Raw genomic sequence first — 53,594 nt, forward strand, 5'->3', positions numbered from 1 at the left:
GCCCGGTCCTTCTCCAGCCGGAGCACCTGCTGCCCGACGCTGACGAACAGGCGGTTCTTGAAGAAGGCGATGGAGTGGATGCCATCCTTGGGCAGCGCGAGCTTCCGGGCCTTGCCCTTCCGGGGCAGGTACCAGGCGTGCTCGTCGGTGTGCAGGTAGACGCCCTGCTCGGGGGCCGCGCACAGGGCTCGGACGGGGGCTCGGGTGGGCTGGAGCTGGGCCAGCGCGCCGTCCTCGAGTACGAACACGCCATCGTCGCCGAAGGCGTAGAGCGTGCCGTCGTGGGCGAAGAGGCGATGGAGGCCGGACTGCTCGTCGCCGAGCAACTCCAGGCTCAGGTTCTTTCCCTCGGGCACCAGCCGTCCCAGGCCGGTCTTCTCGCAGAGTCCGTAGAGGACGCCGTCATGGACCGCCGCGTCCACGAGGTTGAGACCGCCGGGGCCGCTGACCTCCTTCACCTTCCAGCCCTTGCCGCCGCCGTCGAATGCGAGCGCGGAGACGCCGAAGGCGGACAGGCCCCAGGGGGCACCGAGGTCCCGCAGGACGGGCGCCACGTAGCCGTAGGGCAGGGCCTTGGGCAGCTTCGCGCGGGTCCAGGTCTTGCCGTCGTGGATGAGCAGGCGGTTGAAGTCGACGTCGTAGGAGAGCCCGTTCGCCTCGAGCTCGTCCTCGTCGATGTCCATGTGGATCTGCTCCAGCCACACGCGGTCATCCCACGGCTGGTTCCATTTGATGCTCTTGTCGAAGTCCCACAGGTCGTCGCCCGCGGTGTCGCCGTGGTCGGAGTCCGGGTGCGGCGTGCCCGCGAGCACCATCACCGTCCCGTCCGAGGTGACGTGCACGTCCGCGAACACCTGGGCCGTCGTGTACACGTCCGGCGTGGCCTGCTTCGCGGCCGAGGACTGCTTCGCGTTCGAGGTCTTCTTCGCGTTCGAGGTCTTCTTCGCGTTCGAGGTCTTCTTCTCGGTGGGCGCCTTGCCCTTGGCGTCCGGCTTCGCGCCCGACAGCACTTCCAGCTCCCGCACCAGCGCCTTGTCACCCAGCTTCTTGGCGCGCTCCAGGAGCGACTTGCCGCCGACCTTCACGTCCAGGTTGGCGCCGAGCGCGCGGAGCGCTAGCAGTCGACCCACGCGGCAGGGCGTGGTGACGGGACCCTTCAGCTCGGCGGACACATCCCAGTCCCCGACGTGGAGCAGCCCCTGCGCGAGGTCCTTCGCGCGCTGTCCCTTGGCCGTCCGCGGCTTGCGAGCGCGGAGCCACTCGAGGAATCCCTCGTCCGCGAAGGCGCCCTCCAGCCCCCGGAACGCGGAGGCATGGTCATCCGGATGGAAGGGTGAGGGGCGCGGGTTCTCGGCCACCCAGTCCAGCAGCACCTGATAGGCATCCGGCTTGCCCTTGCGCGCGCGGTGGATGGCCTTCCACGCCATCACGCCGCGCTCGGCCCGCCGCTGCTCGGGGCGGTCCGCATCCAGCGACTGGCTCTCGGCCAGCAACTCCTCCGCCTGCTTCAGCCGCGCGGGCGTGGGGTCCGTGCGAAGGATGTTCTCCGCCTGCTGCGCCAGCGCGAGCGCGCGAGCACGGTGCGCCACCGTGTCGCCTCCATCCGCCTTCACCTTCTTCGTCAGCTCGAGGATGCGCCCACGCACCGCGCGCTGCGGCTCCTGGAGCCTGCTCTGCCACTCACCAGGCGAATGGTCCCGGTCTCGCTCGTAGGCCCAGTTCAGCGCATGCAGGGCCTCCAGGTGGTCGGGCTGCGCGGTGAGGACCTGCTGGAGCAGCGCCTTCGCCGTGCCGAAGCTCCGGGGGTACTGGTCGAGCAGCTTGTCGGCGCGGGCGAAGAGCGAGTCGACGTCGGAGGCACGGAGCTTGGGCATGGGGGCGTGCATACCACCCTCCCGGCACGTCCGCGCTCCTCAGTGCGGCGCGGCGGCGGTGTCGCTGGGGACTGGCGCGCTCGTGTTCCGGCTCACGCGGGGGAAGAACAGCCCCGACACGAACGCCGCCACCGAGAAGGCGCAGATGAGCCAGAAGTTGATGTTCAACCCCGTGGTGAGCGCCCCGCTCAGCGACTCGAGCATCGCCTCCGGGATGGCCGCGTGCCCCCGCTCGGGCCCGAGCAGCGCGTTGGCGGCCGACAGCGGCACCGACGGGTCCTTCATCAGCTGCGACACCATCACCCCGCCCATCAGCCCCACGCCCAGCACCCCGCCAATGGTGCGGAAGAACATGTTGCTCGCCGTGGCCACGCCCCGCAGCTCCCAGCCCACGCTGGTCTGCACCGCGATGAGCAGCGCGGTGGACGCGAAGCCCAGCCCCACTCCGAACAGCGCCATGGCCACCTGGAGCGCGATGAGCGACGCGCCCTGGACGAGCAGCAGCGTCATCAGCACCGTGCCCACCATCGTCAGCCCCAGCCCGCCGACGATGAGCGGCCGGAAGCCCGTGCGCAGAAGCAGCTTGCCCGCGAACACCGAGGCCAGCGGCCAGCCGACAATCATGGGTGTAATCATCCCGCCCGCCACCGTGGGCGAGCCGCCCAGCACCGCCTGCACGTACAGCGGCACGTACGTGGTGGCCCCGAACATCGCCGCGGAGAACAGCGCCCCGGCCACCGAGGAGATGGCGATGGCGGGCGACTGGAAGATGCTCATCGGGATGACCGGCGCGGGCGCCCGGCGCTCCACCGCGACGAACGCCCACAAGAGCCCCAGCGCCACCGGCAGCGCCCACAGGTTCATCCCCACGCCCTGCACCCCGACGAGCAGCGCCACCACGCCCGCGCACAAGAGCGCCGCGCCCGCGTAGTCCAACTGCTGCGGCTTTCGCTCCACCTGCTCGTGGAAGAACGCCACCACCAGCGCGAACGTCAGCACGCCCACCGGCACGTTGATGAAGAAGATCCAATGCCAGCTCAGGTACTTCACGATGAGCCCGCCCGTCACGGGCCCCACCAGCCCCGCCACGCCCCACACCGCGCTGAACGCGCCCTGCACCCGCGCGCGCTCCTGCATCGTGTACAAATCCCCGATGATGGTGAGCGCCACCGGCTGGATGGCGCCCGCCCCCAGGCCCTGCAACGTCCGGAAGGCGATGAGCAGCCCCATCGACGTCGCCAGCCCGCTGGCGATGGAGCCCACCAGGAACAGGCCGATTCCGAACAGCAGCACCGGCTTGCGACCGTACAGGTCCGCCAGCTTCCCGTAGATGGGCACGGTGATGGTGGACGCCAGCATGTACGCGGTGAAGACCCACGCGTAGCGCTGGATGCCACCCAGCTCGCCCACCACCGTGGACATCGCGGTGGACACGACGGTGACCTCCAGCGCCGCCATGAAGAGGCTCGTCGCGAGCGCCAGGGTCGTCAGGGGACGGTGAGTCTTTCGCATGATGTCGGGCGGGGTGGGGTCGCCCACTTCTAATGGCCACCTCCCACGGACGCCAGCGCCACTCTTTTCGGGTACTTGGAAAACCGGGGAAAAGCCCGGAGACCGTGTCGATCCGAGCCTTGCTCGTTCGTCGCGGAGAAAGAGTGGCGAGTGGCGCGCTTGGTCCATGGCCCGGGGGGGCCTTCAGGAGCGGTCGGACCGGGCGCGCGCCACTCCTTCGAGGAGCTTTATGAAGAAGACACCCGGAGTCCTGTTGGCGGTCATCGTCCTGGGCTTGTTCGTGGCCATCAGTCGCAGGCCGGACACCTTCCGCGTCGAGCGCACGGCCCACATCCAGGCTCCCGCCGAGCTCGTCTTCACGCTGGTCAACGACTTCCGCTCCTGGGAGCAGTGGTCGCCGTGGTGGAAGCTGGAGCCCACGCAGCAGGTCTCCATCACGGGCGCGCCCTGGGGCGTGGGGGCCGTCTATGAGTGGCGGGGAGCGCGCACCGGCTCCGGGCGGATGGAAATCCTGGAGAGCCGCCCGTACGAGTACGTCCGCATCCGGGTCGACTTCCTGGAGCCCATGCGCGCCACCAACACCACCGAGTACGTGCTGACGCCCGCACCGGACGGGGTGGCGCTCACCTGGGTGATGGCCGGCGAGAACACCTTCGCGGGCAAGGCGCTCCAGCTCTTCTCCAGCATGGACGAGGTGATGGGGCGCGACTTCGAGCGGGGCCTGGCCGACATCAAGCTCGTGGCCGAGTCCCTCCGGGGCGCCGCGAGGCCCTCCGTGGGCGACGCGGGTTTGCGCGGCGACAGCGACTCGCGGGACGCCGCGCTCGACGTCGTCGTCACCCGGCAGCACCCGAACCACGAATAACGTGTATTTGTTATCAGGCGGATGCGGCGTCGAGCGACGGGGCGGCGCCGTGACACCTGGGACACGCAACCTTGGGGGCTCCTGGCCGATACTGAATCTGGATTTCTCCAGACAACGGCCGAGACATGTCACCCCGGATTCCCCCACCGAGCCGTCCCGCTGCCTCCTCCACGTCCTCGCAGGCCCGCGCCTCGGAGTCCGAGACACAGCCGCCCCAGGCCGCGTCCCGCCATGGCAGCGCGGGTGCGCGCGGACCTGGGGTGAAGGACTTCTTCGACGACGTCCGCCAGAAGCGCAACGCGGAGGCGAAGCGCGCGCCCACCCAGGCCTCGCAGGTGGACCACGGGCCGGTGGCCCGGGCCTTCTCGCGCAAGGACGGCAGCCTGCTGGCGACGCCGCTGGTGCCCAGCGCGGCGACGGTGCCCACCCAGGCCTCCAGCCGTCCGGGCATGGGCGCCATCCCCTACGACGGCGGCACGACGTTCCGCGTGTGGGCGCCCAACGCGCAGCGGGTGCAGGTGGCCGGCGACTTCAGCAACTGGCAGTCGGTGGAGCTGCAGCGCGAGCCCAGCGGCAACTTCTCGCTCGACGTGCCCGGCGCGAAGGCGGGCGACCAGTACCAGTACGTGGTGCAGGGCAAGTACGGCGACTGGCGCTGGAAGGGAGACCCGCGCGCCAACGACGTGACGAACTCCACGGGCAACTCCATCGTCGTGGACCACAAGGCCTACGAGTGGAAGCACGACTGGGAGTTCAAGATGCCGCCCTGGAACGAGGCGGTCATCTACGAGATGCACGTGGGCACGTTCAACGACGAGCCCGGCTGGGGCCCCGGCAACTGGCAGAGCGCCATCGACAAGCTGGACCACCTGAAGGAGCTGGGCATCAACGTGGTGGAGCTGATGCCCTCGGCCGAGTTCGCCGCGGACTTCTCCTGGGGCTACAACCCGGCCTTCCCCAACGCGCCGGAGAGCGCGTACGGCACGCCGGATGACCTGAAGCGCTTCGTCGACGAGGCGCACAAGCGCGGCATCGGCGTGGTGATGGACGTCGTCTACAACCACCTGGGGCCCAGTGATTTGCCCCACTGGGACTTCGACGGCGAGACGTACGGCAAGGGCGGCAGCTACTTCTACACGGACTGGCGCGCCAAGACGCCCTGGGGCGACACGCGCCCGGACTATGGCCGCCACGAGGTGCGCGACTACCTGCGCGACAACGCGATGATGTGGCTGCGCGACTACCACATGGACGGGTTGCGCCTGGATGCCACCAAGGAGATCCGCCAGGCCAGCGGCGCGAACAACCCCGAGGGCTGGCAGCTCTTGCGCGACATCAACGAAGCCGTCAACCGCGAGTTCCCGCAGAAGCTCATCATCGCGGAGGACCTGGGCAACGAGGCGGGCCTCACGCACCCGGACGGCGCCAACTTCGACACGCAGTGGGATTCCAACTTCGTGCACCCCATCCGCGCGGCGCTGACGGCGCCCTCCGACGCGGCCCGGGACATGAACGCCGTCGCCGACGCCATCCGCTTCAAGTACAACGGCAGCGCCAACCAGCGCGTCATCTACACCGAGAGCCACGACGAGGTGGCCAACGGCAAGCAGCGGCTGCCCAGCGAGGTGGGCGGCTGGGACGCGGGCGGCTACCACGCCAAGAAGAGCTCCATCCTCGGCGCCGCGCTCACCCTGACGAGCCCCGGCATCCCGATGCTCTTCCAGGGCCAGGAGTTCCTCGAGGACGGCCACTTCCAGGATGGAGATCCGCTCGACTGGAAGAAGAAGGAGACGTACGCCGGCATCAACCAGGCGTACACGGACCTCATCAAGCTGCGCCGCAACTGGAACGACAACACGGCGGGGCTGCGCGGTGAGCACGTCAACGTCCACCACGTGAACAACCACGACAAGGTCGTGGCCTTCCACCGCTGGGACAAGGGCGGCGCGGGCGACGACACCATCGTCATCGTCAACTTCGGCGGCAAGCACCTGTCCAACTACGAGCTGGGCCTGCCCTCCGACGGCACGTGGAAGGTGCGCTACAACAGCGACTGGAAGGGCTACTCCGACAACTTCGGCAACGCGCAGAGCTTCGACGTGGGCGGCCGCTGGACTGGGAAGGACGGCCTGCCCGCCAGCGGCAGCCTCAACAACCTGGGGCCCTACAGCGTCGTCATCCTGTCGAAGGACAAGTAGCCCCGCCGCGCTTCGGACGCGGTGGGGACTGACCCGGGCCCCTGTTGCTTGAAGGACAGGGGCTCGCCCCCCGTGGACAATGTCGTGTGCGGCGGTCCTCCGGCACAACGGCCGGCATGGCCAGAAACACGATGGTGGTGGTGGCGCGCCCGGAGTGGGTCGCGGGCGGCAGTCCCTGGTGGTCGACCTTCAAGGTGACGCTGCTCAACCTGTCGGACGAGGCGGTGGTCAACCCCGCCATCGGCTTCCGGGTGGCGCCCGACCAGGTGGTGCAGAACAACTACGGCCTCGTGTGGCGGCGCCACGGCGACACGCTGACGGGCACGCTGGTGGCCGAGCGCCAGACCATTGCTCCGCGCGCGTCCCAGGAGTTCCGTCTGTCCATCCGGACGGAAGGTGCGCACCGGGGCGCGCTCCCCTCCTGCTTCACCGTGGATGGCGAGCCCGCGGACCCGCCGCGGGATGTCGAGCCGCCCTCGTCTCCCCGGCGCGTGCGCGCGACGCTCGTGGGCTCGCGGCTGCTCACGCTGGGCTGGGACGCGTCCACCGACAACGTGGCCGTCGCGGGCTACCAGGTGACGTACTCGAGCGTGGACCGGGAGGAGTCTCGGACGCTCACGTGCACGCGGCCTTCCATCACCCTCACCGGCCTGACGCCTCGCACCGAGTACCTGGTGTCGGTGGCGGCGTATGACTTGTCCGACAACCTGTCGAAGCTCACGCCTCCGGTGATGGTGCGCACGGCGGCGCCCTCGCCGGACGCGGGAGACTGGGACGTGCCCCGCGCGCCCTTCCTGGACCTGGCGTCCGCGCCCCGGCCCGTCGTGTCGGAGCTGGCGCGGGCGTGCGGGCTGGATGGCGTCATGCTCGGCGGGCTGGGGGTGCGCGCGGGCGGCGCGCGGAAGGTGACGTGGGGCGGACACCTGCGGCTGGTGGACGCGGTGGACGGGCGCTCCCACGAGGCGGAGGCCTCCGTGTCCGACTATGGCAAGGAGGACCTGGCGGCGTTCCGACGAAGCGGGGGCAGGGTGGTGCTGTCCTTCGGCGGCGGCGCCGGGCTGATGCCACTGGAGGTCGAGGAGACGGATGTGGCCCGCCTCGTCGCCACCTACGCGGCCATCCTCCGCAACTACCAGGTCCGTCACCTCGACTTCGCCTTCGACAGCGCGTTCCTCCACGATGACGCGGGCCTGGAGCGCCACGTGGCGGCCATGTCCCAGCTCCTGCTGGTGTGTCCGTCGCTGAAGCTGTCGTACTCGCTGCCGGCGGATGGCGCGCCGGGGGCGCTCGCGGGCTTCAACGACGCCGGAGTGCGCCTGCTCCAGCGGCTGTCCTTGGCGGGAATCGAGCCGTCGCTCGTCAATGGCCTCCTGCTGGAGCTCGGACCGACGGCGCCCGTGGACACCTTCGAGTGCTGTGCCCAGGCGCTCCACGGCATGCACGCGCACCTGTCCGCCGCCTTCCCGCGCTGGGACACCGACAAGGTCTGGCGGCGCCTGGGCGCCAGCCCCCTGTTCGGCGGACATCCCAACGGCCGCGACTTCACCCTGGAGCATCAGCGCCGGCTGGTGGCGCTCGCCCACACGCTGCGCCTGGGCTGCCTCTCCGGCCGCGCGGGTGTCCGGGACACGGGCCTGTCCTTCTCGCGGTGCATCGCCACCTACCTGCCGGGCGCGACCTCGACACCCGCGCTCACGTCGTGAGCCCCTCCCCGAAGTACGACGCGCGTCGTTGACAACATACGATTCGAATCGTACTTTGGGGGCATGACGACTGAGGCCATTCCCACGGAAGTGGAGCTCGCCATCCTGGGCGTGCTCTGGAAGCGCGGGCCCTGCACCGTGCGGGACGTGCACGAGGCGCTGGGGCGCGAGGACGGCAAGAGCGCCGGCTACACCACCACGCTCAAGCAGCTGCAGGTGATGGCGGCCAAGGGGCTGGTGAGCCGTGACGAGCGCTCGCGCAGCCACGTGTACGCGGCGAGCATCGGTGAGGCGCGCACCAAGCGGCAGCTGGTGAAGGACCTGCTGGAGCGCGTCTTCGGTGGCGCGTCGGGTGAGCTCGCGGTGCAGGCGCTGTCGCTCAAGCCCGCGTCGAAGGAAGAGCTCGAGGACCTGCGTCAGCTGCTGGACGAGAGCAAGGGGAGCAAGCGATGAGCCCGACCTGGCTGATGGAGGAGGGCGCCCGGGTGCTCACGGTGTGGCTGGCCCAGGGCGTGTGGCAGGCGAGCCTCGTCGCGCTGGTCGCGGCACTGGCGCTGTGGCTCCTGCGCGGCCGCTCGGCGCGGCTCCGGTACGCGGTGGGGTGTCTGGCGCTGGCGGCGCTGGTGCTTGCGCCCGTGGGCTCGCTGCTGCTGTCGGCCCCGGAGGCCGTGCGGGAGGAGGCGGCTTCGCGCGCCGTCGAGGTGGCCCCGTCCGGGCTCGAGGGGGCGCGGACGGAGGTTCCTCCCGTGGGAGCGCGCGTGTTCGTGCCCCAGGCGGCGGCGTCCGGTGACGTCCTCGGACCGTGGCCCCGGGTGCTCGGCGGGCTCTGGCTCCTGGGCGCGTGCGTGGGGCTGGCGCGGCTGCTGGTGGGCGGCTGGCGCACGTCGCGGCGGCTGGTGCGGCCGGCGACGCCCGTGTCCTCGGCGTTGAGCCAGACGGTGTCGCGCGTCTCGGAGCGGCTGGGGCTGCGGCGCGCGGTGCGCACGCTCGAGTCCCCGCTGGCGCCGTCCCCGCTGGTGGTGGGCGTGGTGCGTCCGGTGCTGGTGCTGCCCCAGGGCGTGGGGGAGCGCCTGTCGTCCGCGCAACTGGAGTCGGTGCTGGCGCATGAGCTGGCCCACGTGCGTCGTCACGACACCGCCGTCAACCTCCTGCAGTGCCTGGTGGAAACGCTGTTCTTCTTCCACCCCGCGGCGCGGTGGCTGTCCGCGCAGGTGCGGCTGGAGCGCGAGCACTGCTGTGACGACGTGGCGGTGGGCTTCTGCGGCAACGTGCGGCTGTACTCGGGCGCGCTGCTGGGGCTGGAGGAGCTGCGGCAGTCGGGGCCGGCGCTGGTGCTCGGCGCGGGCAGCCATCCGCTCGCGGCGCGGGTGCGCCGCCTGCTGGGGCGCACGCCGGTGGAGGCGCCTCGCGGGAGGCGGTGGGCCCGGCGCGTGGGAAGCGCCCTGGGGGTGCTGGCCGTCTCCTTCGCGGCCTGGGCGTGGGAGGCTCCGGCGAGCCCGCCCCGTGACGGCAAGGGCATGCTCGCGGCGGGGATGTGCTCGCGCCCCGTGTACCCGAAGGACTTCACCGCCATCGCCACCCACGTGAATGGGGACCGCACGCTGCGCCACCGGCTCTTCGTCTCGCGCTGCGGTCGCATCCGGCTGGAGGACGCCACGGGCGCGTCCGTGTACACGCTCCTCTTCGACGTGGGCACGGGGGAGAGCGCGATGCTGAATGCCCGCGAGCACACCTACGAGACGCACTGGGGCGACAAGGAGCCGGGCCTCCCGCTGCACCTGCCCGGGGGCTGCTCGTCACGGGGCCCAGGCTGCGAGCGTCAGGCGGAGGAGGCGGTGGCGGGACGTCGCGCCCAGCGTTGGCATCGCGTGCACTCGGCCCATGACACCGTGACGCGGTGGATGGACCTGGAGCTGGGCTACCCCATCCGCGAGGAGTCCGAGCTGTTCGGCACCCTGACGCTGTCGGACATCCGGCTGGTGGAGCACGGCGCCGCGCTCTTCACCCTCCCGAGCGACTACCGGGCGGAGCCAGCGCCGTAGCGGCGCCTCAGGGCGCGGGCTTCGCGGTGGGGCCCACCTTGGCGAGCAGCGCCTCGCGGGGGATGCGCAGCGTGAAGGTGGAGCCGCGTCCCAGCTCGCTCTCCACGTCGATGGTGCCCGCGTGCGCCTCGACGATCTGGAGGGTGATGAAGAGCCCCAGGCCCATGCCGCCGTAGTTGCGCTCCGACACCGCGCGCACGAAGCGCTCGAAGATGCGGCGCTGCTGGGTGGGGGCGATGCCGATGCCCTCGTCCCGCACGGTGATGACGGCGTCCGTGTCCGCCGCCCTCGCGCTCAGGTGGATGGGCTTGCCCGCGCCGTACTTGATGGCGTTGGTGACCAGGTTCGTCACCGCCTGCTCCAGCCGCCGCCGGTCCCACGTGCCCTCGATGGGCCCGGCGACGTCCACGTCCAGCCGGCAGCCCGCGACGTGGGCCTGGGGCGCGTAGCGCTGGGCGATGTCCCGCAGGATCGCGGACAGGTCCATGCGCTCGGGCTCCACCGAGAGCCGGCCCACGTTGATGCGCGAGACATCCAGCAGGTCATCGATGAGGTCCGCCAGCTTGCGCACCTGTCCGCTCGCCGAGGCCAGCTCGCGCGACAGCCTGCCGTCCGCCAGGAGCGCCTGGGGGTTGGTCTCCGCGATGCGCCGCATGGCGGTGAGCTTCAGCTGCAGCGGCGTCAGCGGCGTCTTCAGCTCATGCGAGGCCACGGAGAGGAACTCGTCGCGCGCCCGCAGGGCCTCGCGCAGCCGCTCCAGCTCCCGCGTCTCCTCGGCGTGCTTGCGCTGGGTGAAGTCCCGCGTCACCTTGCCGAAGCCCCGCAGCTCCCCGCTCTCGTCGAACAGGGCGGTGATGACCACGTTGGCCCAGAACCGGGTGCCGTCCTTGCGCACGCGCCAGCCCTCGTCCTCGAAGCGGCCCAGCCGGATGGCGGACTCCAGCTCCCAGGCGGGCTTGCCCCAGGCGATGTCCTCGGGGGGATAGAAGCGGCTGAAGTGCTGGCCCAGGATTTCGTCGGCCCGGTAGCCCTTGATGCGCTCGGCGCCCAGGTTCCAGCTCGCGATGTGGCCCTCCACGTCCAGCGTCAGGATGGCGTAGTCGGAGACGCTCGCGATGAGCAGCCGGAGCTGGTCTTCCGTGTCCCGCCCGGCGCGGTCGCTCCGCGAGTACGTGATGATCCCGTCGTTCGAGTTCAGAAGGTGGTCGTGGTTGTCGCCCAAGGTGCCCTCTTCCAGCCGCCTAGGAGAACACGTCAGTGTCGACACGCAAGCGTCCAGCCCACCCTTTCGTCCAGTAGACGAAGGCGTCCCCCTCCTGCCAGGGCGGTGGATGGACCGGAAGGCCCCCCGCCCGCCCTGGGCGAGCAGGCGAGGGAGCACCCGGAGCAAAGCGGCCAGCGTCAGGCCGGGGCGTCCTCGCCGAAGGCGCGCTCGACCAGGGCCTTCAACGGCGCGTGGGCGGGCAGCGTCCCGAAGCAGGCGCCGTGGGCGCCGCCCAGCCGCGTCTCGCAGAAGGTGTCGGCGACCTGGCTGTTGCCGGCGCGCAAGAGCAGCGAGGCCTGGAGCGCCAGGGCCAGCCGCTCCACGACGAAGCGCGAGCGGCCCTCCAGCGTGGCCGTGTCCGCGAAGTCCTTGGAGATGCGGGCCAGCTCCGCGTCGAACGCGGGGTGACCTCCCTGCGCCGCCATCAGCTCCTGGAACAGGGCCTCGCGGCTGGCGGGCTCGCGGGTGGCCGCGCGCAGCACGTCCAGGCACTGGATGTTGCCGCTGCCCTCCCAGATGGAGTTGAGGGGCGCCTGGCGGTAGAGCCGGGGCAGGTTGGACTCCTCGACGTAGCCGGCGCCGCCCAGGCACTCCTGGGCCTCGTTGACGAAGATGGGCGCGCGCTTGCACACCCAGTACTTGCCCACCGCGGTGGCCATGCGGGCGAAGGCCGCCTCGCGCTCGTCGCGGGAGCCTGCGTCCACGGCCCGGGACACGCGCGCCGTCAGCACCGTGTGGGCCTCCGACTCGAGCGCCAGGTCCGCCAGCACGTTGAGCATCAGCGGCTGGTCGATGAGCCTGCGGCCGAACGCCTTGCGGTGGCGCGTGTGGTGGATGGCCTGCACCAGCGCCTGGCGCATCAGGCTGCTGGAGCCAATCATGCAGTCCTGCCGGGTGAGGGCCACCATCTCCAGGATGGTCGCCACGCCGCGGCCCTCCTCGCCCACCATCCACGCCACCGCGCCCTGGAACTCCACCTCCGAGCTGGCGTTGCTCCAGTCGCCCAGCTTGTCCTTGAGCCGCTGGATGCGGATGGCGTTGCGCTCGCCGTCCGGCGTGAAGCGCGGCAGGAGGAAGCACGACAGGCCCCCCTCGGCCTGGGCGAGCACGAAGAAGGCGTCGCTCATGGGCGCGGAGAAGAAGAACTTGTGCCCCACCAGCGAGTACGGATTGCCGGGGCCCTTCTCCCCCAGCCGGTGGGCGCGCGTGGTGTTGCTGCGCACGTCGGAGCCGCCCTGCTTCTCCGTCATGCCCATGCCGATGGTGACGCCCGTCTTCTTCTCGGACGGGATGAAGCGCGGGTCGTACGACGGCGCGGTGACGAGCGGCAGCCACTGCTGGGCCAGCCCCGCGTGGTGGCGGAAGGTGGGCACGCACGCGTACGTCATCGTCAGCGGACAGCTGGTGCCCTGGTCCGCCTGGTTGTGCAGATAGGCCAGCGCCATGCGCGCCACGTGCGCCCCGGGCGTCTGCTCGTGACGCCAGGCGAAGTTGGAGATGCCGTGGCTGATGGCCGCCTCCATGATGCGGTGGTAGGCGGGATGGAACTCCACCTCGTCCAGCCGGTGGCCATAGCGGTCGAAGGGCTTGAACTTCGGCTTGTTCTCGTTGGCAAGGAAGCCCTGCTGCATCAATTCGCCGCCCACCAGCGGGCCGTACTTCGCGATGTCCGCCTCCGCCCAGCCGCCGCCCTCGCGGTGGATGGCCTCCCGCAGGGGCAGGTCGGTCTTCCAGGCGTCGTACACCAGGGGTGGCGCCTGATTGGTGACTTCATGGGTGGCGAAGGTGGGCGCGAGGGGGGCTGAAGAACTCATGGGGGAAGGATAGGCGAGCGGTTCGGGCCGGGCGAGCGCAACCTCCGCGCCGGCTCGCACCCGAAGTGAGGGAGCGGGGTGTCCCGTCAGAAGGTCATCGTCATCACGAGCGTGTCGGAGTAGGTGCCCGCCGGGACGGTCTGCTGCGCGGGGATGCGCCCGTAGATGGGCACGGTGACATCGATGGCGAGTAGGGGGATGACCGGCCCGTAGCGCGAGGTCCCCGAAGCGCCGTTGCCCCAGACGAGCAGCCGCGCCGCGTCCACATAGAGGTTGTACGAGAGCGTGTTGGAGGCGGGGCCTCGCATGCTCCGGTGCGCGTGGGTGCCTGATTGCCCCGGGCTCAGGTCGATGGTCATCGGCGTGAGCTGGAGCAGACATTGGTAGGTGATGCTCCCCGCGGTGTCGAGCGGGAGCGGCGAGGTGGGGGTGTAGTTGGCGAAGTTCAGCCCCACCGCGCTGCGAATCTGGCACGCCGCCCGTGCCTGTCCCGGCGCCAGCAGGCCCAGGCCCGCCAGCACGAGTGCCCCCGCTCCCAGGGCTTCACTTCGACGCCTCATCCACACACCCCACGGTTCCCAGGTCGATGACCTGGCCCGCGAGGGATGGGACCTCCAGCGTCGCGGCGCATCGTCCACCGGGGTGGGTGACGTGCGCCAGGTGGCGTCCGGGTGGGATTCCCACCAGTTCGAACTCCCCACGCCAGCCGATGGGTGAGCTGAAGCGCTGCCCGTCCACCACGAGCTCCAGCTCGCCGTGCGCGGGCCTGGCCTGTCCACCCGCGAGCACCAGCGTGCCCCGGAAGGCGCGCACCGAGTCCACCTGGAAGTCGAGCACCACGCCGCCCCGTCGCCACGGCGCCACCAGCTTCTCCGTGGTGCGCACGTACACCTCCAGGGGGAGGTCCCCGTCGGTGAGCGACAGCCGGTTGGCGCCGTACGCCCGCAGCCGCGTCACCAGCAGCTCGCCGCGCGAGTCCGTGTGGCCGATGAGGTGGTTGTCCAACCGCACGCCCACGCCCTCCACGCCCTCCACGCGCACCAGCGCGTAGCCCTGGTCCACCGCGCGCGTGGCGTGGATGCGCCCGCCCAGGGCCACCAGGCCGCCGGACACCTCGGCGGCGCCCACCAGCACGCCCTGGCGCCACTCCGCGCCGCCCGCATAGCGGCCCACGTCCGTCTCGTACTCGACGCGCGCGAGCGCCCGGTCCTGCCGCCCCGCCTGCGCCTGGACCTGGAAGCCCAGGCCGCCCTCGAGCGGGATTCCCCGCGACAGGTCCACCGCCGTGTCGCCGCCGCGCTGTCCCTGCGTGTGGCCCACCGTGCCCGAGGTCCTCGCATCCAGGATGGCCGTCAGGTGCACCATGCCCTCCAGCGCGGAGGGGCCTCGGGACTCCTGGTTGCGGCTGGCCGAGAAGGAGAGCATGGCCCGGTCCATCACCTGGGCGGACGTGGACGCGCTCAGCCACGTCGTCCACCCGCGGCCCTTCCAGCGCGTCACCGCGGCCTGTCCCCCCAGGCTTACGCGGCTGCCCAGCGCCACGAAGAGCGAGCCCCCCGCCTCCAGCCTCGGGTGCGCCCCCGGCGCCAGGCTCGCGTTGGCGTAGTGGGGGCTGAGCGCCCGCGTGAAGAGCGAGCCCCCCGCCCACCGCCCCTGGAGCGAGTAGCCCAGGCCGGCCGCGAGCCCCGTGCGCCGCTCGCTGACGCTCAGCGCCTGCGACACCTCCAGCTCCCCCAGCGGCAGCTGCAGCCACTGCACCGCGCCCGTGCTGACCAGGTCCGGCGACAGCTCCAGCCGCACGCCTGGCGTCAGCCACGACGTGGCGCCCATCCGGAAGTGGCCCAGCATCAGCGGCCGGCCGTAGTCGAAGCTCTCCGTGGCCAGCGACTCGCGCTCGACGCCGAGCGACAGCTGGTAGTCCGCCACCCCCGGCGCGAGCAGCTGCGCGCCCAGCGAGTACGCGGCGCTGACCTCGCGCGTGCGGCCGAAGGCGTCGCGCACCACGTAGCGCGCGGTGCCCTCGCCGCGCGGCACGGCCAGGTTCTCCAGCCGGTAGGGGCCCGGCGGCAGCTCGCTGCGGCTCACCAGGCGGTTGTTGACGTACACCTCCAGCGTCGACGGCGTGGTGACGTCTCCGGCCAGGTCCTGCACCGGGTTGCGCACGAAGTAGGGGTTGAGCTCGAACGAGCGCAGCACGTGCGCGCCCGCCACCACCGCGCCGCCTCCCAGCACGCCCCCGTAGCCCGTGGCCTCGCCGGCGATGGCGCGCAGCATGTGCTCGGGGAAGTCCACGGTGAGCTGGCTCAGCCCCCGCAGGGGCGTGGCGCCGGGGTTCCAGCGCGCCTGGGTGGTGAGGAGCACGCGGCCCAGCGACGCGCCCGTCTCGCCGAACAGCGACACGCGCGCGTTGCGGGCATGGGCCGCGTAGTTGACGAACGCGCTGGGGCTGCCCGTCAGCGCGTAGCCGGGCGGCGCCGCGGGGCTCAGGTTCACCCGCGTGGTGGCGAAGGCCCAGGCGGGCAGCTCGCACACCAGCTCCGTGGTGCGCTCGTCCAGGTGGAAGCGCGCCCCCAGCGACTGGAGCGAGACGTAGTCCTGTCCCTCGAGGCGCTCCACGCCCGCGCCCAGCCTCCCCACGTCGACGCCCGCGGCCTCCAGCGCCACGACGGGCATCAGCACGTCCTCGCCCCGCAGCCTCGGGAAGACATCGCCCCGGGGGACACCGTTGAGCGTCAGCCCGACGACGATGGGCGCCTGGATGGTGGCGGGCTCCACCGCGCGCGCACGGCCCCCGTGCAGCGCCAGCATCAGCGCCAGCGCCGCCCACGAACACCTCGCCGTCGCACGGCTCATGGGACGGCGGGCGCCGCGCAGGGGACGGAGGCCTTCACGGGCGAGGACTGGCGGAACACGCCCTGGTCCGTCTCCACCTCCACCTCCAGCGAGCGGATGCGCTGGCACTGCGCCGCCGGCGTCTCCAGGGCGAAGACGCGCGAGCCGCCCGACAGCACGTACCAGCCGGGCTCCTCCTGCTCCACCAGCCGCTGGCCCTTCTCATCCAGCCCGCGCACGCGCGCCTGGCGGATGAAGAAGCTGACGGTGCCCGGGTTCTTCACCCGGAAGTGGAACCGCGACTGGCGCAGGTCCACCTCCTCCACGCGTGCCTGGAGGTCCTTGTGCAGGGGCGCGACGAACACCGGCACCGAGACGCGGGTGAGTATCTTCAGGCCCATGCTCGGTGGCACGGGGCCGAAGGGTGGCAATTCCTCCACGATGAGCCGGAAGGTGCGCTCGGTGTCCCGGGGAGCCGAGGAGATGCCCACCCGGATGGGGCGGGACTCCCCCGGCTCCAACGTCAACATCGACGGGAAGAAGAACACCTCCTGCGTCGGCTCGAGACTCATGCGGCCGGTCTCGTCCTGGGTCCACGTGTGCATGGACGCCTGGAAGCGCGTGGTCTCGTCGCCCAGGTTCTTCACCGTCACCACCACTCCCCGGGCGCCGCCGACGAGCTCCAGGCGCACGGGGTTGACCTCGACGGAGGCGGCGAGCCCCGGGACGGGCAGCGCGAAGAGCCACAACGCCCACCAGCGCAGGTGGCGGGCCCAGGAAGACAGACGCGGATGCATGGTGCCTCGGGTGGCTCAGAAGGTGATGGTGGCGACGACGGTGTCGTTGTACGTGCCGGACGGGACGACCTGCCCGCGCGTCACCGTGCCGTAGACAATCACCGGCGTGGACAGGCCCGTGCCGATGTACGGCAGGCCCGTGCCCGCGGTGTTGCCCCAGACCACCAGGCGCGCCAGGTCCTGGTAGAGGTCATAGGCCAGGTAGTCATTGGAGTTGGTGTTGCGCATGCGCCGGTTCGGCACCGCGTCCGTCGAGCCCGTGGCGGGGTGGGTGCCCTGACCCAGCGTCACCACGGCGGTGCTCAACAGGGTGCACTGCACCGTCAGCGTGCCGGTGCCCAAGAGGTCGATACCGCCGGCCGAGTTGACGACCACCGGGTCGTAGTTGCCGAAGTTGAGCGTGCCGGAGTTGATGGTGCACGCGGACGCGACGGTGGCCGTCACGGTGAGGTTGGCGGTGGCCGTGGCGGCGTCGGCGCTCGGGGCGGTGAGGAGCGCGGCGGCGGCGGTGGCGGCGAGGGCGCTTCGAATGGCTTTCATGTGTGTGACTCCAGCGGCGGACGGGGGAATCCCTTCCGCGGCGTCTGGCCATTGCAGACTGGGCGCCAACGCCCGTGGCGCCAAGGCGGCCAGGCGTGGGGCGCCGCGCACTTCACGCTCGCGGCGTGGAGTGCATGGCACTCCCGGCCCCGCGGGGCCGCGGACTTTCCACCGCGGGTCGTCCGCCGGGGCGCGGGCGCCCCGGGCGCGCGTCGGGGCGCCCGGGCTGTGCGGGCCCGGAGGGTGGGCGGGTTTCCCTCTCGGGCCCGCTGCTTTCCCTCCCGGGCCCCACGGGGACTCAGGGCTGGAAGGCCTCCTTCACGGCATCCAGGGGAGGATTGGCGCCCGTGGAGGGATTGGTGCAGCCCTGGTTGAGGGTCCAGATGATGGTGCCGCCGAAGCCGTTGGCGCGGGCCCACGCCCCCTTGGCCGCGATGGCCTGCGGCGAGTCATACGAAATCCACCGCACGGTGCCATCCACCACGGGACGGGTGAAGGTGACGTAGCTGGACTGGGCCGCCGCGTCCCAGCGGTAGGTGCCGCTGGCGGACAGCTGGAGGATGCGCGCGTAGGTGAAGTCGTTGTCGCTGCCCACGTAGTCGGACCAGTCGGTGTAGGGCTGGTAGGGGCCGGTGATGTTGCGCCAGGCCATGCCGTAGAAGGGCATGCCCATGCCCAGCTTCGCCTTGGGCAGCCCCGCCGCCACCCAGGCGTTGAGGCTGGAGGACACCGACGTCGGATGCGTGCCGGACTCGCCCGTCAGCGCGGAGCTGTACCACGAATCCCAACCGCCCCAGGGGCCGGTCATCTCGTACGTCATGACATTCATCTGGTCCATGTAGGGCACCAGGTTGGTGAACCACGGGTCCGCGTCCTCGGGGAAGTTGGCGTTCACCCAGTTGATGGGGATGGTCATCAGCATGTTGGGCCGCGCCGCGCGCAGCTCCCGCACCAGCGCCAGCAGGTTGGGCTTGTCCTCCGGCTCGATGGGCTCCCAGTCGATGTCCAGGCCGTCGTAGCCGAAGCTGTCCATGGCGGCGAGGAGGTTGCTGACGAAGCGGGCGCGGTTGGCATTGGAGGCGGCGCCCACCCAGCCGTCGTGCTCTCCGGAGCCGCCCACCATGATGAGCGCCTTGCGGCCGGCGGCGTGCGCCCGCGTGGACAGCGTGCGGGCGATGGCCGGCCCGTTGTCGTTGTCGAACTGGGTGTTCACCGTGCCGTCGGGGTTGGGCGTGACGCGGCCGACCAGGATGTGCGTCAGGGCGCTGAAGTCCACCTTCTCCGGGGGGTACAGGTCCGCGTTCCAGCCGGTGTAATAGCCAGACACCCACAGCCCGCCGCCGGGCGCGGCGCTGACGGTGACGGTGGCCTCGGCGGACCGGCTGGGGTCCGCGAGGCTCTGGGCCACCACGTGGTACGTCCCGGGCGTGGCGGGCGCGGTGTAGACGCCCGCCTGGGTGACGGCGCCGCCGGCGCTGCCCTCGCGCACGCTCCAGAGCACCTGGGTGTTGGTGGTGCCCGTCACCGTGGCGACGAAGGTGCTGGTGCCGCCTGGGGGCAGGGTGACGGCGGGCGGCGAGACGCTGACCTGCACGGGCGCGGGCCCGTCCGAGTCCTCCAGGCGCACCTCGTCGAAGTAGAGCGTGGGCAGCGCCACCCCGCGCGCCTCCTGGAGCACCAGGCCCTTCAGGCGCGAGCCGATGGAGAGCAGGGCCGACAGCGGCACCCGGCACGTCACCCAGGTGTTGGCGCGGATGCGGCCCCCGGTGCAGCGGGCGCCCAGGGGCGTGCCCGGCGTGAGCACGTTCTCCTGGAAGGCGCGCACCTGCACCGCCGCGGACTCTCCGCCCGTGCCGCCGTGCACGCGCAGGACCAGGGTGTCGGTGGCCGCCACCACCCGGGGCTCCGTCTGGAAGAACAGGCCTTCATTCGCTCGCATCGTCACGGAGATGGAGTGTCGTCCTCCGGAGACGGGCGAGGTGTTCGTCAGCGAGTGTTGCGCCCAGGAGAAGTCCTGCCAGGGCGCCACCATGCCATCCAGGTATATCCAGCTCGTGATGGCCAGCCCCTGCTCCTGGGGGACCTCCGCCCTCGGCTCCTGCGCGTGTGTCTCCCAGGCCGACAGCAGCACCACGGCCATGGCCATCCATCCCACCCAGCGTTTCATGTATTCTCCTCTCGGGGCATGTCGGGCACCGCGCTCAGCAGCGGCGTCGCACGGGCCATGGGCCCCGGTGGCGGTCCGAGATGGACGGGCCACGGGAGGCAAGCTGGGTGAAGAGTCCCCGGCAGCAAACCCCGCCCCCAGTCCCAGACGGCGGCCGTGAGACGACATTCACGCGGCGACTGGGACAATGAATGGCGTCAATCCCTTACAGGAGGCGCCCCTCGTCTGGGATTTCAGCCGCGCTCTGTCGGCTCCAGGGGTGGTGATTCGGACCCGGCTTGCCCACGGCGCCCCGACGTGGGTGGGCCCGGGTGGTCATGGCGCCTGTCGGCCGGTTGGCCCTAGCATCCTCGGGCGAGCCGCGACCGGGACACACGAGGAATCGCTGGGGGTGGGGCGGACATGAGCAAGTGGGGCTTGGGCGCGTCGCCTGAGGCGACCGATGATTTGCTCTCCACGGGTTGTCTCGTGGAGGGCTTCCGGGGGCTGCGGCTGCTCGGCGAGGGCGCGTCGGGGCGTGTCTACCTACGGTCGCCGCCAGGTAGCCCCGCAGGACGTCCGCGGGATGGGGGGCTTCGGAGGGGCCATCGCGCCGAAGGATCGGGCCACCTCCCCAGGCCGCGTTGAGCCCTCGGAAGTAGCCCACCAGGCCCAGGCCCGCCGTGGGGCCCATGTTGAGGATGCCGAGCACATGAACAGCGTCTGATAGCTCGTGGGTTCCATCGGGCCCGGGTCGCCATCCAGCGCCGCGTCGCGAGCGTCCATCGTCAGCTCGCGCAGGTTGTGATGGGGTTGACGCGGCGAGAAGAGGGAGTCCTCCTGCTCGCTGGTGGAGGAGGACAGGGAGGACACGGGGGTGACGGGCATCTTCTTGAGTCGTGACATGGGTTCCTCGGTGGAGGGCCCCGATGCTCGGCATCCTGCGGGGCCCACGTCACCGTGAGAGCAATCACCATGCCTTGACACGCGGATGGTTGATGCAGACGTATGTGAAACGGCCGGGCGACATGTCTGTCAACTTCCGTGGACAACGCCTCTCGTTCCCGTCAAACGCCGTGGACGCACCGTGCGGATGCGACGCCAGTGTCCTCCCTGGGCGGGACGTGGCGTGGTCCCTGCAATGACTGTCCGAGCCCATGCGCTCCCTCTGGCTCGCCAGCATTGCCGTGCTTCGAACGGGTGGTATCGTGACTGACATGGTCACCCCCGAGGCTCGCATTGCCCGTGAGCGAGATTTGTATCTCGCGGTGCTTCGCGTCATGGATGCACCCAATCCCCTCCAACCCCTTCAGGATGTCCTGACCTCTCTGGTCGAGCTGGCCGACGCGCAACGAGCGGGGCTCGAACTGTATGGAGATGGCTCGGTCGAGCGCCGGGAGTGGTCGCTCTTCCATGGTTGTTCGGAGCTGGAGCGCGAGGAGATTCGCGAGCTGACCTCTCGCGGAATCGTCGCGTCGGCCATCGCCGCTGGCAAGTCCGTGCACACGGCGCACGCACTGCTGGACGCACGCTTCTCCGGCTCCGCCAGCGTCAAGTCCCAGCGATTGGAGGCGGTGCTCTGCGTGCCCCTGGCGGGACGACTGCCGGGCGTCCTCTATCTCGAGGGCAAGCGCGGTGCGGGGCCCTTCTCCGAAGAGTTGGTGATGCTCGTGGAGTCCGTGGCCCACTTCCTGGGCACGGCCGCCGAGCGGGCCCTGCTCCAGAACAAGGGGCGTGGGGATGACCCGACCCACCCCTACCGGCAACGCTTCCAACTGGAGGACATCGTCGGGCGGAGCCCGGGGATCGCACAGGTGTTCGCGCAGCTCGCCGTCGCCGCACCGCTCGACGTGACGGTGATGATCAGCGGCCCCTCGGGGACGGGGAAGACCCAGCTGGCGCAGGCGCTCCACGTCAACAGCAAGCGCAGGCTGGCGCCCTTCGTGGAGCTCAACTGCGCGGCGGTTCCGGAAGGGCTCTTCGAGAGCGAGTTCTTCGGGGCCTTTCCCGGGGCCTTCCCTGGGGCGCGCCGGACCATCGGAAAGGTGGAGGCGGCGGAGGGCGGGACGCTCTTCCTGGATGAAATCGCGGAGATTCCCCTGGCCGCGCAGGCCAAGCTGCTCCAGTTGCTCCAGTCCCGACAGTACTTCCCGCTGGCCAGTCCCAAGCCCTTCAAGGCGAATGTCCGCCTGGTGGCCGCGAGCAACGCCAACCTGGAGCAGCTCGTCCGCGAGCGGCGCTTCCGCGAGGACCTCTTCTACCGGCTCAATGTCCTGCCTGTCCGGATGCCCTCACTGGCCGAGCGGCGAGAGGACATCGCCCCCTTGGTTGAGGCACTGCTCGCGCGGCTGGCCGAGGAGAATGGCCTGCCGAGATTGAGCCCCTCTCCCGCGTGCTTCGCCGCCTGCGAGACGGCGGAATGGCCCGGGAACATCCGTCAGCTCCGGCACCGTCTGGAGGCCGCGCTCATCCGTGCCAGCGCCGAGGCCGCGACGTTCCTGGAGCCACGCCACCTGTTCGAGTCGGCAGCCGTTTCACCGGCCGGAATCATTTCATTCCATGAAGCAACACGCCGCTTCCAACGAGACCTGCTGCGCCGCGAGCTGGAGTGCGTGGATTGGTGTGTCACGGATGTCGCCCGGCGGCTCGACCTGACACGCCAGCATGTCTACAACCTGATGAAGGCTTTCAGTCTGACACGGGAATCCAAATAAGCAGACAGTTGAAGTCCCACCCGCAGTCCCGGAGTGCCCCATGCCCCCGACGCCGTTCTACGATGACTCCACCCAGACGCCTCAGAACTCGGTGCAGGATTTGAGGAACTGGTGGATGCCCACCGTCGAGAAGTTCCCCACGAAGGGGTACCGGGCCTACAAGGTCCAGGTGAAGAGCACGATTCCGAATGCCTTCACGTTCGACTTGATGGCGCTCGACGGAGCCTCTCCCACGTGTGTGGGGTTGACGGTCGACCTCGGGAACCCCGCGGACGTGTGGCCGGGGCTGCCGTCGACGGCGGTGTTCGCGGCGGGCAGGCAGGCGCTGGCTGCTCAACTCGCTAAATGAGGGGATCCATCAGGTGCCAGGGGTGTCTTCTTTTCTGAGGCGTGTATGACAGAGATGCGCGCCAGAACTTGAGACAAGCATGCCGCCGCTGGAGAACTGGAGGCAGGCAAGGCGTATGAAGAAGCCCGGCGAGCGACGAAGGCGGCGGGTGATGCTCAATCCCAGGCCCGCAGGGCGACGAGTGAGGCAATAGCCGCGAAGAACGTGGCAGGTGAGGCAAGGAGCGAGGCCGCCCGCGCCAGGTCTGAAGCGACCGCCGCCAAGAACGAAGCTGCTCGGGCCAGATGCGAAGCGGAGGTCACCGCAAACGGCTCGGCGGGCAGAACCACATTCTCCTCGGGCACTTTGCCGGACACACCTGACGCAGGTCGTACCGACGAGGCCTCATCGGGAACGTGAGAGGAGCGGAGGTCTGACTGGCCCCGTACTTTCGCGGCCTTCCAGGGTGCTCTGAATCCCAGGTTCCACTACACTTCCAGGAAACCTGTGACTCCCAGTTGGAGACGAATGATGTTCAGTGTCTTTCCGCGCACCCTGCGAAGCCTCGCCGCCATGGCGGCCCTCCTGTCCCTGACCGCCTGTGGCGACGACGACAACACCCCCGAGCCGCCCGGGCCCCTGGCGTGTGACGCCTCCACCTACGCCGAGGCCGTACGCAACGCGGCGGAGCCCACGAGCGCGGACATCTCCACGGACCTGTGGGCCATCAACCCGTCCAACACGAAGCTGGTCTGGAACGAGGACAAGACGGCCGTGCGCATGGCCATCTGGACCACGTTCCAGGGCTACACGGTGGGCCAGAACACGCTGACCCGCGAGGTGTGGGTCACCCCCGCGCCGCAGCTGCAGACGTTCTGCAAGACGGTGCCCCAGGACAAGCTGGTGGCGCGCGTCAACCAGTACCTGGGCCTGCCCCCGGCGGGCGAGAGCGACAACGGGCGCTACATCGTCGAGCTGTGGGTGAAGCCCTCGGACATGTTCCGGCCCTGCCCGGACTCGGAGATCGACGACGGCAGCTGCGGCCTGCAGTTCCCAGAGTCCGCCACCAACGAGCACAAGAACTGGATGAACGCGTACTTCGCCTCCAGCTACGGCTTCTGGCAGCGCACGCAGTACCCGTGGACCGGCCTGGGCTACACGTATGACTGGTGCAACGCCGACACGCACGTCGGCGCCAGCGAGTACGTGGTCCGCTCCGGCTCCATCGTCGACGTGACGGGCAAGTTCGAGCGCGCCGTCTACTGCGCGCAGTAGTCGCCGCACCGCCCTCCGGTCCGCTCACCTGAGCCGTGAGCGGGCCGTGGGCTCCAGCAGCAACGTCTCCGGTTCCGCCTTCAGCCTCGCGCGCAGCCCGGGGCGCACCGTCTCCTTCCAGCCGCGTGAGCCCTCCAGCCGCTCCACGTGCGCGCGGTACGCCTCCCGACTCGCGAAGCGCGTGAAGTAGACGACCACGTGCTCCCCCTCGCGCACGGGCAGCGCGGGGAAGGTGTTCGTCGCGTGCTCGCTCTGGAACACCGCCAGGGGCGTGGCCCCCGCCTTCGTCAGCTCCGGCACCAGCTTCCCCTCGACGTACTCCACGAACGCCGCGTCCACGGGCGCGTCGCGGTGGAGAAGCGTCGCCACGATGAGTGAGCCGGGCAGCTCGCGCGCCTCCGCTCCCGGGCGCGCCTGGGCTGGCGCGGGGAACCCCCGTCGACCCGGGAGCGGCCTCAACAGGAGCACGTTCGACGAGTCCAGCATCGTCGCGTTCGCGGCCTCCCGGTGCGCCTTCCACACCGGGCTGCCATAGAAGGACCTCAGCGCCGCCTCGCGCGCCACCATGTCCGAAAAGCCGCGCAGCCACACGAAGCGCTCGGGCCTCGCCGCGTCACGGAACTGACCGACGAGCCGGGCGCCTCGCTCCTCCTGGCTCTCGATGAACTCCCGCTCGAACAGCGAGACGAGCACGTCCCGCTGCCCCTCGCGCAGCGTGTACTGCCTCAACTCCAGCACGGCGCAGCATTCATCCGACGACGGTTTCACGCGCGTGACTCCAGCACCGGAGGCCGGCGGGAGCGCGTGGGCCGTCCACGTCAGGGACACGCAGAGAACGAGGAGGGGCAGTCGCATCGGGCCTTCCGGAAGAAGAAGGCCCCCACGGTACGGACGAACTAGGACAGTTCCGGTCCTCATTCGGACGGCCCGCGCCGCGCGGCTCAGGGCACGTAGGCGACGCAGTCGATCTCCACCATCAGCCCCTCGTCGGGGAGCGCCGACACCTGCACGGTGGTGCGCGCGGGGCGGTGTCCGGCGAAGACCCGCTCGTAGACGGCGTTCATCCGGCGGAAGTCCTTCATGTCCGTCAGGAAGACGCCGCAGCGCAGGACGTGCTGGAGGCTGGAGCCGCCCGCCACCAGGATGCGCTCGAGGTTTCGCAGCACCTGCTCCGTCTGCGCCTCGATTCCCTCCGCCTGCTTCCCGGTGGCCGGGTCCGTGGCGGCCTGTCCGGAGACGAAGAGCAGCGACTCCAGCTTCATCGCGGGCGAGTAGGGGCCCACGGGCTTGGGCAGCCCCGGCGCGCTCACGACTTCGTGTTTCGTCGACGTCATGGGTGGATGCCTCCTGGAGCCGGGGACCCCACATGACCTCCCAGGGCGAGTCAAGTGGGTCCGGTTCAAGGAAAAGCGTGATACAGCGTGCGTCGACACGCGCGGGTCCTTCCGCGTGGCACGCGCCCCGGCGCGTAGGCCCGTGATTCACGCTCGGGTCCTGGGAGGGTGACAGATGCAGTCGAGATGCGTCTTGCAACGCCTGGTCTTGATGCTGTGCTGTGCCGTGGTGTGGTCGTGCGAGCAACAGCGCGAACTGCCCGCGGCGGAGGATGCGCTCGCCCTGGCCCGGAGCTACTTCCCGGAGCTGGCCACGGACGAGGGCGCCCCCAGGCGCTTCTCCTCGTCGGACACACCGGCCTCCGGTACGGACGCGCGGGCGCTGACGGCCCGGCTCACCGGGAGCGGGACGCTGGAGATTTCCACCCGGGGGCTGTCCTTCCGGGTCGAGTCGTCGCCGGGGGAGGCCGACCACGGGACGCCGCGCCACGAGGGCGCCGTGTCGTACGTGGGCGAGCGGCACTTCTTCTTCCCGGTGGGCGGCTTCGCGGAGCTGAGCCAGGGCTGGCGCGGCTCGCGCATCGAGGAGGCCTGGGTGGTGGACGCCTCCGAGCCCACCCACCGCGCCGAGTACCGTGTCACGCTCCCGGCCACGGTGACGCGGCTGCGGGACACGGGCGAGGTCCTCGAGTTCCTCGACGAGGACGGCGCGCCGGTGCTGCGCTTCCACCCGTCCGAGGTCCGTGACGCGGAAGGCACCTCCCGTCGCGGGACGGCGCGGCTGTCGGGCGTGCGCGCGAGCGCCGTCGCGAAGGTGTTCGACGTCGTGGCGCCTCAGGTGGGAATCGTCTCGGAGGTCGCGCTCGCGGGCCTCCAGGCGCCGCTGGTGGTCGACCCCGGCTGGTCCTCGACCGCGGTGATGGCGACCGCGCGGGCCCAGCACGCCGCCATCCCGCTGACGGATGGCTCCGTCCTGGCGGTGGGCGGCGTCAACAGCCTGGGCTTCGTCACCAGCGCGGAGCGGTTCGACCCCACGCGGGGCACCTGGTCCGCCGTCGCGGCCCCGGGCATCACCGGCAATACGTCGGTCGGCGTGATGCTGCCGTCGGGCAGGGCCGTCGCCTTCATGGACGGCAGCCTGACCGGGCGTCTGTTCGACGCGACGACGAACACCTGGACGCCCACGGGCGCGATGGCCGCGAGCCGCTCGCTGCCGACCGCCACGCTGCTGTCCTCGGGGCAGGTGCTGGTGGCGGGTGGCTCCAACCTGGCGACGGCGGAGCTGTACGACCCGACGACGAACACCTTCACGGCCACGGCCTCCATGTCCATCGCCCGCCGTGCCCACGTCGCCGCGCGGCTGCGGGATGGTCGGGTGCTGGTGGTCAGCGGCTTCAACTCTGGGGGTGGGAACGTCCCCAGCGCGGAGCTCTACGACCCCACCTCCGGGACCTGGACGCTCGCGGCTCCGCCCCTGGTGCCGCGTCATTACGCGACAGGGACGCTGCTGCCCGATGGGCGCGTGCTGCTCGCGGGCGGCCGCTCGGGGGTGAATGTCGTCACGCACGCGGAGCTCTACGACCCGGTGGCCAACACCTGGACCGCGACGGGCGCGCTGCGGCTTCCCCGCAACGGCCACACGGCCACGCTGCTCCCGGATGGGAAGGTCGTGGTGATGGGCGGCTCGGATGACGCGAGGGTGGCTCAGACCGTCTCGGAAATCTATGACCCGGCGACGGGGACCTGGAGCGACGCGGGCACGTTGGCCACGGGCCGCGAGAACGCCACCGCCACGCTGCTCGTCACCGGGCAGGTGCTGGTCGCCGGCGGCTTCAACCAGTCGGGTGGATCCACGGTCTTCACCGCGGAGACGGACCGCTACGAGGCCTCCAGCTCCCGCTGGACGCCGGCCGGCGCGCTGGCGACGGCGCGCGAGAGTCAGTCGACCGTGCTGCTGCCCTCGGGGCAGGTGCTGGTCGCCGGAGGCCGCGCCGACACGGGCGTGCTCGGCGACACGGAGCGCTACACGCCCGCGAGTGACTCGTGGTCCGCCGCGGCCCCGATGAGCACGACGCGCGAGCGCGCCACGTTGACGCTGCTGCGCTCGGGGCAGGTGCTCGCCATCGGTGGCGCCAACAACGGCGGTGCGCGCCTGTCCTCGGCGGAGCGGTACGACCCGGCGACGGACACCTGGACTCCGGCGGGGAACATGGCGGGCGCGCGCGATGGCCACACCGCGACGCTGCTCGCGACGGGCGACGTGCTGGTGACGGGCGGACGGCTCGCGGGCGTGACGGAGATCTACGACGTGGCCGCCAACACCTGGCGTCCGGTGGCCACGACGCCGGAGACCCGCACGAACCACGCCGCCGTGCTGCTGCCGGACGGTCGGGTGCTGGTGGCGGGAGGCCGCTTCGCCGCGACGTCGGTCAACTCGGTGGAGCTGTATGACCCGGCCCTGGACACGTGGTCCCCCGCCGCGTCGCTCGCGGAGGGCCGGGCCCACTTCTCGCTGACCCTGCTGCCGTCCGGGCGGGTGCTGGCCGCGGGCGGCCTTTCCCCCACGGCCGAGACGGCGACCGCGGAGCTGTACGACCCGACGACCAACACCTGGTCTGCGGCGGGAACGCTCACGACGGCGCGGGCCCATCACTCCGCCGCGCTGCTGCCCTCCGGGCGCGTGCTCGTCGCGGGTGGCGAGGGCGGGGGGAGCGTGCTGAACAGCGCGGAGCTGTACGACCCGGTGACGAACACCTGGCAGCCCGCGGCGAACCTGCCCGAGGGCCGGACGCTCTCGAAGCTCATCGTGTTGTCCACCGGCGAAGCGCTGACCATCGGCGGACAGGACGCGGGCGGGGCCTGGCTGGCGAGCGCCTCGCGCTACGAGGACACGGGCGCGCAGCCCGCCTGGCGGCCGACGGTGGCCACGCCGGACCAGGTCCCCATCGGCTGTCCGGTGCGCATCACCGGCACGGGGTTCCAGGGCATCTCCGGGGCCAGCTCGGGTGACTACCGCGACTCCTCGGCGGCCTTCCCGCAGGTGCGCCTGCAGGCCAACGAGGGCCGGCGGCTGTGGAGCCTGCCGGGCAGCGACATGTCCGCCACGGGCGTGACGGCCACCATCCCCGCGAGCGTGACGCCGGGCGCGTATGTGCTCTCCGTCTTCGCCAACGGCGTGGGCGGTGGACGCGTGGTGCGCGCGGTGACGAACACGGCGCCCACCGTGCAGGGCCTGACGGCCCTGTCGAGCAACGGGGCGCCCGCGGAGGTGACGCTGACGGGCACGGACGCGGAGGGCTCCGCGCTCACGTTCATCATCGTCACGCCGCCGGCGCATGGCACGCTCACGGGCACGCCGCCCGACCTCACGTACACGCCGAACCCGGGCTACATCGGACCGGACAGCTTCACGTACCGGGCGCGCGACTGCGGACTCGACAGCAACGAGGCCACGGTGACGGTCGACGTGACCGATGACCCGCCGACGCTCACCTGTCCGGCGGACCTGGTGGTGGACGCCACGAGCGCGGCCGGCGCGGTGGTGACCTATCCCCCGGCCACGGCGTCCGACAACGGCGGGCCCGAGCCCACGGTGACGTACTCGCACCCCTCGGGCAGCACGCTGCCTCTGGGCGACACGACGGTGACGGTGACGGCGGAGGACGCGGGGGGCCAGCAGGTCACCTGCACTTTCCTGGTGACGGTGCGCGACACGACGGCGCCCACGCTGACGTGCCCCGCCGACATCCAGGTCCAGTCCGACGCGCAGGGCGGCGCGGAGGTGACCTACAGCGTGCCGCCTCCGACGGACACCGCCGGCGCCGTCACCGTGACGACGTCGCACCCGTCCGGCTCGCGCTTCCCGACGGGCCGCACGCGCGTCACCGTCACCGCGACGGACGCCTCGGGGAACGCCTCCCGGTGCGAGTTCGACGTCACCGTGCAGACCTTCGTGGTGCGCATCGCCGGTGGCAGCTGCCAGGCCGCGGGTGGTGGAGCGAACCTGGCGTTGGTGGTGCTGGCGGTGCTCGCCGTGTGGGCGAATCGTCGTCGTGGCCGCGAGGAGGCGGGTCGATGAGCGCCTCGAATCCTCTCCTCCGACTCTTCAGCTCGAAGGACCTTCCCTTGCGTAAATCGGCACGGATGTGTGTGCTCGCCGCGGCGCTGGCCTCGGCGGGCGGAGCCTCGGCGCAGACGACCTCCCAACCCCTGAGCCCCTTCGACGCGGAGCGACTGCGGCTGAACGCGTCGGCGGTGGACTCGCTGACGGTGGACACCGGGCGGCTGCTCAACGAGGGCGGCTATCGGCTCAGCCTGCTCGTGGGCTACGAGCGCGGCATCCTGGTGCTGGAGGGCAGCGACGGCAGCGAGCGCTCCATCCTCCACTACCGCACGTCGGCCTGGGTGCAGGGCGCGTGGTCGCCGGTGGACCGGTTGGAGCTGTCCGCGCGGCTGCCCGTCATCATCCACCAGGGCGGCCATGGCGAGGGCATGTACGTCGGCATCTCCACGCCGTCGTCCTCGGGCCTGGGCACGCCGGAAGTGGGCGCGCGCTACTCGCTCTTGCGTCGCGACGAGGGCGCGCCCTTGTCGCTCGCGGTGGGGCTCGACGTGGGGCTCCCGGGTGGACGCGCGAGCGCCTTCGGTCGACAGGAGCACTGGGCGGGCCTGCAGTTCTCGCCCCGCGTCTCGCTCGGCCGCGAGGTGGGCATGTTCGCGCTGGGTGCCAGCGCGGGTGCGCGCATCCGGTCCACGGAGGTGAACCCGGGCCGCGACGTGGGCACGGAGCTGGAGCAGTCCGTGGTGGTCGCCACGCGCGGCGAGGGGCTGCGCGGCGAGCTGGCGCTACAGGTGGCCGAGTCGCTGGTGCAGTCCGACGTGGCGGTGGAGCTGCTCGGCGGCGTGCGGTTGCCCATCGGTCACGGCTTCGAGGTGAACGCGCTCGCCGGGAAGGGCTTCACGAACATCCCCGGCTCGCCCGCGTGGCGGCTGGGTGCGGGAATCGCCTGGGCGCACAACCCCGCCCGCGAGGACGTCTGCCAGGGCGGCCGCAAGCACACGCCCGAGCAGTGCCCGGACAACGACGACGACAACGACGGCGTGCTCAACAAGTCCGACCGCTGCCCGAACGAGGCGGGCTCTGCGGACAACGAGGGCTGCCCGGACCCGGACTCGGATGGCGACGGCGTGCCGGACCGGACCGATGCGTGCCCGAACGAGGCCGGCAGCAAGGACGCGGGTGGCTGCCCGGACAAGGACGGCGACGGCGTGCCGGACGCGAAGGACCAGTGCCCGGAGGAGAAGGGCACGGCGGAGAACCAGGGCTGCCCCGCCATGAAGGACACCGATGGCGACGGCGTCCCGGACGACCAGGACCAGTGCCCCGACCAGAAGGGCACGGCGGAGAACCAGGGCTGCCCCGCGGCGAAGGACACGGACGGCGACGGCGTGCCGGACGACCAGGACAAGTGCCCCGACCAGAAGGGCACGGCGGAGAACCAGGGCTGCCCGGCCGCGAAGGACACGGACGGTGACGGCATCCCGGATGACCAGGACAAGTGCCCGAACGAAGCGGGCGTGGCGGGTCGTCAGGGCTGCCCGGAGCCGGCGCCGGTGGAGGAGAAGCTGTCGCTGGCGGACCGTCGCGTCACCTTCACGGTGGGCCGCGCCGAAATCGAGGGCGAGGGCGCCAGGGTGCTGGATGACGTGGCCGCGCAGCTGAAGGCGCGTCCGGACGTCGCCATCCGCATCGAGGGCCACACGGACAACACCGGTCCGGAGGACCTCAACCGCACGCTGAGCCAGGAGCGCGCGGAGTCGGTGCGCGCCTACCTCATCAAGCGCGGCATCGACGGCAAGCGCCTGGAGGCCAGGGGCTACGGTCCGTCGCGTCCCATCGCGACGAACGACACCCCGGAAGGCCGCGGCGAGAACCGCCGCGTGGAGTTCATCGTCAAGCGGTGACGGCAGGACCTGGAGGCCCGCGGAGCCACGAGGCTCCGCGGGCCTCCGGGGGCGGCTCACGCCATGGCGACGTAGGCGGCCACCGCCACCATGCACGCGCCGAACGTCCAGCCCTGGATGCGCAGGGCCCGCTCGGAGCGGAAGCGTCCCAGGATGAGCTTCCCGCCGTAGATCCACGGGAAGTGGCACGCCACGCAGACGACCAGGAAGGCCCCGGTGAGCTGCGCCGTCTGCGCGAGCATCCCGAGCTCCGGCCTCAGGAACTGCGAGAACATCACCAGGACCATCGAGTGGATCTTCGGGTTGAGCGCGACGGCGAGCACGCCCTCGACGAACCCGAGCCGCTCCGGCTCCGCGTCCTCCGCGGTGGGCGCGCGCGTGCCGCGCACGAAGCTCCACGCGAGATGGAGCAGGTACGCCACGCTGCACCAGCGCAGGACGTGCAGCAGCGCGGGCACGCCTTGCAGCGCGCGGCCCAGCCCCAACCCGTAGACGAGGCACAGGGCGACGTTGGCCACCTCGAAGCCGAGCCAGAACGGCAGCGTGCCGCGGAGGCCGAAGCGGCCTCCGGCGGTGGCGAGCACCGTGTTGCCGGGGCCCGGACTGAACACCATCGGCACCGTGTAACCGAGGAACATCACCCAGACTTCGACGGGAATCATGGCGCAGGCCCCAAGCCCCCGGCGCGTCCATCGCGTCGGGCACACGCTGGGACAAACTCCATTTCGAGCCCGCTCCCCAGCGAGCTATCCTCGGGCCCTCGATAAAGGGAGCTCATCGAGCATGCGACGCATTCCACCGCTCGGAGCCCTGCGCGCCTTCGAGGCGGGAGCACGGCACCTGAGCTTCACCCGCGCCGCCACCGAGCTGCGCGTCACGCAGGCCGCCATCAGCCACCAGGTGCGTCAGCTGGAGGACTGGCTCGGCGTATCGCTGTTCGAGCGCCGGGGCCACGCGCTGACGCTGACGCAGAAGGGACAGGCCTACCTGCGCGAGCTCACCCCCGCCTTCGAGCGGCTGGCCGAGGCGACCACGCGCCTGTACGAGGCCCAGCCGGGGCCGCTGCGGCTCACCGTGCTGCCCTCGCTCGCCGCGTGTTGGCTGGTGCCCCGGCTCGCGTCCTTGCGTGAGCGACACGAGGCGCTGGAGCTCCAGATTTCGAGCGCCGGCGAGCTGTGGGACTTCCTGGACGACCGCTTCGATGTCGGCCTGCGCTCCGGACTGGGGAAGTGGACGGGGCTCAAGGCCGAGCTGCTGGCGCCGGAGGGGCTCACGCCCGTGTGTACGCCCGCGCTCGCGAGGCGCCTGCGCTCGGCCTCGGACCTGCGCAAGCTCCGGCTCCTCCACGACACGCCGAAGGACGGCTGGCGGCGCTGGTTGGACGCGGCCGGGGTGGAGGGCGTGGACACCACGAAGGGCTTCGCGTTCAACGACGCGGGGCTGGTGCTCCAGGCCGCGCGTCAGGGGGAGGGCGTGGCGCTGGGCCGGCTGATGCTCGCCGCCGAGGACCTGCGGACCGGACGGCTCGTCCGGCCCTTCGAGACGGTGCTGCCCAACGACTACGGCTACTGGCTCGTCCACCCGCGGCCGCTGTCGGGCCGCTCCGACGTGGCGACGCTGCGCGCCTGGTTGCTCTCCGAGGCGCGCGCCACCGCGCGTTCCGTGGGGCTCGCCGTTACGGGGTAGCCCTGGCCGCGCACGAGAAGTCGGCCAGCGTGCTCCACAGCTGCTGGTCGCCCGTGTCGTCCCTGGCGAAGAAGAAGACGTGCTCGCCCAGGCGGCGGAAGCCCGCGGGAGAGGAGCCCCATGGGCCCGGGGCGATGTCCGCGAGCTGCCCCGTGGTGGCCGACGTGCCCCGCGTGAACCAGGGCTCGGTGGCCCCGTACTCGGACCCGCTGAAGAGCAGCGCGCCATGGCCCGTGTCGAACAGCGGCGAGCTGGAGTCGAGGCTCAAATCCAACGGGCGATGGATGAACCGGGTGTCCGCGGCGCTGCCATCCGTCACCCACAGCGATACATCCTGGTGGCCGGGCCCCGTGCCGCCGATGGCCATGGTGAAGAAGAGCTTCCCTCCGGAGCGCAGCGTGCGCTGCACATAGGGCATGGCATCCGGGCGACTCGAGTAGGGGTTGTCCAGGGTGGTGATGCGCGCCTTGCCGCCGCCCTCCAGCGAGAGGCGCTCCACGTGGAGCGCGCGCATGTTCGACGACAGCGTGCCCAGGTAGACCCAGTCGCCCAGCACGCCGAGCAGCCGCGTGGACCTGCCGAAGGCGTCCAGGCGCACCGTGCCCTGGGCGGTGCCGTCCGTCTTCCACACCTCGTCGTGCGAGCCGTCGTTCATCACGAACAGGCCCACGTCGCCCGTCGGGTCCACGTGGTGGACGTACGCGTCGCGCGAGTCCACTCTCTTGAGCGCGAACGTGCCAGACGGAGTGCCGTCGGTGCGCCACAGCGTGGTGCCGCCGCGCTCCGAGGACAGGAAGAAGAGCAGCGAATTGCCCACCTTCAACGAGGTGGCCTGGACGATGACGTCGTCGGGGATGAGGGCCACGCGGACGGTGCCGTCGGGCGTTCCATCCGAGCGCCACAGCTCGTGATGCACGTAGGGCGGCTGGGAGTCGAACGTCGCCCGGACGAAGACGAGCACGTCCGAGAGCGCGGTGTGATGCATCAGCGACGAGCCCTCCGCGCCGGGCGTCATGTCCTTGAGCAGCCGGCTGCCCGCCTGGGTGCCGTCGCTGACCCACAGCTCGTTGCCGGTGACGGGGTCGTCGACCTCGAAGAAGACCTTGCGGCCCATGGCCACCAGGCTCCCCAGTCGAGGGGCGCGGCGCGGGGCGGGGGCGAAGCGGTTCACTTCCACGGTGCCTCCGGGCGTTCCATCCGTGCGCCAGAGGGTGGCGCCGCCATCCTGGAAGTTGGTGCCGAAGTAGAGCATCCCGCCCATGTCGACGAGCAGGTCCGTCCCGCGCTGCTTGCCGGCGATGAGGACGGGGCCCGAGCCCGGTGGCGTGATGACCTTCAACCGGGAGGCCGTGCCCTGGGGACAGGCCTGGGCACGGGCTTCGCTTGCGCCCGTGTCGACAGCCTGTGTCGCTTCGGGGCTCGTGGAAACTCCGCACCCCGCCAGTCCGAGTCCCAACAAGGTGCACCAGAGTCTTGCCCGCATGTCCGTCCCTTTCCAGGTCGAAAAAAGCAACGGACGGTGGGGCGGGAGGCCCGGACTGCCAGCGTGCGCCCTGGGGAGGGGCTCCCGTTCAGGACACGTCGCATGGCACCTACCAGCGGGCGTTCGGGTCCACCCGCTGGCGCGTCGCCGCGTTGAGGCGGTTCCAGAGGTTGACCAGGCCGATGGACATCACCAGCGCGCCCAGCGCCGGCTCGTCGTAGTGCCGGGCGGCCTCCTGCCAGACGTCGTCGGGCACCGCGTCCGAGCGGTCGCTCAAGCGGGTGACGCATTCGGTGAGCGCCAGCGCGGCGCGCTCGGCGTCGGTGAAGTAGGGCGTGTCGCGCCAGGCGGCGACGGCGAACAGCCGCTCCTCGCTCTCACCGGCCTTCCTGGCCGTGCGCGGGTGCATGTCCACGCAGACCGAGCAGCCGTTGATTTGACTGGCGCGCAGGTGGACCAGGTCCAGCGTCTTCTGAGGCACGCCGCCCTGGCTCGTGGCCTTGGAGAGCGCCATCAGCGCGTGCATGGCCTCGGGGACGACCATCGCGGGGTTCTTCATGCGGGAGTTCATGACAGGAGTGCTCCGGGAGCCTCGAAAGGCTCCGGTGGAAGGGAGTTGCTGAACCGCTGTCTGCGTGTCACATCGACGCCGTGTTGCTTCCGGCGCCGCGATGACGGAGCCCCGCGAAGGAATGTGACCGATGGACGAAGAAATTCGGCGAGCCAGGGAGTTCGAGTCCCACCGGACGCACCTTCGGGCCGTGGCGTACCGGATGCTGGGCTCGGTGAGCGAGGCGGAGGACGCGGTGCAGGAGGCCTGGCTCCACGTGAGTCGGGCGGACACCCATGATGTGGTGAATCCCCGGGGCTGGCTGACGACGGTGGTGGCGCGGGTGTGCCTGGACTTCCTGCGCACCCGCGGCTCCCGCCGCGAGGAGTCCGCGGACCCGCGGGGCGTCTCCCGGTTGGAGCATGTGCCCGCCGCGGGCGACCCCGAGCAGGCGTCGCTGATGGCGGACTCGGTGGGCGTGGCGCTGCTGGTGGTGCTGGACGCGCTCAGTCCTCCGGAGCGCATCGCCTTCGTGCTGCACGACCTGTTCTCGCTGTCGTTCGACGACATCGGGCCCATCGTGGGGCGCACGGCGACGGCGGCCCGGCAACTGGCCAGCCGGGCGCGGCGCCGGGTGCATGGGGCCGCGCTCTCTCCAGACGCGGACCTGGGCCGGCAGCGGGAGCTGGTCGCGGCCTTCCATGCGGCGGCGCGGGGCGGGGACCTGGACGCGTTGCTCGCGATATTGGACCCGGACGTGGTGGCGCGCACGGATGCGCGGGTGTTGCCACCCGGGGCGTCGCGGGAGGTCCGGGGCGCGGCGTTCGTCGCGCGTCAGGCCACCCTCGCGTCGGCGCGTGCGCGCTTCACGCAGCTGGCGCTCATCGATGGGCAGGTGGGGCTGGTCATCGCGCCGGGAGGCCGGCTGGTCTCCGTGCTGCGCTTCACCGTGGAGGCAGGGCGCGTGGTGGCCATCGAGTCCATCTTCGACCCCGAGCGGCTGAGCCAGCTCGAGGTGGCGGTGTTCCCCGCCTGAGTCCGTCGCGGCTCACCAGGCGGTGCCGCACAGGCGGCTCTCGCGCAGGCCGCCTTGGGGGAGCACGGTGAGGAAGCGGCGCGACACCGGGTGCCACGCGGTGGGCTTGAGGGTGGCGTCCTCGTGCAGCTTCTCACCGGTCTCGATGTCCCAGACGGCGGTGCCGGTGTCCGCCGCGCTGGCGAGCAGCAGGTTGCCGTCGCACTCGAAGGCGCCCCGGGGGCCTGGGAACCAGCGCAGGAGCTTGCCGGTGGAGACGTCGTGGAAGAGCGCGGCGTCGATGAGCTTGTCGACGTCTCCACCGAAGCCCCACGTCGCGAGGATGTGGGGGCCGACGAAGCAGCGCGGGCCGTCCCAGTAATAGGGGACCTCGCGGAGCCGTCGCTGCGAGGGGCCGTCCTCGGACTCCCAGACGTTCTCCCGCACCCAGCGCCGCAGCGACAGGCTGGTGAGGATGCCCACCGGGTGCCAGACCCAGCCGTCGTCCACGAGCCACTCGTCGTTGGGGGACACGGTGAGGCCGCAGTGGAAGTAGTCGAGCTCGTGCGCGCGGATGGGTTGATTGGGCTCGCCTCGGGACGGCGGCTCGCGGGCGCTCAGCAGCGCGCCGGTGGCGGGGTCCGACAGGTCCAGCCGGTTCCACCCGGTGGCGTGTACGAGCAGCGTGCGCTCGCCATCGCGGAAGAAGGCGACGGAGTAGTCGCAGTGCTTCGTGTGGTACGAGCCCCGGTCGAGCCGCATCGTCACCGCGCCGGTGGTGAGGTCGACGACGACGCCGTGGCTGCCGCGCAGGTTGACCACGGCGGCGAAGCGGGCGCAGGCGGAGACGTGCAGCGCGAGGGGCGCGGCGAGGTCGAGCGCGGTGTCGATCACCGAGCCCAGACGGGCGGGGGTGGCCTCGTCGAGGTCCAGGCGGAGCAGGGCGCCCTCCGGGTCCACCGCGAGCCAGCTCGACGCGCCGAGGGCGGCGACGGCGAGCGGCGTGCGTCCGGTGAGCGCGGAGAGGCTGTGCTCGCGATGCTCGAAGCGCAGGTCCGTGGCGCGGGAGCGGGACTCGGGGCGGCCGATGACGCCGATGAGGTCGAAGCCACGGGCGACGGTGGCCTGCTGGCAGTCGGTGCAGACGGCGCGGTGGGCCTGTCCGGGGTGGCTGACGCGGCCGCAGTCCTCGCAGAGCAGGTCCATCCAGGCGCCCTTGCCGGTGAAGCGGACGTAGTAACCCGCGTCTTCGTTCTCGAGCAGGTGGACGCAGCACAGACCCGCGACGGGCGCGGCATGGCCACAGGCGAGTGTCTCCACGGCGGACCTCGAGGTGAAGGTGAGGCCGGCAAGGTACCCGAGCCGCGTTGTCGTCGCATCCGACGTGGGTCGCGGAAACGCGGTGTGGCCTGTGCGTTGGAGCCCGGGTCCGCTTGGGTCGAGAAACTCCGCCCGCGCTTCACCTGGGCGCTCGAGTGCGTGCGCCGGTGAGCAGGTGGCCTACCTGAGCGCCGACGCATCGGGCCTTGGACCCACCTGGAAGATTCCGCCGCGCGTCCGGTCAGGCGCGGTGGTCCGCCTTGGACGCGTCACTGGCGTCGACAATCTCCACGTTGCGGAAGTCCTCGCAGGGCTTGGCGAAGCCGAGCACGTACTTCAGCGTGCGCAGCTCCAGCAGCAGCTTGTTCCACAGCCTGCGCGGCAGGCTCGGCTTCACGGCGACGGGCAGCGTCAGCGCGCTGTCGTTGAGGTCCAGGTAGTGGCAGGTCGTGCGCCCCAGGCCCTCGAAGTCGTGCTCCAGCCCTTGGGCCTTGCCTCGCAGCTCCGGCTCCAGCCGCTGGTGCACCGCGTCGGTCATCAGGACGTACTCGGACACCGGCACGTCGTTCTTCAACATCCGATGCACGAGGATGACGTCGACGCCCGCCAGCTCCGTGAGGTGCTTCACGCGCTGGAACGCGACTTCTCCGGAGTGGGCCACGAACTTGAGCGTCAGCGAGCCCACCTGCGTGCACCCGTCGCACTTGCACATCCGGTCCACGTCCAACAGCGTCCGCCGCGCGAGGAACGCACGCCGGATGTCGGAGATGCGCTGGGCGAGCGAGCCGTGGTCCTCTCCCACCGCGTAGAAGAACGCCGCGTCGCCTTCCAGCTTGGCGAGCTTGAGCTTCCCCGACGCGTCGATGACCGCCTCGAGCAGCTGCGCCACCGAGTCCTGCGCGTGAGCAAGGCTGAAGCGGTGATGCTTCATGAAGCGGGTGTAGCCGCCGATGTCCGCGATGAGCAGCAGCGCCTTCTCTGTCGCCATTCTGCCACCAGCGTAGCCCAGCGCCCCGGAGAGGCAAGCCGCCCACCCGGGCTCAGCGCTCCGACTCCACCTCCTCACGAAGGCGGTGCAGGGCCTCCGCGAGCGGATTGTCGGGATGGAGCCTCACCTGGATGGGCATCCCGAGCAGCACCTCCAGCTCCGTGAACCCCTTCAACACCGGCCCCGGCGCCTGGGTGTCGACCTGAATCATCAGGGACTTCTCCCAGGACACGGTCTCCAGCCGGTCATCCGCGGACAGGTACGGCCGCAGGCGTGGCACCAGGTCAGCGGCCCCAGGGCTCTTCTTCGCGAAGTACCCGGTGACGATGACGCGCTGGCTGGTGAGCATCAGTGCCCGTCCACCCTGTCGATGGGCCAGGTATCCCAGCCGAGGACCGAAGTGTCCCTCCTCGAGCAGCACGTGCGAGCCAGCCACGGTGACGGCGCCCTCCAGGTCCCGGGCGTAGCGCGCCGCGGCCTCCGCCGAGTCGAACAGGGCCCACAGCCGCGTCCGAGTGGCCCTCGGAGGTCTCGACGCGAGCGCCTGCTTCAGGTTGGCCTCCCGAGGCGTCTCCACCAGCTCCGCCGCGAGCACCGCGCCATGCTCCTGGGCCATCGCGGAGAGGCGGGCCGCGCGCGTATCGAGCGCTTCCTCGTCCCCGGCCTCGCCCCAGAAGTCCACCAGCCCATGGAGCTGATTCGCATGACGCACGAAGGGGCCGAACCCCGCCGCGTCCAACGCGCGCGCGAGTGCCGGGAGCGACGCCGCGTCCTTCACGCCGAACACCGTGGCCAGCAGGACCTGCGCGTGGACATGGATGCCCGTGTGGACCAGGCGGCCCTTGCGCTTCCACACCCGCGTCCGCAGCGCGCGGAAGTCGTCTCCCAGCGTCATGTCGGTGTGCATCAGCACCGCGCGCCCCACCGCGAGCATCACCTGGGGCGCATACTCATCCGCCGCGATGGGGATGCCCTCGGCCGCCAGCAGCGTCTTCCACCGCTCGGGGTAGTCGCTCCCCGACTTCCAATCGGGAACGAGCATCTCCAGATACGCGGTCGCCTCCTCGGACGTGTCGAAGCGGCCCACGAGCACGCAGTCGCCGCTGTTGTTGCCGGAGAACCCGCGCCACACCCGGACACCGTCCTCGAGCGCATCCGCGCGCGGCGAGCCCGCACGCGCGCAGCCCGGCAGGGGCGACGGCGTGGACAGCGTCGCCTGATTCCCCTCCCACGCCCGGAGCACGTCCTCCGCCGAGCCGACGGGCAGGCCCGCGCCATGGAACGAACAGGACTTCAGCTTCCGGTCCGACGTCAGCGTGACGAAGTCGCGTCCCGCGCCGCAGTCACCGCCGAAGAGCCGGGGCACCTCCAGCAGCATGTCCCCGAAGCAGACCGACAGCCGCGTGCGCACCGGGCTCGCCGCCACGATGTCCGTGAGCCGCGCCTGGTCGTCCGCGCCGAGCCGCAGCGCCGCATCCCGCCCCACGTAGCGCAGGAGCGCGACATCGCGGCACCCCAGCGCCTCCAGCCTCCGCAGCCGCTCCGGGAGGCCCGACACCTGCTCCGGCGTGGCGAGCAGGTTCACCCCGAAGGTCTGCCCCGCGCGGGCCAGCCGCGCCACGCTGGCCTCCCAGTCGTTGTCCTCGTACAGGGACACCCGCACCTCACCCAGGTGGGGTTGCAGTCGCGCGAGCCGCTCCTTTGAGAGCAGCACCCCGTTCGTGGTGAAGTGGATGGCCAGCGGCGTGTGCGTCGCCAGCCGCTCGACGAGCGCATCGAAGCCCCGGAACGCGAGCGGCTCCCCGCCACCGAAGGCCACCTCCAGCGTCCCCGCGCGCGCCAGCCCCGAGAGCACCTCGAACGCCGAGTCCACCGTCCAGTCGCTGCGCGCCTCGCGCTCCCGCGAACAGAAACCACAGGCCAGGTTGCACGCGTTGGTGATGCCGAAGAGCACCAGCCGGGGCGCGCGGCGTCGCAGGTGCCGTGTCCCGGGCGCATCGAGCCGGAGGTTCGTCCCCGTCTTCCGATGGAACCAGAGGAGGGCACCGTCGAGAGCATGGGGGCGCCAGTCGGGCTGCGGCTGCATGGGGACCTCGTGGGGAGAGTGGCCCCCATACGTCCACCTTCGCACAGCCCTGACTCGATGGCGCGCCCGGTCGAACGCTCGCTCAGTTCCTGGAAGTCCGTGCTCTCACACCACAAGAAACCTTTGCGGGGACCGGGCCGATAACCGGACAGACGCCCCGCTCATCCCCACACCCCCGAGGTTCCAGTCATGGGCATCCGGCTCCCCAGCTTCAATGACGTGAAGAAGACGGTGACCCGCACGGTGGACGACGTGAAGGACACCGTCGTCGACAAGGCGAAGGGCGTGAAGGACGCCGTCGTCGACAAGGCCCAGGACGCGAAGAAGGCCGTCGTCGACACCTCGCGCGACGTCTTCGAGGACGTCAAGCGCAACCCCGTCGCGGACGCGTTCAAGAAGGCCATCACCGACCCCAAGGACCTGGCGCGGGACGTGTTCCAGACGGGCCTGCGGGCCGCCTACCACGGCGCCAACGCGGTGCTCCCGGACGGCGCGACGAACGTGCTGCTCAAGGGCACGGAGCTGGGCGTGGACGCGCTCGCCAAGACGTCCGAGGTCGTCCTGGGCAAGGACGCCTCGCTCACCGACAGCCTCAAGAAGCTGGGCGAGGTCGACCTGGAGGCCATCAACCGCACCACGGACCCGGTGACGGGCCAGAAGCTCGAGGCCGACTGGACGAAGCTGTGGGGCACGTGGCTGCTGGAGGAGAAGCCGGCGGACCTGGGCACGTGGGACAAGACGACGGACGGCGAGGGCCGCACCGTCGACCGCGTCACCATCACCGATGACAAGTACACCCAGGACCTCGCGGGCCGTCCGCACCAGCAGCAGCTGACCGAGGAGTTCTTCAAGATGTACCCCAACCCCAAGCCCGGCGACGTCTTCCCGCCCACGCAGGGGGACCCGAAGGTCATCGCCGACGCGAACGACAAGGCCCTGTATCGCTTCACCGGCCCCGGCACCTCGGAGAACAACAAGGACGCGCCGTACACCGCGCTCGAGTGGTTCATGGGCTCGTACAGGACGCAGATCGAGTGCACCGGCATCGACCCGAAGACGGGCAAGCCGAACCTCGAATACAAGGTGACGAACAACTCCCACCTGGAGTCGGGCACGCGCGTGCCCCAGTCCTTCCAGGACAAGGGCCTGCCGGACGCGCTCGTGGGGGACGTCGAGCGCGAGCGGGGCCTGGGCGTCGGCGGCAGCTTCATCCAGGACTTCGTCTGGACGAGCAACGGCGTGGACAACCCCAACAAGTAGCGCACGTCCTCCCGCTGTATCCATGAAGGCCCGGTGGCCCGCGTCGATGCGGTCCCGGGCCTTCTGTCTTTGCGTGACAGAGCCCACGTCCTGGAGTGTTTGTCTTTGTGCGTCAGCTGATTTTCGCGCACATCGGGAAACTAATTCCTACCCGTCGCGATGATAAAGGCATCCCCCAGCCATTCGAGGCGATGTCATGGCCCCCATCTCATCTGTCGACCGTGGAGCAGCCGAGGCAGCCCGCAGGCGCGCGGAGGCGGCGCGAATCGCCGCCCAGGCCCAGGCCGCCGCCGCCAAGGCGAAGGAGAAGGCCGCGCAGAAGCCCCAGCAGACGCTCACCGCGTTCGAGGGGCCTCGGAAGGTGGGCGCGGAGCGGCTGACAGGGGAGAAGGCCTCGCCCGTGGCCAAGGGCCCGCTCGACGCCGCGCCCGCGGACCCGAAGGCTCGCGCGGGCTGGTGGAAGCAGCTGTCCCCCACGGAGCAGATGCAGGCGGTCAGCTCGGACCCGAAGAAGGTCGGCTCCCTGGATGGCCTGCCCGCCTCCGTGCGCGACACCGCGAACCGCCAGCAGCTCAAGAACGAGCTGACCCAGCTCACCGCCGAGGCCGACAAGGCCAAGAAGGACTACCTGGACAACCGCTCGCTGGGAGACAAGCTGCGCGACGCGCTCCGTCCGGGCAGCGCCGCGGACGAGCCCGCGGAGAAGTTCCTCCCGAAGGAGAAGCAGCACCAGCTGGAGAACGCGCGGGCGGTGCAGAAGCAGCTGGAGCGGACGGAGAAGGAGGTCGGCTCCGCGCAGCTGCTCGTCTACGACTCCGCCTTCGTCAAGGGCGAGGGGCGCGCGGCCATCGTCGCTGGCAACCTGGACACGGCGAAGCACGTGTCGGTGAGCGTGCCCGGGCTCAACTCGGACGTGCGCGACTATATGGACAACATCACCAGCGACGCGCTGAACCTGCACAAGGCCGCGGGCAAGGAGCACGGCGAGGTCGCGACGGTGGCGTGGATGGGCTACGACGCGCCGGGCTTCCAGAACGTGGCGTCCGACAACGCCGCGGAGAATGGCGCGAAGCTGCTCGCCTCGGACGTGGCCGGCATCCGCGCCAGCCGCGAGGGCAACCCGCCCCACCTGACGGTGATTGGCCACAGCTACGGCAGCACCACGGCCTCCATCGCCGCGGACAAGAACGGCCTCCAGGCGGATGACCTGGTGCTCATCGGCAGCCCGGGCGCCGGCAGCGCGAAGTCGGTGAAGGACTACGACGGGCCGCTCGCCAACGGGCACGTCTGGTCCGGCTCGGCCAGCCGGGACTTCGTCTCCTGGCTCAACGGCAGCAACCTGCCGGGAGACCCGCTGGGCCAGGACCCGACCGAGGACCTGTTCGGCGCGAAGCGCTTCACCGCCGAGGCGACGGACCGCGGGGACAAGAGCAACTTCGAGGACCACTCCAAGTACTACCGCGCGGGCTCCGAGTCCCTGGGCAACCTGGCCGACATCGTCACCGGCAACTACGGCGGCGTGGACTCGGCGAAGCACCGCTACGGCGAGCACGACTGGTTCAAGGGCAACCGCGTCATCGACCCGGAGACGCAGCGCCCCGTGTCGTGATGCGGCCCGCGTGATTCAACGCAGTCCAGCGTGTCATCGAGTTCCTGCCGTACGCTCCAGGGATGTCAGCCGAAGCGCTCCTTGAGCACGGCCGCGTAGCTGCGGCTGAGCGGCAGCGGCGACTCCACGCCGCGCAGGTACACGTCGCCGCCACCGCCGAGCCCCCGGTCCACGCGCTCGACGAGCGTCAGGTTGACCAGGGCGGAGCGGTGGATGCGCGCGAAGGTCCGCTCCGGCAGCCGGGCCTCCCACTCCTTCAGGGGGCGCGGCGAGAGCGTGCACGTCCCGTCCGCCGTCACCAGCTCCACGTAGTCGCCCGCGCCGCGCAGGCAGACCAGCTGGTCCACCCGCACGAAGCGCGACTTCGCGCCGTTCTCCAGGAACAACATGTCCGTCTCGGTCAGCTTGTGGCGCGAGGGCGCTTGCGCGGGAGCGGGCTTGTCCTTCTCCGCGTCCTCCAGTCGCGCCAGCGTCCGGGCCAGCCGCTCCGGGTGCACGGGCTTGAGCAGGTAGTCGAGCGCGTTGACCTCGAACGCCCGGAGCGCGTGCGCGTCGAAGGCCGTCACGAAGATGACCTCCAGGCGAGGCTCCGGCAGCCGGGCGAGCAAATCGAACCCGCTCTCTCCCGGCATCTGCACGTCCAGGAACAGCAGCTCCGGCTTCAGCTCGTCGATTCGCGCGAGCGCGCTGGCCACGCTGTCCGCCTCGCCCACCACCTTCACGTGGGGGAAGGGCGTCAGCATCTCGCGCAGCTCGGCGCGCGCCAGCCGTTCGTCATCCACCAGCAACGCGCGCAGCGGGGGCGTCATGTGACTCCTCGGCGAGAATCGGGGTCCACTCCTGGGCGGGCAGCTCCACGCGGACGCGCACCCAGCCGTCCTCCTCGGAGGTCTCCAGCCGCGCCCGCTCCGCGTAGAGCTGGGCCAGCCGCTCGCGCACGTTGCGAAGGCCGGTGCCCGTGCCCTCGGGGCCCATCTCCCGCGCGGGCGGCGCCCACACGCCGGTGTTCTCCACCAGGATGAGCAGCACGTCCTGCTCCCGCGAGATTCCCAGCCGCACCCGCACCGGCAGCTTCCCCGATGCCAGCCCGTGCTTCACCGCGTTGTCCACCAGCGGCTGGATGAGGAACGCCGGCACGGAGAGCCGCTCGGTGCCCGGCATCACCGACACCTGCACGTCCAGCTTCTCCTCGAAGCGCACCGACTCGATGCTCAGGTAGCTGCGCACCATGGCGAGCTCCTCCTCCAGGGGCACGTGCGGGCTGTCCCCCTTCTGGAGCGAGAAGCGCAGGAAGTCCGCCATCTCCGTCACCATGCGTTTGGCGCGCGCCGGGTCCTCGCCAATCAGCGCGCGCACCGACGTCAGCGCGTTGAACAGGAAGTGCGGACGCACCTGGTGCCGCAGGGACGCCAGCCGCGCCTCCTGCGCCAGCGTGGCCGCCTTCAGCGCCCGCTCGCGCTCGTCCTGCCACGCCTGGGCGTGCTTGATTCCGAAGTACAGCCCGCTCCAGCCCAGCAGCGTCACCGCGTAGTCGAGCGCGGCCCTGCCGAACATCATGCGGTTGGTGCGCCAGTTGTACGTCTCATACATCCACGTGGCCCACACCTCCGCGAGGCCCATCCACACCACGCCGAACACCGCGCTGGTGGCCATGGCCCAGGCGGCCTGACGGGTGAATCCGCCGGGGAACAGCCGCTGGTAGCCCAGCCGCATCAACGAGGTGAGCACCAGGCCGAACATCGCCCGGCTGCCCTTGGCCATGAGCAGTGACACGGTCCGCCCATCGGCCGCGGCCGCGGGCAGGAAGGTGACGATGAGCAGGATCGCGTAGAGCCCCCAGCCGCCGAACTGCATCGGCCAGAAGGAGGGCCTCGACGCCGCGCGGGAATCCATGCGCGGCAGGGTACCAGAGGCCTCCGTGAGCGACGACGGACCGACATGTTCGCCTGGCTGCTTCATCGCCCGAGCATCGAGCGCAGCAGCGCGGCGAAGGCGGTCATCTCCTCCACCGTGCCCACCGTCAGCCGCAGGCGCGCGGCCTCCGCCGCGATGGGCACGTTGGGCTGGGTCGTCAGGTGGAAGCCGTGGGGCGCGAAGCGCACGGGCAAATCCAGCAGCTCCGGAGGCAGGGGCATCCAGACGAAGTTGGCGTGGCCCGGCACGTACTTCATTCCCACGGTGTCCAGGGCCTTGGTGGTGATTCGGCGCGCGTCGGTGATGAGCTTGCGGATGCGCGGCACGAAGGCCTTGTCCTGGAGGCTGGCGAGCGCGGCCTCGATGGAGAGCGCGTTGGGCAGCGTCATCTGCCGCTCGGAGAGCTTCTTCACGAGCGCGGGCTGGGCCAGCGCGTAGCCCACGCGCATGCCGGCGAGCCCGTGAATCTTGGAGAAGGAGCGGGTGATGATGACGTCCTTCCCCGCGCGCACCTGGTCGACCATGGAGAGGCCGGGCGCGGGCTCCAGGTATTGGATGTAGACCTCGTCCACCAGCACGGTGGCGCGGGGGGCCACGGCCTCGCAGAAGGCGCGCAGCCGGCCCGGGTCGACGATGGTGCCGGTGGGGTTGTTGGGATTGCAGACCGAGACGAGCTTCGTGCCCGCGTCCACGCGCGCCGCGAGCGCGTCCAGGTCGTGCGTCATCGTGGCGTCCAGGGGCACCCGCTGGACCTTGCCTCCGGCCCGCTCGGCGTAGGTGGCCACGATGGGGAAGGACGGGTCGGGACAGATGACGCCGCCGCCTCCGGAGGCGAACTCGTTGGCGATGAGGACCAGCGCCTCGAAGGCGCCCGCGGTGAGCAGGACGTGCTCGGGCGTCAGTCCTTCCTGCTCGGCGATGAGGCGCTTGAGCGCGTCGACGCGGTCCTGGGAGGCATAGCGGCTGGAGAGGTGGAGCGACTCGCGCATCACCCGCAGGGCGCCCTCGCAGGGGCCGTAGCGGTTCTCGTTGAAGAAGAGGCGGACGGGGTCCTGGCTCCAGTTCTTGCGAGGGGCGGGCGCCGCCATCGACAGCTCGGGGCGGACCACGAGCGCGGCGGCGCCGGCGAGGAGGGCCCGGCGGGTGGGAAGGGGGTGGGGCACGAGGGTTCTCCCTGCGCGAGTGGGCGGGGTGTGGGTTCGCGCCAGGGGGAGGTTAGACGTTCCCGCGTGCGTCCGGAGGGGGCGCATCTGTGAGGCGCGCCTGGCGTCGGTGAGTGGCGAGCCGCGTCGACGAGCCGCGGCATTCCTCGGGCGTACAGCCGCGGGGCGCTTTTCCCGCGCGGATGGACGCAGCACCTTTCGAGCGTTGATTCCCGAGAATGTGATGGGGAGGCTTCGAGCCATGTCTTTCGATTCCGTCGGCCGTATCCGTCGTCCGGTGGTGGAACTGCCCAGACGTCCGCCTCCGCCTCCGCCCGCCGAGGCGAAGCCCGCCGCGAAGCCCACGGGCTACTCCCAGGCGGACACCTTCGAGGCGAAGCCCGCCGCCGAGTCCTCGGCACCCGCGGGCAACACCTGGTCCGGAGACCTGCCGTTGTCGGAGGCCCGCAACGCGCACCGCACCAACACCAAGGAGGAGTTCCAGGCCGCGCTCGACAGCGACGCCAACTGGTTCGAGGGGGATGTCCGCAAGGAGATCAACAACGACACGCCGGAGATGCGTCACGACAAGGCGCACGAGGATGGCGACAACCTCACCCTCAATGAATGGCTGACGATGGGGAAGGAGTCCGGGCGCGGGCTCAAGCTCGACATCAAGGAGAGCGACCAGGTGCCGGCCGTCCTCGATGAAATCGAGAAGGTGGGCATCCCGCAGGACCGGCTGATGCTCAACCTGGGCTTCGAGGCCATGGAGAAGTGGGGGCCGGAGATTCGCGAGCGCTTCCCCAACGCCATCCTCGCCATCAACCCACCCACCGACGGCGAGGTGAAGGCCGCCGACGCCCGGAGGATGGTCGAGCAGGCCGAGAAGTTGGGCGGCCCCGTCACCTTCGTGGTGCGCCACGACAAGCTGTCGGACGAGGCCATCGAGACCTTCCTGCCCGCGGGCACCGTGTCCGTGTGGGGCGAGGCCGACGACCCGGTGAAGGCCGCCGAGGCGCTGCGCGAGCGGGGCGTCAACGGCGTCGTCGACATCGCCGGACCCCACGGGAACAACTGGGGCGGCAAGGTGGACGCCGCGAAGAACTGGCTCCGCACGCAGTGGGACAAGGCCTTCGGCGGCTGAGTCAGGCTGGCGGTGGACGGGACGCCACCGCCAGGCCTCAGGCGCGGGGCTGGGACTGCCGCAGCCACGCCACCGTGTCGCTCAGCGTCTGGCGATGAGCGCGCGGCTGGTAGTCGAGCTCCTCGTGGCTCCACAGGGTCTTGAAGCCCCAGTGGCACGTGGACATCTCGAGCACGACGGGGTCCGGCAGCTTCTTGAGCGGCACCTTCGAGCCCAGCTTCGCCAGGCCCTGCACGACGAGCGTGGGCACGTCGGGCTTGTCCACCTTGATGCCGGCGACCTCACCCACGCGCTCGAAGAAGGTGCGCAAGGGCAGGGACGTCCCGGGCAGGTGGTACGTGTCACGCCAGGTGTCGCGCCGCGCCAGCTTCGCGAGCGCGTGCGCCACGTCGCGCACGTCGGTGAAGGCGATGCCGCCCGCGGGGATGAAGGGCAGCCGGCCGTTGAGCACGCGCGCGACGTTGGTCGTCGAGCGGCCCAGCGTGTCGCCCGGCCCGAGCAGCACCGGAGGCCGCACCACCGTCAGCTCCACGCCCAGCTGCTTCGCGAGCTTCCTCGACTGCTCCTCGGCGCGAATCTTCGACAGGTAGTAGGGCCAGCGGCCGACGACGCCCTCCGCGTAGAGCGAGTGCTCGTCCGCCTCGATGGTGGCGTGGGGGAAGCAGCCCACCGTGCCGGACGTCGACACCAGCACCATCCGCGCATCGAGCGCCTTCGCCGCGCGCACCATCGCCAGGGAGCTGTCGATGTTGAAGCGCACCATCTCCTCGGCGTGGTGCCGGCTGTGGTGCACCATGCCCGCCGCGTGAATCACCACGCGCGTGCCCTTTGCCTGGGACAGCCACGCGTCGGGCTCCATCGGCGTGCCCGACACTTGCTGAACCTTCGCGTCGAGCGGCGAGCGCACCAGGGCAATCGCGTCGTCGCCCAGCACCTCCAGCAGGTTGCGCCCCAGAAAGCCGCTGGCACCCGTGACGAGCGTCTTCACGACTGCACCTCGCCCCGCCACGCACAGGCCTGCTGGAACTGGGCGAGCTGGGCCGCGTTCGGTCCCCACTCGAGGTCGTCACCCGAGGGCTTGACGATGTCGAGCGACAGGAGCGCCTGCACGATGCCATCCAGGTGCGGGCGGTGCGCCACCGGCACGGCCTTCAGCTCACAGGGCGCGCTCACCTTCGTCGCCTCCAGGTAGTCGCGCACCACGGGCTCGAAGAGCGCCTTCACCACCGCGTCGACGCGCGCGTCGCTCATCTCCGCCAGCGGCGTGGCGCACCAGCGATAGCGCGACAGGTGCGTCTCCAGCGCGGGGTTTCCCGGCTGGCGCGCCAGTACGTCGCCCGCGAACCAGTTCTGCCACTGGTTGCGCAGCGAGTGCGCCAGCGTCGGGGTCAGGGGCGAGGGCACCGGCAGGTCGCTGGCGATGACGCGCCCGCCCCGCCGCTCGATGGCGTCCTTCAGCCACGCCTCGTCGACGCCCGGAATCGGGTGCTCGGCGAGGAACGCGCGCAGGTGGAAGCTGCTCACCGTGGTGTGGCGCTGCAGCTCGGCCATCACCGTGTGGCTCAGCGCGCGCACGTCCGTGTCCGGGCCCATCGCCTGGGGCTGGCCGCACGCCACGTGGACGCGGCCCAGCTGCACCTGCCCCCGCGCGAGCCGGCCCAGCCACGACATGACGCCCGTGAGCGTCATCTTCGGGCGCGGCTTGCCCGACAGCTCCTCGCACAGCGAAGCCTCCTCCGGGAGCCGGTCGTAGGAGATGGCCACGGGCAGGACGACGAACTGGCGCCCCGTGTTCTGCAGGGCGCGCAAGAGGCCCCGCTTGGGCGGCAGCATCAGCCGGGCGCGGCTGCGCTGGCCCTCGATGAAGAACATGAGCGACGCGTTCTTCTCGGTGAGCCGGCGCAGCTCCTCGCCCAGCTCCGGCACCTCGCGGCCCACGCCGCGCTTGATGAAGAAGGCCTGCGAGTCCTTGAGGATGGGCCCCACCACCGGGATGCGGCCGAACTCCTCCGCCGCGGCGATGTGCGGCATGGAGATGCCCAGCTCCGGGTGCTGGAAGCACAGGTAGCTGGTGAGCAGGAAGTCGAAGTAGCTGCGGTGCGTGGGCGCCAGCACCACCAGCGCGCCCGGGGGCACCTGCGCCATCGCGCGCTCGAACGAGGGCCGGTCGAACGTCACGTCGCTGGTGCAGTGGCGGAACGTCTTGCGCAGCGCATAGCCGAACACCTTGAGCGTGGTGTTGGCGGCCGGGCGCTCCTTGAGCCACGTGCTGTCCGCCCGCCCGTCATCGTGCTTGGGCCCGGCGAAGGACACCTGCGACTCGTCGCGCGACAGCAGGTGGCGGTACATGCCCTCGTTCACCACGCGCACGTACTCGCGCGGCTCGAAGCCGGGGACCTCCAGCGGCGAGGCGCGCACGAAGTCGAAGGTGTGGTGCGTGAAGTACGAGAAGCCCTCGTTGAGGTACTGGACCTTCTGGTCCGCGCGCACCAGCTTGCGCAGGGCCTTGCTCTGCCCGAGCACCGTCAGGGCGGCCTTCTGCAGCTGCACGGGCAGCTCGCGCCGCACCAGGTCGACGGCGTCGAAGCCGTGGTCCTTGCGGCCGACGAACATGTCGGGCGCCTTCACCACGCCGGGGCGGTGCTTGAACCACTCGATGGTGGTCGCCGCCGCCATGTCGATGCGCAGCGCCCGCTGCACGCCCATGGTGGCGTGGACGATGGGCACCGGCTGACCCTCGGCCGGCATGGGGCCGAACACCGCGCGCACCACTTCACTGGCCACCACGTCCACCGGCACCACGTCCAGGCGCACCGACGGGTCCGCGTTGAAGGCCCGCACCACGCCCAGGCCGCTGTACAGCAGGCACCCGGCCAGCGCCGCCGGGCTGTCGAGCCAGGCGGGGAAGGGCGCGCGGTGCGCGGCCGACACGATGCTGGGGCGCACGATGACCACGGGCACGTGGCCGCGCCGCTCGCAGATGAGGTGCTCGGCGACGCTCTTGGTGAGCGTATAGGTGTTGGGGTGGCCGGTGAGCGTCAGCCACTCGCGGCCGTCGCCTTGCGCCACCTGGAACGCCTCGTAGAGCTCCGAGGCGGGCTTGGGCAGGTGCGCGAGCTTCTCCTCGATGGGGCCGGGGCGCCAGACGCTGACGTACGCGGTCGACACGTCGACCATGCCCACCACCTTGGGGCACTCGCGCGCCAGCTCCAGCACGGACAGCGCGCTGCGGATGTTGGCGGACGTCGCCTGCGCGAGCGGCAGGTCGAACTCCACGCTCGCCGCGCAGTGCACCACGTGCGTGACGCCGCCGCGCACGGCGTCCCGGTCCGCGGCGGACAGGCCGCAGGCGGGCTGCTCCAGATCCCCGCTCACCACGTCGACCTGCTGGGTCCAGCCGGCCGGCAGGCGTGAGAAGCACGCGGCCTGGGCCACCCTGGCGAAGCGCTCCGCGGCCGACTGCACGCGGCCCTGACGGTCCTTGGACTCGCGGACCAGCACGGTGACGCGCTCGACGCCCTGGTGGAGCAGCGCCTCCAGCACCACCTTGCCGACGAAGCCGGTGACGCCGGTGAGAAAGACATGGCGGGACATCAGTGAGGCTCCTCGTTCGGGGTGAGCGCCACCGGGCCGTTGATGCCGCTGTTCGACGCGCCGAAGACGTTCTCCGGGTCGATGGCCGCCTTCACCTTGCGGTTCAGCGCCAGCGCGCCCTCGGAGTAGACCTCCGGCAGGAAGTCGCGGCGGATTTTACCGACGCCATGGTGGTGCGACAGTGAGCCGCCCGCGGCGAGGATCTCCTCTCGCGCCGCGTGCTCGAGCGCCGCGTAGGCGCCCACCGGGTCCTCCACGCCCTTCGCGTAGAAGCCTAGGTAGAAGTAGATGACCACGCCCGTCTGGTAGACCTGGGTGAGGCGGCCGGTGAAGAACACCTTGCCGGGCAGCTTCAGCAGGGCGTGCTCCTTCTCCACCCGGCGCTGCACGCGCTCGTAGAGCTCCAGCGCGCGGCTCCACGGCACGCTCGTCTCGAAGCTCTCCGCGATGGCCCAGTGCTCGAAGGTGAGGTCGCGGATGTAGGCGATGCCGAAGGTGAGCTGGTAGCCGCGCTCGCCGTTGGCGCCGCCGCCCTTCATGCCGCCGTGCGCCGCGGCGATGCGGTAGAGCGTCTTCTCCTGGAAGTCGACCTCCTCGCGCGAGCCCTCGAACACGATGGTCGCCACCGCGAGCTTGTACGGGTCGAAGCCCTTGAGCTTGGTGACGACGACCTTCTCCAGCTCGCTCTTCAGCTTCGCGGCCAGCCCGTGCTTGGCGGGCTTGAGCGCCTGGCCGAAGTGGAACTGGGTGTTGTCCATCACCCGCACGCTGGCGGGCACCGCGCCGGACTGCTGCAGCTCGTAGAGGAACGCCAGGCCCTCGGCCAGGTCCGGGAAGATGACCGAGCCGTAGCGCTGGACCTCGGGCAGCGGGAAGAGCTTCACCACCGCCGTGGTGATGATGCCGAAGTTGCCCTCGCTGCCGAACATGTACTGGCGCGGGTTGACGCCCACGCTCTCCCGCGGCGCCTGGCGCGGGCGCTCCACGATGCCCTGGGCGGTGACGACCCGCATGTCCAGCACCAGGTCCTCGATGTTGCCGTAGCGGTTCTTCTTCATGCCGCTGGCGTTGGTCGCAATCCAGCCGCCCAGCGTGGAGAACTCCAGGCTGTCGGGCTCGTGGCCCATGGTGAAGCCGAACTTCGCCAGCTCGCTCATCAGGTGGCGGCCGGTGGCCCCCGCCTCGATGCAGGCCATGCGGTTGACGGTGTCGATCCACAGGACGCGGTTCATCTGCCGCATGTCCACGGCGATGACCAGGCGCGCTTCCGACAGCGGGATGCGCAGCGCCTCGGTGACGTTGGTGCCGCCGCCGAAGGGGATGACACACGCGCCGTGCTTCGAGGCGGTCTCCACCAGCTTCACGACCTCGTCGTGGCCGCGCGGGAAGACCACCAGGTCCGGGACGCGGTCCAGCTTCGTGTAGCGGATGGCCCAGATCTCCCCGCCCGTGTGCCCGTGGCCCCGGCGCAGCCGCTGCTTCGGGTCGTCGGTGAGCTGGTCCTCCTTCAGGAAGGCGCGCAGCGCGGTGAGCAGCGCCTCGTCCTTCTTCGCCTCGGGAATCTGGGGCGGGTAGTGCGGCTCGTTGCGGTTGTCGTAGCCCAGCGGCGAGGCCAGCCTGGCGGCGAACCACGGCATCAGCTCCGGCAGCGCCACGTTGCTGATGTTGTAGCGGGTGCCCGTCAGCAGCGTGCTGCCATCAGGTTGCACCACGAAGCGCGTGTCCTCGAAGCCCCAGCCCTGCAGGGATTCGACGTCCTGCGACGCGGGAGCGACGGGGGGCGTGAAGCGCGTGTCTCCAGACGACACGGTGGACGACTTGCCGTCGAGGCGCTCGCCGGCTCCGCTCTGCACCGCATTACCCAGACGGTGCAGCAATCCTGATTTGTCAGCCATGGTCGCGCGCAGTGGTACATAGGGTTGCTCGCTGCGTCAACGCGCGCGCTTTGCGCAGGTGCGCACCGCGCTACGCACTTTGGGAACGCGTGGTCTCGTAAGTACCCAAACGAGACCTCGGGTCTCGTAATCCGAATTCTTCCGAGACAAGAAGTCTCGTAAAGAGGGGGCATGCGTGTAGGCCGACCGAGGGACGAGGGCGTGCGCCGGGCCATCCTGGTGGCGGCGCAGGAGCTGGTGCTGGAGCGGGGCTATGCGGCCGTCACCATGGGGGACGTGGCGAAGCGGGCCGGTGCGGGGAAGCAGACCCTGTACCGCTGGTGGCCGGGGAAGGGGGCGCTGGTGCTGGACGCGTTCTCCGAATGGGTGAGCCAGGCGCCCAGGCTGCGCGGCCCGCGCAGGCCGTCGCTGTCCTCCACGCTGGTGGAGCTGTGCCGGGGCGCCTCGGAGGCGGCGCCGGTGCTGCGCGCGCTGATGGCGGAGGCGCAGTTCGACGAGGACCTCCACCGGCGGCTGGTCGCCCAGCTGGTGCGGCCGCGGGGCGACGAGCTCCGGGCCTGCCTCGTCGACCGGCGGCCGGCGGACCGGGAGCTGGTGGTCAACGTGCTCTCCGGGCTGGTGTGGCAGCGGCTGATGCTCAACGAGCCGCTCGACGCGCGCTTCGTGCGCTTCGCCCTGAGGGTGGTGGAGCGCATCTGAAGGG

Annotated in this window: 38 protein-coding genes and 1 pseudogene; 16 read left to right on the forward strand and 23 right to left on the reverse strand. The window is 70.8% G+C overall.

Annotation, left to right across the window (positions count from 1 at the left end; genetic code table 11):
- Positions 1 to 1,874: pseudogene (locus FL311_RS06005) on the reverse strand (hypothetical protein); the annotation flags it as partial.
- A gap of 39 nt (positions 1,875 to 1,913) precedes the next feature.
- Positions 1,914 to 3,386, reverse strand: coding sequence for an MDR family MFS transporter (locus FL311_RS06010; RefSeq protein WP_141323976.1), 1,473 nt, complete (start codon positions 3,384 to 3,386; stop codon positions 1,914 to 1,916).
- Between the two features lie 229 nt (positions 3,387 to 3,615).
- On the opposite strand from FL311_RS06010, the gene FL311_RS06015 reads away from it, so the two are divergent.
- The 5 genes from FL311_RS06015 to FL311_RS06035 all read left to right on the forward strand — a co-directional run bounded on the left by FL311_RS06015 (position 3,616) and on the right by FL311_RS06035 (position 10,194).
- The gene (locus FL311_RS06015) at positions 3,616 to 4,251 is read left to right on the forward strand and encodes an SRPBCC family protein (protein ID WP_141323977.1); all 636 of its coding nucleotides are present in this window, start codon (positions 3,616 to 3,618) and stop codon (positions 4,249 to 4,251) included.
- Positions 4,252 to 4,511: 260 nt separating this feature from the next.
- Positions 4,512 to 6,449 (forward strand): alpha-amylase family glycosyl hydrolase, encoded by a 1,938-nt coding sequence (locus FL311_RS06020; protein WP_228556695.1) that lies wholly within the window; start codon positions 4,512 to 4,514, stop codon positions 6,447 to 6,449.
- Positions 6,450 to 6,565: 116 nt separating this feature from the next.
- Complete coding sequence (locus FL311_RS06025) at positions 6,566 to 8,152, forward strand: fibronectin type III domain-containing protein (RefSeq protein WP_141323979.1); 1,587 nt, start codon at positions 6,566 to 6,568, stop codon at positions 8,150 to 8,152.
- A 63-nt stretch (positions 8,153 to 8,215) separates the two neighbouring features.
- Positions 8,216 to 8,605 (forward strand): BlaI/MecI/CopY family transcriptional regulator, encoded by a 390-nt coding sequence (locus FL311_RS06030; RefSeq protein ID WP_141323980.1) that lies wholly within the window; start codon positions 8,216 to 8,218, stop codon positions 8,603 to 8,605.
- Positions 8,602 to 10,194, forward strand: coding sequence for a M56 family metallopeptidase (locus FL311_RS06035; RefSeq protein ID WP_141323981.1), 1,593 nt, complete (start codon positions 8,602 to 8,604; stop codon positions 10,192 to 10,194). The genes FL311_RS06030 and FL311_RS06035 overlap by 4 nt, the downstream gene beginning before the upstream one ends.
- Positions 10,195 to 10,201: 7 nt before the next feature.
- On the opposite strand, the gene FL311_RS06040 is transcribed toward FL311_RS06035, so the two are convergent.
- The 7 genes from FL311_RS06040 to FL311_RS06070 form a co-directional block, all read right to left on the reverse strand.
- Positions 10,202 to 11,416, reverse strand: coding sequence for a PAS domain-containing sensor histidine kinase (locus FL311_RS06040; RefSeq protein WP_228556696.1), 1,215 nt, complete (start codon positions 11,414 to 11,416; stop codon positions 10,202 to 10,204).
- Positions 11,417 to 11,595: 179 nt separating this feature from the next.
- Positions 11,596 to 13,272 carry an isovaleryl-CoA dehydrogenase gene (locus FL311_RS06045; RefSeq protein WP_141323982.1) on the reverse strand — a complete coding sequence of 559 codons (1,677 nt, stop codon included), beginning with the start codon at positions 13,270 to 13,272 and terminating at the stop codon, positions 11,596 to 11,598.
- Positions 13,273 to 13,358: 86 nt separating this feature from the next.
- The gene (locus tag FL311_RS06050; RefSeq protein ID WP_141323983.1) at positions 13,359 to 13,832 is read right to left on the reverse strand and encodes a spore coat U domain-containing protein; all 474 of its coding nucleotides are present in this window, start codon (positions 13,830 to 13,832) and stop codon (positions 13,359 to 13,361) included.
- The gene (locus FL311_RS06055; RefSeq protein ID WP_194869074.1) at positions 13,816 to 16,125 is read right to left on the reverse strand and encodes a fimbria/pilus outer membrane usher protein; all 2,310 of its coding nucleotides are present in this window, start codon (positions 16,123 to 16,125) and stop codon (positions 13,816 to 13,818) included. The genes FL311_RS06050 and FL311_RS06055 overlap by 17 nt, the downstream gene beginning before the upstream one ends.
- A complete protein-coding gene (locus FL311_RS06060) occupies positions 16,122 to 16,901 on the reverse strand; it encodes a molecular chaperone (RefSeq protein ID WP_141323984.1) in 780 nt (259 codons plus the stop codon). The genes FL311_RS06055 and FL311_RS06060 overlap by 4 nt, the downstream gene beginning before the upstream one ends.
- A gap of 15 nt (positions 16,902 to 16,916) precedes the next feature.
- Positions 16,917 to 17,441: a fruiting body spore coat protein U gene (pru, locus tag FL311_RS06065; RefSeq protein WP_141323985.1), complete on the reverse strand. Its 525-nt coding sequence runs from the start codon at positions 17,439 to 17,441 to the stop codon at positions 16,917 to 16,919.
- A gap of 298 nt (positions 17,442 to 17,739) precedes the next feature.
- A complete protein-coding gene (locus FL311_RS06070) occupies positions 17,740 to 19,608 on the reverse strand; it encodes a glycosyl hydrolase family 18 protein (protein ID WP_141323986.1) in 1,869 nt (622 codons plus the stop codon).
- Positions 19,609 to 20,804: 1,196 nt separating this feature from the next.
- On the opposite strand from FL311_RS06070, the gene FL311_RS06075 reads away from it, so the two are divergent.
- From FL311_RS06075 to FL311_RS06085, 3 genes are all read left to right on the forward strand, one after another.
- On the forward strand, positions 20,805 to 22,301 hold the full coding sequence (locus tag FL311_RS06075) for a sigma-54-dependent Fis family transcriptional regulator (RefSeq protein ID WP_228556702.1): 1,497 nt from the start codon (positions 20,805 to 20,807) through the stop codon (positions 22,299 to 22,301).
- A 40-nt stretch (positions 22,302 to 22,341) separates the two neighbouring features.
- Positions 22,342 to 22,650 (forward strand): hypothetical protein, encoded by a 309-nt coding sequence (locus FL311_RS06080; RefSeq protein ID WP_141323989.1) that lies wholly within the window; start codon positions 22,342 to 22,344, stop codon positions 22,648 to 22,650.
- A gap of 507 nt (positions 22,651 to 23,157) precedes the next feature.
- Positions 23,158 to 23,904 carry a hypothetical protein gene (locus FL311_RS06085; RefSeq protein ID WP_228556697.1) on the forward strand — a complete coding sequence of 249 codons (747 nt, stop codon included), beginning with the start codon at positions 23,158 to 23,160 and terminating at the stop codon, positions 23,902 to 23,904.
- Positions 23,905 to 23,928: 24 nt separating this feature from the next.
- Here FL311_RS06085 and FL311_RS06090 read toward each other — a convergent pair whose 3' ends face one another.
- Both FL311_RS06090 and FL311_RS06095 read right to left on the reverse strand, forming a co-directional pair.
- A complete protein-coding gene (locus FL311_RS06090) occupies positions 23,929 to 24,672 on the reverse strand; it encodes an NIPSNAP family protein (protein ID WP_228556698.1) in 744 nt (247 codons plus the stop codon).
- Positions 24,673 to 24,845: 173 nt separating this feature from the next.
- Positions 24,846 to 25,238: a RidA family protein gene (locus tag FL311_RS06095; protein ID WP_074958353.1), complete on the reverse strand. Its 393-nt coding sequence runs from the start codon at positions 25,236 to 25,238 to the stop codon at positions 24,846 to 24,848.
- 193 nt (positions 25,239 to 25,431) lie between these two features.
- On the opposite strand from FL311_RS06095, the gene FL311_RS06100 reads away from it, so the two are divergent.
- Together FL311_RS06100 and FL311_RS06105 are read left to right on the forward strand one after the other, a co-directional pair.
- Positions 25,432 to 29,316, forward strand: coding sequence for a kelch repeat-containing protein (locus tag FL311_RS06100; RefSeq protein WP_228556699.1), 3,885 nt, complete (start codon positions 25,432 to 25,434; stop codon positions 29,314 to 29,316).
- Positions 29,317 to 29,363: 47 nt separating this feature from the next.
- Complete coding sequence (locus tag FL311_RS06105; protein ID WP_228556700.1) at positions 29,364 to 31,202, forward strand: OmpA family protein; 1,839 nt, start codon at positions 29,364 to 29,366, stop codon at positions 31,200 to 31,202.
- A gap of 56 nt (positions 31,203 to 31,258) precedes the next feature.
- Here FL311_RS06105 and FL311_RS06110 read toward each other — a convergent pair whose 3' ends face one another.
- Positions 31,259 to 31,864, reverse strand: a complete 606-nt coding sequence (locus FL311_RS06110) for a LysE family translocator (RefSeq protein ID WP_141323991.1) — start codon at positions 31,862 to 31,864, stop codon at positions 31,259 to 31,261.
- Between the two features lie 121 nt (positions 31,865 to 31,985).
- On the opposite strand from FL311_RS06110, the gene gcvA reads away from it, so the two are divergent.
- The gene (gene gcvA, locus FL311_RS06115; RefSeq protein ID WP_141323992.1) at positions 31,986 to 32,888 is read left to right on the forward strand and encodes a transcriptional regulator GcvA; all 903 of its coding nucleotides are present in this window, start codon (positions 31,986 to 31,988) and stop codon (positions 32,886 to 32,888) included.
- Here the strand turns inward: gcvA and FL311_RS06120 are convergent.
- Together FL311_RS06120 and FL311_RS06125 are read right to left on the reverse strand one after the other, a co-directional pair.
- Positions 32,878 to 34,227 carry a hypothetical protein gene (locus FL311_RS06120; RefSeq protein WP_228556701.1) on the reverse strand — a complete coding sequence of 450 codons (1,350 nt, stop codon included), beginning with the start codon at positions 34,225 to 34,227 and terminating at the stop codon, positions 32,878 to 32,880. The two genes, gcvA and FL311_RS06120, sit on opposite strands and share 11 nt — an antisense overlap.
- Before the next feature lie 253 nt (positions 34,228 to 34,480).
- Positions 34,481 to 34,942 (reverse strand): carboxymuconolactone decarboxylase family protein, encoded by a 462-nt coding sequence (locus FL311_RS06125; RefSeq protein WP_141323994.1) that lies wholly within the window; start codon positions 34,940 to 34,942, stop codon positions 34,481 to 34,483.
- 130 nt (positions 34,943 to 35,072) lie between these two features.
- Here FL311_RS06125 and FL311_RS46070 point away from each other — a divergent pair, with 130 nt between their 5' ends.
- Positions 35,073 to 35,957 (forward strand): sigma-70 family RNA polymerase sigma factor, encoded by an 885-nt coding sequence (locus FL311_RS46070; RefSeq protein WP_141323995.1) that lies wholly within the window; start codon positions 35,073 to 35,075, stop codon positions 35,955 to 35,957.
- 12 nt (positions 35,958 to 35,969) lie between these two features.
- Here the strand turns inward: FL311_RS46070 and FL311_RS06135 are convergent, their stop codons facing one another.
- The 3 genes from FL311_RS06135 to FL311_RS06145 all read right to left on the reverse strand — a co-directional run bounded on the left by FL311_RS06135 (position 35,970) and on the right by FL311_RS06145 (position 40,330).
- A complete protein-coding gene (locus FL311_RS06135; protein WP_141323996.1) occupies positions 35,970 to 37,256 on the reverse strand; it encodes a hypothetical protein in 1,287 nt (428 codons plus the stop codon).
- A 241-nt stretch (positions 37,257 to 37,497) separates the two neighbouring features.
- Positions 37,498 to 38,244, reverse strand: a complete 747-nt coding sequence (locus tag FL311_RS06140; protein ID WP_141323997.1) for a DUF2652 domain-containing protein — start codon at positions 38,242 to 38,244, stop codon at positions 37,498 to 37,500.
- Positions 38,245 to 38,296: 52 nt separating this feature from the next.
- Complete coding sequence (locus tag FL311_RS06145; RefSeq protein WP_141323998.1) at positions 38,297 to 40,330, reverse strand: radical SAM protein; 2,034 nt, start codon at positions 40,328 to 40,330, stop codon at positions 38,297 to 38,299.
- A 189-nt stretch (positions 40,331 to 40,519) separates the two neighbouring features.
- Here FL311_RS06145 and FL311_RS06150 point away from each other — a divergent pair, with 189 nt between their 5' ends.
- Both FL311_RS06150 and FL311_RS06155 read left to right on the forward strand, forming a co-directional pair.
- Positions 40,520 to 41,590, forward strand: coding sequence for a hypothetical protein (locus FL311_RS06150; protein WP_141323999.1), 1,071 nt, complete (start codon positions 40,520 to 40,522; stop codon positions 41,588 to 41,590).
- A 196-nt stretch (positions 41,591 to 41,786) separates the two neighbouring features.
- A complete protein-coding gene (locus FL311_RS06155) occupies positions 41,787 to 43,199 on the forward strand; it encodes an alpha/beta hydrolase (RefSeq protein ID WP_141324000.1) in 1,413 nt (470 codons plus the stop codon).
- Positions 43,200 to 43,264: 65 nt separating this feature from the next.
- Here FL311_RS06155 and FL311_RS06160 read toward each other — a convergent pair whose 3' ends face one another.
- From FL311_RS06160 to FL311_RS06170, 3 genes are all read right to left on the reverse strand, one after another.
- A complete protein-coding gene (locus tag FL311_RS06160; protein ID WP_141324001.1) occupies positions 43,265 to 44,008 on the reverse strand; it encodes a LytTR family DNA-binding domain-containing protein in 744 nt (247 codons plus the stop codon).
- A complete protein-coding gene (locus FL311_RS06165; protein WP_141324002.1) occupies positions 43,974 to 45,092 on the reverse strand; it encodes a sensor histidine kinase in 1,119 nt (372 codons plus the stop codon). The genes FL311_RS06160 and FL311_RS06165 overlap by 35 nt, the downstream gene beginning before the upstream one ends.
- A 62-nt stretch (positions 45,093 to 45,154) precedes the next feature.
- On the reverse strand, positions 45,155 to 46,276 hold the full coding sequence (locus FL311_RS06170; protein ID WP_194869076.1) for a histidinol-phosphate transaminase: 1,122 nt from the start codon (positions 46,274 to 46,276) through the stop codon (positions 45,155 to 45,157).
- A gap of 241 nt (positions 46,277 to 46,517) precedes the next feature.
- On the opposite strand from FL311_RS06170, the gene FL311_RS06175 reads away from it, so the two are divergent.
- Positions 46,518 to 47,402, forward strand: coding sequence for a DUF2181 domain-containing protein (locus FL311_RS06175; RefSeq protein ID WP_194869077.1), 885 nt, complete (start codon positions 46,518 to 46,520; stop codon positions 47,400 to 47,402).
- Between the two features lie 37 nt (positions 47,403 to 47,439).
- On the opposite strand, the gene FL311_RS06180 is transcribed toward FL311_RS06175, so the two are convergent.
- From FL311_RS06180 to FL311_RS06190, 3 genes are read right to left on the reverse strand one after another with little or no spacing between them, the layout of a single operon-like run.
- Positions 47,440 to 48,390, reverse strand: a complete 951-nt coding sequence (locus FL311_RS06180) for an NAD-dependent epimerase/dehydratase family protein (protein ID WP_194869078.1) — start codon at positions 48,388 to 48,390, stop codon at positions 47,440 to 47,442.
- Positions 48,387 to 50,996 (reverse strand): SDR family oxidoreductase, encoded by a 2,610-nt coding sequence (locus FL311_RS06185; RefSeq protein ID WP_141324006.1) that lies wholly within the window; start codon positions 50,994 to 50,996, stop codon positions 48,387 to 48,389. The genes FL311_RS06180 and FL311_RS06185 overlap by 4 nt, the downstream gene beginning before the upstream one ends.
- Positions 50,996 to 52,891 (reverse strand): FAD-binding oxidoreductase, encoded by a 1,896-nt coding sequence (locus tag FL311_RS06190; RefSeq protein ID WP_141324007.1) that lies wholly within the window; start codon positions 52,889 to 52,891, stop codon positions 50,996 to 50,998. Before FL311_RS06190 ends, FL311_RS06185 begins: the two co-directional genes overlap by 1 nt.
- A gap of 171 nt (positions 52,892 to 53,062) precedes the next feature.
- Between FL311_RS06190 and FL311_RS06195 the strand changes: the two genes are divergently transcribed.
- Positions 53,063 to 53,590 carry a TetR/AcrR family transcriptional regulator gene (locus tag FL311_RS06195; protein ID WP_141324008.1) on the forward strand — a complete coding sequence of 176 codons (528 nt, stop codon included), beginning with the start codon at positions 53,063 to 53,065 and terminating at the stop codon, positions 53,588 to 53,590.
- The last annotated feature ends 4 nt before the right edge of the window (positions 53,591 to 53,594 follow it).

Source organism: Myxococcus sp. AB025B, from assembly GCF_006518215.1.
Lineage (GTDB): Bacteria > Myxococcota > Myxococcia > Myxococcales > Myxococcaceae > Myxococcus > Myxococcus fulvus.

Bases quoted from the DNA above. Each gene is read 5' to 3' on its own strand.
- FL311_RS06155 (WP_141324000.1), top strand. From the start codon at position 41,787: ATGGCCCCCATCTCATCTGTCGACCGTGGAGCAGCCGAGGCAGCCCGC.
- FL311_RS06185 (WP_141324006.1), bottom strand. From the start codon at position 50,996: ATGTCCCGCCATGTCTTTCTCACCGGCGTCACCGGCTTCGTCGGCAAG.
- FL311_RS06075 (WP_228556702.1), top strand. From the start codon at position 20,805: ATGGTCACCCCCGAGGCTCGCATTGCCCGTGAGCGAGATTTGTATCTC.
- gcvA (WP_141323992.1), top strand. From the start codon at position 31,986: ATGCGACGCATTCCACCGCTCGGAGCCCTGCGCGCCTTCGAGGCGGGA.
- FL311_RS06165 (WP_141324002.1), bottom strand. From the start codon at position 45,092: ATGGATTCCCGCGCGGCGTCGAGGCCCTCCTTCTGGCCGATGCAGTTC.
- pru (WP_141323985.1), bottom strand. From the start codon at position 17,441: ATGAAAGCCATTCGAAGCGCCCTCGCCGCCACCGCCGCCGCCGCGCTC.
- FL311_RS06190 (WP_141324007.1), bottom strand. From the start codon at position 52,891: ATGGCTGACAAATCAGGATTGCTGCACCGTCTGGGTAATGCGGTGCAG.
- FL311_RS06030 (WP_141323980.1), top strand. From the start codon at position 8,216: ATGACGACTGAGGCCATTCCCACGGAAGTGGAGCTCGCCATCCTGGGC.
- FL311_RS06110 (WP_141323991.1), bottom strand. From the start codon at position 31,864: ATGATTCCCGTCGAAGTCTGGGTGATGTTCCTCGGTTACACGGTGCCG.
- FL311_RS06085 (WP_228556697.1), top strand. From the start codon at position 23,158: ATGATGTTCAGTGTCTTTCCGCGCACCCTGCGAAGCCTCGCCGCCATG.
- FL311_RS06025 (WP_141323979.1), top strand. From the start codon at position 6,566: ATGGCCAGAAACACGATGGTGGTGGTGGCGCGCCCGGAGTGGGTCGCG.
- FL311_RS06010 (WP_141323976.1), bottom strand. From the start codon at position 3,386: ATGCGAAAGACTCACCGTCCCCTGACGACCCTGGCGCTCGCGACGAGC.
- FL311_RS06045 (WP_141323982.1), bottom strand. From the start codon at position 13,272: ATGAGTTCTTCAGCCCCCCTCGCGCCCACCTTCGCCACCCATGAAGTC.
- FL311_RS06145 (WP_141323998.1), bottom strand. From the start codon at position 40,330: ATGCAGCCGCAGCCCGACTGGCGCCCCCATGCTCTCGACGGTGCCCTC.
- FL311_RS06140 (WP_141323997.1), bottom strand. From the start codon at position 38,244: ATGGCGACAGAGAAGGCGCTGCTGCTCATCGCGGACATCGGCGGCTAC.
- FL311_RS06160 (WP_141324001.1), bottom strand. From the start codon at position 44,008: ATGACGCCCCCGCTGCGCGCGTTGCTGGTGGATGACGAACGGCTGGCG.
- FL311_RS06070 (WP_141323986.1), bottom strand. From the start codon at position 19,608: ATGAAACGCTGGGTGGGATGGATGGCCATGGCCGTGGTGCTGCTGTCG.
- FL311_RS06015 (WP_141323977.1), top strand. From the start codon at position 3,616: ATGAAGAAGACACCCGGAGTCCTGTTGGCGGTCATCGTCCTGGGCTTG.
- FL311_RS06175 (WP_194869077.1), top strand. From the start codon at position 46,518: ATGTCTTTCGATTCCGTCGGCCGTATCCGTCGTCCGGTGGTGGAACTG.
- FL311_RS06195 (WP_141324008.1), top strand. From the start codon at position 53,063: ATGCGTGTAGGCCGACCGAGGGACGAGGGCGTGCGCCGGGCCATCCTG.
- FL311_RS06055 (WP_194869074.1), bottom strand. From the start codon at position 16,125: ATGAGCCGTGCGACGGCGAGGTGTTCGTGGGCGGCGCTGGCGCTGATG.
- FL311_RS06080 (WP_141323989.1), top strand. From the start codon at position 22,342: ATGCCCCCGACGCCGTTCTACGATGACTCCACCCAGACGCCTCAGAAC.
- FL311_RS06095 (WP_074958353.1), bottom strand. From the start codon at position 25,238: ATGACGTCGACGAAACACGAAGTCGTGAGCGCGCCGGGGCTGCCCAAG.
- FL311_RS06050 (WP_141323983.1), bottom strand. From the start codon at position 13,832: ATGAGGCGTCGAAGTGAAGCCCTGGGAGCGGGGGCACTCGTGCTGGCG.
- FL311_RS06060 (WP_141323984.1), bottom strand. From the start codon at position 16,901: ATGCATCCGCGTCTGTCTTCCTGGGCCCGCCACCTGCGCTGGTGGGCG.
- FL311_RS06150 (WP_141323999.1), top strand. From the start codon at position 40,520: ATGGGCATCCGGCTCCCCAGCTTCAATGACGTGAAGAAGACGGTGACC.
- FL311_RS46070 (WP_141323995.1), top strand. From the start codon at position 35,073: ATGGACGAAGAAATTCGGCGAGCCAGGGAGTTCGAGTCCCACCGGACG.
- FL311_RS06125 (WP_141323994.1), bottom strand. From the start codon at position 34,942: ATGAACTCCCGCATGAAGAACCCCGCGATGGTCGTCCCCGAGGCCATG.
- FL311_RS06035 (WP_141323981.1), top strand. From the start codon at position 8,602: ATGAGCCCGACCTGGCTGATGGAGGAGGGCGCCCGGGTGCTCACGGTG.